Here is a 57,671-nt window from a genome sequence, read left to right as displayed (position 1 = left end):
AATTTGATGATATGACTGAAAATCATCTATTTTATCTGTAATAAGCTTCAATCCTTCACCTATTACTTCCTTTGATAAGGCTTTTTCTATTATAGATTTTGATATATTATTCATTATACTTTGTCTTGAGTGCTGCGGAACTGCGCTCAAAACTTCACCAACTGTTTTCTTACCAAAGTTTGATGCAGCTTCTCCAAGATAGGATACTATATAGACTATATTATCTTCTACCCCAAGATAACCATCTACAGCAGCAAGAAATTTGTCATATAAAGAATCTACATTTATAAACATTGACGCTAAGGGATTCATGCCTGATATGACATTATTCTTTATAGCTTCTTTAATTTTAATCTCTACTTCTTGCTCTCTAAGCATAGATAAAAGTGTATTTACTATACTATTCCTTTCGTTGAACATATAAACCTTTAAGGCTGCAAATACTTCTGAAGGAATTAGTTCTTCTACAGACTTATCTTCATTTATAAACTTATTTAAATCCTCGTCTAGCTTGCGATATATTAAACTTGAAAGCTTTTCCTTATCTTCTTCATTAGTAAATTTGTTTAGAAACATTACATAAAACTTATCACTCTCTAAAACAGCCTTTAACTTATCTGGTTTTTCTGATAATCCAATTATTATTTTATCTGTTACAAACTTTGAAACATCATCAATAAACCCTTCATCATTAAATCTATTTAATATATAGTCTGATATTTTATACTCAGTTCTCATTCTTAATTCGGCATAACACTTGCCAATCTTTAATTGTAATACTTCATTAATAGATTTATTTGTTTTAGAAAGCTCAGTTATTTGTTCTTTTATTATATTTTTAAGATGCATCTTTATATTATCATTGTTCAAGGCATTTACAATAACTTCATTAGTAAGTAAATGATTACCTACAGTTTCGCCTATGCTCTTAGATATCCTGCTTTTTTCCTTAGGTATAAGTCCCGGTGTAAAAGGTACCTTAAAGCCAAATACTCTTTTCTCATAATGTGGTCTAAATAGCATTTTAATAGCTACCCAATTGGTTATATACCCAATGATAGCTCCAATTAAAACGCCAAAGAAGTATTTCATAAAAATCAATCCCTTCTAAAATCATCTTATCTTTACTCTATGTCTAATAGTATTCTTTCAACTAAACAGTACCTGTATTTAAGTTTAGATTTAGCTAAGCTTAATAATATTGTTAAACTTAAGCGGTTATTAAGGAATTTCAAGGCAATGCGTTAACAGATCCTACTCCTTTAAAACTAGCTTCTTAAAATATAAACAAAATTCATACCACAAATTTGTCTGTAAAGTTGTTAATTTATATATCTTTAGATATAATATCTATTAATATAAAAGTAGCATTTTGTTTAGGCTATAGTGATTTTTATATAGTTTAAAATTATGCACTTTTAAAGTATCTTTATATGGTTGGTGATAATATGAATAATACTAGTTCAATAATTATAAATCTTCAAAAATGCAAGTTATTTTCCCATTTTACTGAAGAAAATCTTAAACCCATACTTTCAAATAGTAAATCATCCTTAAAACGCTATGGTACAAATGATATTATCTTTATAGAGGATGAGCAATGCAAGCATCTTAGTGTTATTCTAGCTGGCAAAATTGATATACAAAAATTTGATTCTGATGGCAATGTACTTGTGGTTTCCACCATAGAAACCGGAAATGTGTTTGGTGAAAACTTATTATTTGGAGATAGGAATCAGTATCCAATGTCGGTTATATGCAAAGAACCTTCTGAGGTACTTCATATAGCAAAGGAAGCAGTATATGAACTATGTGAAAAAGACCATGTGTTCATGCTTAAATTATTTAGAATACTGTCTAATAAAGCAGTTGCCTTAAGCTCCAAGTTAAAACAAGTAAGTATGAAGTCATTACGTCAGATGATATGTCATTATTTGATGATAATATACAATAAATCAGAAAACTCTTTAATAGAACTTAATATGACTAAAAAAGAATGGTCTGATAAACTAGGTGTTCAACGCCCTTCACTATCGAGAGAACTAATAAAAATGAAAGAGGAAGGTCTTATAGATTATGATAGAAAATCTATTAAGATATTAGATATTGAGGCTATAGAAGAACAAAGTTAAGTTTTATGTTCATAATTTTTTTATGATTTTGACATCAAACCGACATATTAGTAGTCTATAGTTATATATGTAAAGTAGCTAAGCACAAAATAATTTTACCCCTTAAAACCATTTATAAATAGGCTAAAACCCTTGAAAGTTGTTCCCCTTACACATACTTTCAAGGGTAATTTTTTACTATCTAGGCCTTTCCAGCTTTTAATCTCATAACCTCATATTCAATCGTCTTCTTATCAATTCTTTCAAATAACAAATCTATATTGTTTATTTTAATATCTTTTAGCTCTACGAAACTCCAACTAGCTTTCTCTATACCTAGAAATCCTCTTAACTTTTCACAGGAAAAAGGTATTATAGGATTTAGTAAGTTTGATAAATTAGCTATAATCTGAACACAGTTGTATAGTGTTTCTTTACATCTTTTTTCATCTTCCTTGATGGTTATCCACGGTGTTTGTTCGTCAAAAAGCTTGTTACCTCTCTTTACTAAAGCAAATATAGTGTTTATCGCATCTTTAAACTCACCATTCTCAATGCTTTTTCCTGCATTAATATAAGTCTTTTGTATGTCATCTCTTATTTTTAAATTTAATCCACAGTTGTATAGAATTCCATTATAGTTTTTGTTGATAAAAGTCAGCGTTCTGTTGATAAAGTTGCCAAAGCCCCCTAAAAGTTCACTATTGTGCGCATTTATAAACTCTCTCCATGAAAAATCTGAATCTCTCTTTTCAGGACCGTTTGACATTAAAAAGTACCTTATAGAGTCTGGATTATAATGTTTTATAATATAAGGCACCCACACTGCCCAGTTTCTACTAGTTGAGAATTTTTTCCCTTCAAGATTCAAATATTCACTTGATACTATTCTAAGGTTCACATCTTCGAATCCAAGTGCAAAAAGTATTGAAGGAAATATAACTGTATGGAAAGGAATATTATCTTTTCCATGAATCAAGTATACTCTACTATCCTTTTCACTCCAGAATTTCTTAAGCAGATTTCTATCGTCATTGCAACATCTAAGAGAAGCTGAAAGATAGCCCATAACCGCTTCAATCCAAACATATATCTTTTTATCCTCGAAGCCTTCAATAGGTACATCTATTCCCCACTCTAAATCTCTGGTTACAGCCCTATCTCTAAGTCCATCATTGATATATCTTTCAGTTAATCTTACTGCATTATCTCTCCAACCATGCTCTGAATCTAACACTTTTCTTAGCTTTTTATCAAAACTAGAGAGTTTAAAAAATAGATGTCTACTTTCTTTTACAACTGGCTCTGAACCACATATCTTGCATTTTCTATCTATCAAATCTTCAGGATCAAGAATTTCTGAACACTGTTCACATTGATCTCCTCTGGCAACTCCTCCACAATGAGGACATATACCTTCAATATACCTATCTGGAAGAAATTGATTACAGCTTTCACAGTAAGTTTGAGCTACAACTTTTTCATATATAAATCCATTATCGTATAATTCCTTTATATACTCTTTTACCACCTTATGATGATTGGAGCTGTCGGTTTTATCATACACATCATAGGATATTCCTAATGATTTAAAACAGTGCTCGAACTCTCTATGATAATAATCTGAGATCTCTCTTGGAGCCTTCTTTTCTTCCTTAGCTTTTATGGCTATAGGTGTTCCATGACAGTCACTGCCTGAAACAAATATAACCTCATCACCTTTCGCTCTATGGTACCTAGCAAGTACATCTCCTGGAATTACAGATGATAACCTACCTAAATGCAATGAACCATTGGCATAAGGCCAAGAATTACCTATAATTACTTTCATTTATTTAGCCCCCTATTTAATATTGATTAAGCAAAAACTCGCCTACGTTATAGACGAGTTTTTGATAGTTCTTATCTTACAACACTTCCAGTTTCAATATTGCCTGGATCAACTACAAACAAATTACCGTCATCATCAGTAGCTGCTGCAAGAATCATTCCTTGAGAAAGTTCTCCTCTAAGCTTTACAGGTTTTAGGTTAGCCACTAAAACTATATTCTTGCCAACAAGCTCTTCTGGCTTATAGTATTGTGATATTCCAGATATAACCTGTCTTTCTTCTCCACCTAAATCCACCTTAAGTTTTAATAACTTCTTAGCACCTTTTACAGGCTCACAAGCAATTACTTTCGCAACTCTTAAGTCTATTTTTTCAAAATCTTCAATAGTTATTTCCTCTTTAATTGGTTTCATCTCAGATTTCTTTGAAGCTTGAAGCTGAGCTTCTCTTAGGGCTTCTAATTCTGCTAACTTTGCATCTACATCTATTCTTGGGAATATAACTGTACCTTTATTAACCTTATTACCAGCACTAGTTCCATCAAAAGCTGAAAGACTGTTCCAAGTTGTAACCTCAGCATTTATCTGTTCATTAATCTTTGTACTTGTTGTTGGCAAGAACGCAGATATCATAACTGAAGCAAATCTTAAGCTTTCTATTAGGTTATATAAAACTGTTCCAAGCCTTTCCTTCTTAGCTTCGTCTTTCGCAAGTATCCAAGGAGTAGTTTCATCTATATATTTATTAGCTCTACCAATCAAGCTCCATATAGCTTCTAAGGCTTCAGGAATCTTTAATTCATCTATTGCAGCTTCTACTTTTCCAGGAGTAGCTAAAGCCAATCCTATTAATTCATCATCAATTGCTTCTTTTGCAGTTGGAGCTGGAACAACACTGTCAAAGTATTTTTCTATCATAGTTATTGTTCTTGATAAAAGATTTCCTAAATCGTTGGCAAGATCTGAATTTATTTTCTTTATAAATATCTCATTATTAAATAGTCCATCAGATCCAAATGGTATTTCTTTAAGAAGATAATATCTAACAGGATCTACTCCAAAACTATTTACAAGAGCCACAGGATCTACTACATTACCCTTTGACTTTGACATCTTCCCACCATCTACTAGTAACCAACCATGACCAAATACTTGCTTTGGCAACGGAAGGTCAAGAGCCATTAACATAATTGGCCAATATATTGTATGGAATCTTAATATATCTTTTCCTATTAAGTGAACATCTGCTGGCCAGAACTTTTGGTAAAGAGCTGTATCTTCATTACCATAACCTAAGGCTGTTATATAGTTTGAAAGCGCATCAATCCATACATATATTACGTGATCAGTATCAAAGGTTACTGGTATACCCCAATTAAAGCTTGTTCTTGATACACAAAGATCTTGAAGCCCTGGCCTCAAGAAGTTATTTAGCATTTCATTCTTTCTGGACTCTGGTTGTATGAACTCAGGATGCTCTTCGATATATTGTATCAATCTATCTGCATATTTACTCATCTTGAAGAAATAGGCTTCTTCCTTAGCCTTTTCCACTGGTCTACCACAATCAGGGCACTTTCCATCTACAAGTTGAGTTTCTGTCCAGAAGGATTCACAAGGAGTGCAGTACCAACCTTCATATGAGTCCTTATATATATCACCTTGATCATATAGCTTTTTAAATATATCCTGAACTGCTTTGATATGATAGTCATCTGTTGTTCTTATAAACTTATCATAACTTATATCCATAAGCTCCCATAAACTCTTTATACCTGCTACTATCTCATCTACATATTCTTTAGGTGTAACCCCTTTTTCTTCTGCTATTCTTTGTATCTTTTGTCCATGCTCATCTGTGCCTGTAAGAAACATAACATCATATCCTGTAAGTCTCTTAAATCTAGCAAGTGCATCTGCTGCAACTGTAGTATAGGTATTTCCTATATGTAGATTTGCGGATGGATAGTAAATTGGTGTTGTAATGTAATATGGTTTTTTACACATATCTATGTCCTCCTAATGTATATTATATTTATATTATTTCCTTCATTATTCTATAGATTAATAATTATACATAATTATGAAGCTCATAAAATTATATTAAGTATGACCATTCATAAGTTTTCTTTATGCTATTGCTAGTATAAAACAAACCAGCTTAGCATCTTCTAATAATTAATATTAACCTATAAAACAAAGATTCTGTTAAAGTAGTATGTTGAAATTAAACATAGCCAAAATAAAAAGCCTCTGCATAGACTATATATGTCCATGCAGAGGCGAATTCACGCTGTACCACTCTACTTTATATCTATCTCACAATAGATACCTCATTAAGTGACTCCACTAAAAGCTTTCATCACTTTGCAATGTAACGGTTGCTACCGTACTTCCCTAAAAATTCAGGAAATCTACTCCGAGTCCATATTCATGAAACTTTCTGTCACTGGCTTTCACCTACCCCAGCTCTCTTATAGGCAGTCCATATCATTACTCTTCTCTTCAATGTATTTCTATATATTATATTAGTTTACATTAAAAACAATGTCAATAGCTTTATTATATTATAGTTCATCAGCCAATTCTTCTAATTCAGCCTTATTTATTCCTTGAATACCAAGGTATAAATATACAAGACCTATAACAAAAGGTAATATTGTAGTGCCACGGAAGTTTAATCCCGCTACTGCAAATATTGCACTTAACACCACTGAAGGAGTTGTAGCATATAAACTTAATTTGTATCTTTGACCAAAGGTTGTTTCACCTTTAAATATTGTTCCCAACAATGCAACTAATAATGCTCTAATATAAAATCCTATCATAAATGTAATAGCTGAGAATCCAAATAGCAATGCTGCTAATGTAGCATGCATGTCTAAAAACTTTCCAATATCAGCTTTTCCAACCTTTAAGTTCATCATAGAGTATTTTTGATTTAAAGCAGTTGTACCATCTGTTCTTACAACTAAACTATCTCTTCCAAAGATCACAGCATTCTTATATTTATCAGCCAAGACATTAACATCAGAAGTGTTATCTAGTACAAAAGTGCTCTTATCCATTACTATTTCAGCACTTTTATTATCAGGTATTTTCAGTTCTCCACCTTCTATCTTGAAATCAGGAACCTTCTCAGTATACTCACTAGCTAAATCCTTCATAGTACTGTTTACTTTGTATGTAATCGGACCGAAGGCTACTATAGAAAAAACAATAGCTAAAAGTAAGCTATAAAGAAATGATTTTCCCCCTGATTGCTTTTTAAAAACAGCATAACTTTTGAAGTCATAAAAACTTTTAATGAATCCCTTAAAAATATTCATTATAATACCACCCTTTTCAATTATAATTATTTTCTTAACTTATATTATTATTTTAGGGCTAAAAACTTAAGTTAACCTTAAGAAAAGTTTATGACTATCTTAAAATTTACATAGATATCAGTATGTTCCATAAAAAACTAGAAATCAGTAAAAAATCTATCTGAATAAATCTTTAAGATCTTCTAGGGACATATCACTAAAAGTATTATAATCTTTTATGTCTTCACCTATTATCTTTTGTATAAACTCCTTTTTCTTTCTCTGCAGATCATATACACGTTCTTCTATTGTACCTCTAGTAATAAGTTTAATAACTTCTACAGCTTTCCTTTGGCCTATTCTATGAGCTCTATCAGTAGCTTGTTCTTCTATTGCTGGATTCCACCACGGATCATAGTGAACCACTATCTCTGCTCCTGTTATGTTAAGTCCAGTACCACCTGCTTTTAGTGATATAAGAAATACCAAATCTTCTCCAAGATTAAAGCGCTTTACCATCTCAGTTCTTTCTTTTATATCAGTATCACCATCTAAGTAAAGATATGCTATATTATTATCCTCAAGATGAACTGCTATATTTTTAAGCACAGTTGTAAAAGAAGAAAAAACTAAGATTTTTCTTCTATTTGCCTTTGACTTTTCTACTATATTCATTAAAGCCTCAAGCTTTCCGCTATGTCCCTTATATCCTTCAATGAGCACAGAGGGATCGCTACATATCTGCCTAAGTCTCGTTAATGCTCCAAGTACTTTAAGCTTAGGAACATCTAACCCCTGCTTCTCAAATTCTCTTAATGCGGCCTTAGAATAGGATGCATATATCTTCTTCTGCTTATCAAGCATATCAACGGAGATAGAATACTCTATCTTAGGAGGCAGCTGTTCCAGTACCATATTCTTAGTTCGTCTAAGTATAAATGGCTTTATCTTTCTATTTAATTCTTCTAGTGCTCCTGTATCTCTATCCTTCATGATAGGTGCCTCATATCTAGTAGAAAAGTTCATCTTGCTCAAAAGATATGCTGGCATTATAAAATCAAATATTGACCATAAGTCTCCAAGATTGTTTTCTATAGGAGTTCCAGTTAGAGCGAACCTACAACTTGCTTTTATCTTCTTTACACTTTTAGCATTCTGAGAATTATGATTTTTAATATTTTGTGCCTCATCAATTATGCATACAGAAAATTCTTTATTTGAATATAACTCTATATCTCTTCTTAAAAGAGCATATGAAGTGATGACAACATTATAATCTTCATATTGGCTTAACAAGCTTTCTCTAAGCTCTTTATCCCCTTGAACAATTGCCACCTTTGTATCAGGTGCAAATTTTTCAAATTCATCTCTCCAATTATATACAAGAGAACTAGGCACTACTATTAAAGCTGGCAATCCAATATTTATTGACTTTAAAAAAACTATAGTCTGAAGAGTTTTTCCAAGCCCCATCTCATCCGCCAATACACCACCAAATCTAAATTCATAGAGCATATTAAACCATCTAAATCCATCCTTCTGATAGTCTCTCATAATCTTACCAAAAGCTTTTGGTATATCAATATCTGAAACATCCATTTTCTTTGTTCTAAAATACAGATTATCAAATTCTCTTGTGCTCTTCATAAATTCTAGTTGATTTTTTTCTATAATATCTTCTATGTAATATCCTTTATAAGAAGGCACCTTAAAGTATCCATTATTAAGTTCATCTTTCCTTACCTCTGCATAAGCAAGTATTTCTTCTAAAACCTTTAATTCCTTCTCTTCAAGGGTTATAAAATCACCATTTTTGAGCTTATAGTATTTCTTTTTCTGCTTTATTGAGGCAAAAATGTTCCATAGCTCTCTACTATCTACCCCTTCAATAGAAAAATATATTTCTAAAAGTCCATTGTCACTCATTCTTATGGCACCTTTGTAACTACTAGGAGTATATACCTTTAGCTTTTTAAAACTCTCAGAATAATAAATCTCGCCTAAACCTGATAGGGACACCACTCCCCGTCTTAAAAATTCCACTACCTTTTCTTCATCTTCAAGAACAAACCTATCTTCTTGAATAAAACCATAGCTATTTATTGTATTTACAATGTCTTGCTCTTTAACCTTCTCTCTAATGATATATTTAGGTACGTCTACTTCTTTAAGAGCATCAATCTCATACTGTCCGTAACAATAAACTATATCTAAAAATATATTGTCATTGTCTCTATCCATGTAAAATCTAGCTTTAAGAGGTACTACCTCTAGCTCTTCCCTAGACACCTCATCTATGTTAACAAAACTACTATGTTGGCTTAAAGTAGGCAACACCAAAGAAGTAAGCTTATCTCTATCCTCATTTTCAAAAGATATTGAAGCTTCCTTTTTTAAAATATTAATTATGGGCTTAAGCACTTTGATACTATTTTCGTCGGGCAAGTATATATTATTATTAAGAAACAATACATCATTTTTAGAAGTTAATGCTATTGGAATATCTTCGCCGTAGGAAAGTTTTATTGTATTCTCATAAGCATTAATTATAAAATTCATTGGATTGTCTTCAATTATCTTTACACCGCTATATTCTCTTCCATTGATGCTACAATCTATATCTCCTTTAATCGTTCTAAGAAGTCTTTTTAATTGAGTTAAAGACAGATAAGCCTTTCTACCTTCTATCAATCTCATATTCGGAGTAGAATAATTGTATAAATTTCTTGTAAGCCTATCATTTTCATCTATCTCTCTTATAAGCTCTATAATCAGCTTACTGTCTTCACCAAAATAATGAATAGCTCCATTAAACTCAAAATTTTTAGATAAACTTATTATTTTCCCATCATCATAAGCTTGCAAAAATTCCTTTATGTCCTTTACTAGAAAAAGTTTTTCTTTCCCCACCTTTATTTCAATTGAGCTTTCAACAAAATTCATTCTATTAAACTCAAGTTTAACACTCAGATTAAGTTCTTCTCGATCTTGGTTCAATAAGACTGTACTCATCTCATCAAAAATCTTTCTAACTTGTAGATTATTTCTTTTGTAAGCTACAGTATTCTGTTTTTCTCTAAAAAACTTCACCATTACTGCAGCTATGTGCTTACATATTCCTTTTCTTCTATAGTCCTGATGAAAGAACTTACAATTACAATTGAAGCTTGTAAAGCCAACATTATCATTTAATGAAATACGTACATTATACCTATCATCGTTAATATCTGATTTCACATATGTATCTATAAAATAAGAGTGCCCCCCCTTACCTTCTAATGATTTTATATTTATTGAAAAATCCTCAACTAGACTATCTTCATAACATTGTATTCCCTTTAAGTATTGTTTTTTATCACAATAATGTAATATAGAATTTTCCTCCATAGATATAGCCTTTCTTCGTTTCTAACTTTATAAAAGAATTATACTTTGAATGATGAAAAAAATATACTTATAATTTGATGAATATTTATAGAGATTTTTCTAAAAATATACTATTGTTACCAAATAAGTATAGAAATATATCCAGTTTTATGTAAAAATAATACTTGTTATAATTTTATAATTATATAATTTTTTTCAAGTTTATGAAGGGTGGTATGTTATGAAAGAAAAAAAGGAAAAACGGAAAATTTTAAATAGATTTAACGCGCTTCTAATGATAATGCTATTTGTCTTTATATGTATAATATCAAGGTTGATATATCTACAAGTTTTTAAATATGATGATTATACAGAAAAAGCTAACACTAGATCAAGGAGAGTTATATCAGAAAAAGCTGCAAGAGGTAAGATATTTGATTCTTCAGGTAATATATTAGCTACTAACAAGACTATTTATAAGCTTACTTTTACTACAACGGATGAGTCTTCAGCGAAGTTTTATGATACCATGAGAAAGGTATTTAAGATATTAGACGATAGAGGCGACGAACAGCAAGACAGCTTTAAACTTAAAATAGATAAAGATGGAAAACCCTACTTTGATTTTACTGGTGATTCTGACGATACTCGAAAAAATCAAGAAATATCCTTTAAACGATCTAGAAATCTTAATGATGTTGTAAAAAAGACTATCCCCGCTTTAAAGGATAAAAGCGATCTTACCTTTGATGAAGAAAATCAAATCAATGAAAAACTTTTAAAAATTAGTGCAGAAGACACTTTTAATTATCTACTAAAATACTACAATATGTACGACATACTGAATCCCACAGATAAAGAAAAGAAGATTTATAGAAATAGTTATACACCTAAGGAAATAGCAACAACACTATTAAAAAAATATCCTATTCAAGAACTTAGAAGATATATGTTAGTAAAAGATGCTATAAAAATGCAAGGCTCTTCAAATTTTAAACCTATTACAATAGCATATAATCTAAAGCAAGATACTCCTTATATCTTTTATCAAAAGCTTAATGACTTACCAGGAATAGATGTATCTGTAGAACCAATGAGAACTTATCCCTATGGAAAAGATACTTTAGCTTCTGGTGTAATAGGCTATGTTTCCTCAATAGATAGTTCAAAGAAAGACAAATATGAAGAAAGAGGCTATGACGTATCCACTGACCTTATAGGTAAATCAGGCATAGAATCAGCTTTCGAGTCTGTATTGAAGGGTAATACAGGGCACACAATTGTGAATGTAAATTCTGAAGGAAGAAAAACTGAAGAACTATTTAAGCAAGCCTCTACTCCTGGCGAAAATATATACCTTACTCTAAATAAAGATATTCAATATGCAGTTGATAAAACTCTACAAGATAGACTTAATTTTGTAGCAACACAATATGTAGATCACGAGGATGGAAATAAAAGCAACTTTAATGCAACAAGAGGCGCCGCTATAGTTATGGAGGCCAAGACAGGTAGAGTGCTAGCACTATCCAGTTATCCAGGCTATGATGCTAATATTATTTCTGATCCTAGCCTACTTACTCCAGAAGTATCTAAGCACTACTTCTCCCCAGACTACGATAAGCTTGGGCAGGACTTCATAAACAAACATCATCTAAATAAGACTGTTGATGATTTGTTTCCAAAAGATAAAAGTGGTGTAAGACAAGATCCATATGATCTTATTCCTAAGCCTTTTTATAACTATGCTACCACTGGGCTTATTCACCCTGGTTCTACCTTTAAACCACTTACAGCTTTAGCAGGCCTTCAAGAAGGAGTTATAGATGGTAAAACTACTGTCAATGATGCCGCTCCTTTTACAGATAAATTACTAGGTAGCCAGCAATTTCATGATGATGGATATCATGGTTCAGCAGTAGACATAAAAAAAGCTATAGCTGTTTCCTGTAACTATTTCTTTTACCAAACTGGACTAAAGCTTTATGAGAAAAACGGAATGAACACTTCCGCCTTGGACAGTTTAGCTAAATATGCTTGGCAACTAGGCATGGGTAGCGACCCTAAAAGTAAAACAAAAGGAAGCACTGGAATAGAAATAGGTGAAAGTTTTGGTCAGACTTATAATTATCAATATGCTAAGGAGCAAACTATACTGTATGCCAAATTTGAACTTGTTAACGCTCTTGAGGCTGGAAAGTATGGTGATAGTATTACCTTTGTACCTCTAGACATAGCAAACAAAGATGACGACAGTGATGACTTAAAAGCCACAAAACAAAAAATTAAAGACTATGTTTTAAACTTTATAAAGAACACAAACAGCTCAAATATAGTAGGGTTAAATGATTTTGATAAAGGCCTAGATCCATTACTTAATCAGCTCCAAAAAGATTCTAAGGTTTTTGGAGATAGAGTAAAGAAATATACTGACTCTGGCAAAAAATACTCCAACTATAACGTAAAAAAGGCTATTGAACAATTTATCTATGATAAAACTGCTATCATAAACACACCTGCCCAATTAGTTCTTGCATCCATAGGACAGGGTATGAATGACTTCTCAATAGTTCAGTTAGCAAACTATATCGCTACTATAGTAAATGGTGGTACTAGATATAAGGTACATTTAGTGGATAAAGTAACGGACTCCTCAGGTAAAGTAGTCCAAGAATTTAAACCTGAGGTATTAAATAAAATAGATATTAGTCCTACAAACCTGAGTTTAATAAAACAAGGTATGCAACAAGCCAATACAGATGACTTAGGAACTGCTAGTTCAGTATTTAAGGACTTTCCAATACCTACAGGAGGTAAAACTGGTACAGCAACTTACAACGAACAAACTCAGGAATCAATAGGAAGAAGCGCATATGGAGTTTATGTATCTTGTGCTCCAATAAATGATCCTGAAGTAGTTGTTGCTGTAGTAATGTATGATGGTGCACATGGTTTCTTAGCTGCAGATGTAGCAAAAGCTGCTTACGAAGTGTACTTTAAAGATAGACTACAAAAGGATTATCCATACTATCAGCCTACTTTTCCTTATACATTTACTCCTGGGCTTCCTGATTATAAGGATGATACTAAATCTAGATAGAATACGTTCTTAAAAACAGGCCATACCATTCAACAAAAATTGGACGGTATGGCCTGTTCTACTTCAAATTACCAGATCTTATTATTGATATCAGAAGCCACAGTGCAAATATTCCTGAAGCAAAGTATCCTGTTATACCTATAACTGATATATCCCTTACCTTTGGGCCTACATTGGAACCAGTTATTATAGATGAACCAATGATCATACCTGCTACTATAAGTCCGAAAACTACTCTATTTATCATCTTATTAAGATGATCAACTGTCTTTTCAAGGTCTGGGATCTGAAGGTTAACCCTAGCTCTTCCTTGAATTACGCTATCAGATAGTTCTACTATTTTTGAGGGAATCTTTATACTATCTCTCAATATAGTATAGGTCTTTAAAGCCAGTTCATCACTTCTTAACTTGTTTAAGATAAAGTACTTGTTTTTTGACTTGACAAACGGTATTGCAACGTCCAATATGTTCATATCAGGAGCTATTTCAGCTATTACGCCTTCTAATATAACCATACCTCGAACAAGTATTATTAGTTCTGTTGGAAGCTGTATATTATTTCTTTCTGCAATATCAAAGACTTCTCTAAGTAAAGTTGATATTCTTATATTTTTTAAGGAAGTGGATAGATAGTTGGAAAGGAGATAATCTATATCATCATATAATACCGTCCTATCTACTCTACCTTTCTTTACTCCTACCTCCATTAAGAAATCCATTACTTTGTCTATATCCTTTAAAGCTATAGCCATCATAGCATCATTTAATGATTCTTTTATTGATTCTGAAAGTTCTCCCATAAGCCCAAAGTCAATAAAACATATCTTACCATCTCTTATTAGAAGATTACCTGGATGTGGATCTCCATGAAAGAATCCATCATCAAATATTTGCTTACAATAGGAAAGAGCAAGCTTTTTCGCAATATCTGTCCTATCATATCCTTCTTTTACTATATTATAGATATCATTGATCTTAAACCCCTGTATATTCTCCATAGTAAGCACTCTAGTTGAAGTAAACTCTTCAACCACATAAGGTACTGCTATGCATTTAACACTCTTATTTAGTATTTTAAATCTACTTATATTATCCCGTTCTCTTTCAAAATCCAGTTCCTTGCTAGTTGCATCCATAATCTCTTGCAGAGCCTCTACAGGATCCATAAGCATTCCATTAAACCTAGTCTTTGTTAGCTTTACTATCCTCTTCAGTATAGAAATATCCAGTTCCATCTTCTCACGTATATTAGGTCTTTGAATCTTTATTACAACTTCTCTTCCATCTTTCATAACCCCTTTATGTACCTGAGCAACTGAAGCAGAAGCCAGAGGAACACTCTCAAGATATAGAAAAACATCATCAATGTTCATATTAAACTCTTCTTGAAATACTTTTGCTATAACACTAAAAGCTTCCCAAGGCACATCATCTTGAAGCTTAGCCAATTCCTTAGTGTATTCTTCCGGTAATAAGTCAGTCCTAGTACTAAGAATTTGGCCAATTTTTATAAAAGTAGGCCCTAGTTCAACAAAGGCTTTTCTTAAATTTTCTGGTGATTTATTTGCAGAAGGTTTCATAGTGGTATTAATTAAATATCCAAAACCATAGTAAGCAAAAACCTTAACTATCTCTCTAAATCTTTTTAGTGTTTCTTTTCTCATAGTTCACCTCAATACATAAAGGTAAAGGGGTGCAAAAAGCCCCCTTATTGTTGTTCTTTATTTTCATCAATATTTTGTATCGCAACTTTTCCGATTATTTCTGAAAGCTTATTTTCTAGATATTCAACCCTATCCTTCAAAGCATCAAATTCTATTCTTGTAGGAATATCCTTATCCTGTAGCTCAGTATTTAGTTCTTGCTTTGTGAGTGGCATCATATCATCAATCTTATCCATAACCTTATTTGTTGTAGTTGACGCCTTTCCTTTAAAGTCTCTCAAAAGCTCTTCAGACAATTCTTTTCCTTCATCAACTGTTATCTTGCCCTTTTCCACCATATCATTTACTATTTCATTAGCTTTTTCATAAGTAGTTGCAACTGCTCCTACACCTGCAAGCATAACCTTTTTTAATTCATTAAACATATAAACATCTCCTCATAAATCAAGTTTTCATTTTAAACTCATTGGCACACTTTTTACAAGTAACAACTATCTTCCCTTTTCCTTTGGGAAGCCTTAACTTTTGACTGCAATTAGGACATTTTACTATTTTATAATTTTTTCTTTCGTTATACCACGAAGCTGCCTTATCTTTATAGTTGCCAAAATTAAAGCCTTTATTACCATACATATTTCCGTTGCCATAATTATTTCTATGAGACAAGACGTTTCCTAATTTATTTCTTATAAAACTTTCAAACTTGAAAGCTTCATTACTTCTTGCTGTTATATTCTTTGAAAAGGCCCTATAGGTGGCATATAGCACCAAAGCAAAACCTATAGTGAGAGTAATTATGTTTCTCCAAACCAAGAACATTAGTCCTAATAAAACTAATATCTTCGATAAGAGATCAAATCCATACCTTCCTTGAAATAACCTCATTTAATCTCCTCCTATAAATTAAGAAATTATCTATTGGCCATAAATTTTTCGATATCCTCAACTGATTTTATCATGTCCTTTGTAAGAACTTCATTACCACCTTCAGTTATTAAAACATCATCTTCTATTCTTACTCCAATGCCCTCTTCTTCAATGTATATTCCTGGCTCTACTGTATATACCATACCAGGCTTCAAATCTACATTTCTTTCTCCAACATCGTGAGTATCTAAACCAAGACCATGCCCTATGCTGTGCCAATAATAATTTCTAACATCTTTCTTATCTTTTATAAGACCTAACCTGATGCATTCTTCAGCAATTAAATCTGTAGCCTTATTATTTATATCTACATAGTTAACACCTGGTTTTAATGCTTCTATTATAGCCTCATTTACCCTAAGCACAGCTTCATATACTTCCTTTTGCCTAGCTGTAAATTTACCACTTATAGGGAAAGTTCTTGTTATATCTGCATTATAATAGTTATATTGAGCTCCTAGATCAAATAATATAAGATCGTCTTCTTTTATGATGCTGTCATTATCTACATAATGAAGAATTGTTGCATTTTTTCCCGCTGCTGCTATTGTTTTGAAAGCTACATCTTTAATACCACTTTTCTTCAAATGAAAGTCAAAAAATGCTTCAAGTTCGTACTCTTTGATACCAGACTTTGCATTTTTCATTAGAGAGTTTACACCATCAATAGTTATCTTAATAGCCTCTCTCATCTCGTCAATTTCTTCCGATGACTTTATTGTTCTAATCTCCGATATAAGACCATAAACATTTCTTATAGCCACATATGGATATAATCCTGCTGCTTCCTTAGCAAATTCTTCTGTTAAAGTAGTTCTTTCTTCATAGCTTCTTCTTTCTAAATCTAAATAAAGATCATTTACTTTACCAGAAGATAACTTTTGATTAATATATCCATTAAAATCCTCTAAATATAAAACTTCTTCTACTCCAGATACTTCTATAGCCTCATTATCTCTTATAGTTTTACCAACCCATCTTTCCTTAATTGGGTCTGGTTTTTGTATAAATAAAGCTTCTTCTACCACTCCGTTTACTTTGGAAAGAACTAACTTATGCTTTTCCTCATCTATACCTGTAAGGTAATAAAAATTCCTATTTGGAGTAAAAGGATATGCTTCATCTGCAGTCTTTTTTGGAGCTTCTCCTGCTAAAAGTACTACTACTGATCCATCCTCTAATTTTTCAAAAAATCTTTTTCTGTTATTAATAAAAACTTCTTTCTTCAATTACGCCACTCCTTTGTTATAAATATATAATCTAAAATGGTTTGATATATTCAAATCATAATCTTTTCTTTAAATATAATTAATCAAAATTTCCTATAATAGTATCATATCATTTACACTATAAAGCAAATTTTCTGAATATTAAAAGTTGATTGATAATCTTATATTAATTGTAATTATAACACAAATTATTCCATTGCAAATAGTTTTACTTTAATAACTCCTTTAAGTGTATCAATCTGCTTAATCAAAGCCTTAACATCAATTTCTAGCGCAGCAATATCCAAGGTTATGGTTGCATTAGCAATCATATTCATAGGTATATCTTGATTTATTGTAAGGACGTTTCCTTTTATTTCTGCAATTTTGTCTAAAACCTTTGAAAGTACTCCCGCCTCATGGCTCATGCTTACTGCAAGAGTTATCTTCTTAGAGTTTATACTTTCACTCATAGGAAACACATGATCTTTATACTTATAGTAAGCACTCCTGCTTATACCAACTTGCCTTATTCCCTCAGTAATATCCTTAACCTCACCTGTATATAGAAGTTCATTAACCTTTAATACCTTTAATAATATCTCAGGAATCACTCTCTCGCTCACAACATAATATCTATCATCTGCCACCTAAGCCACCTTCTTACCCTTACTGTTATAATAGTTTAACCTTGTTTTATTATTTATAGATGTACCACTTCATACTAAAATGTATATATTCAAATTTTCTCTTAATACTCAGAGGAGTATTAAAAATAGATTTCGGATTGAAGTGTTACATCCTTAATTATAGCATACATAATAATTGGTAAATCATTTATAATTTACACATACCAATTTAGCGAAAACTAGATTTTATTTATTTCCTTGATAGAAATTACGAATTTTTTCATATTTGTTTAATGAAGAGCTCTTCAGGAGGTAGCCTATGAAGATTTCAAACAGATTTTTATATGATATTTAAAGGTGTCTCAAAAGATAAGAAATATAGAATTGCATCTAGTAGATTAGATAAATTTTATAATATAGATGAAGCTTCAAAGTTCACTATAGATTTGAAGTAATAAATATAATAGCTAAGGAATTATCCTTAGCTATTTATATATGTATCCGCCCATAATAGCTTTTAAGGAGGAAACTTTATAGGGCAGATTACTATCGTTTAATTTATAAAATAATAAAATAATAATAAACTGCAACAATGAATACAGCTAAAACATTAAGTGAAATATTAATTAATACTCTGATGCTTGACATAACTCCCTCCATTATATAAAACATAATTATGAAAATTATTAAATTTACTTATCCAGAAATCCAATCAAAGCGACTTTATATTATGTACTTTTAAGCAAATCTCCAGAGCTACTTTTATTACTATAACAAATATTTCACCACTCCCCAAAAATGATATATAAAAATTTATACAATTTATCCAGTGTATAAATACTATCAGATTTTTATTTAAATCACTATACATATATACCAAAATATACTATTTAGCTTCCCAAATATACTATTTTGACTTTGAACCATACTTTTTTATTTATCTTCATTCTGTTATACATATTAATAACCTTGTGCATGGTTATATATTAAGTCTTTTAATATAATCTTCCCCATTTTAACTTACTACGTTATAATTAACAAATAGGAAAAAGCACCCGAGTGATCAGGCGCCTATTAGAACTACTATTATTCTTTCTAATATGGTTGGTATTTTAGATTTTATCAAGTTCAAAGTATACTCCACCACCATATAGAATCAATGTACTCTTGTCTTTTATATAAAAGTTACAGCGGTTTCCTTTTGAGTCTTTAACATTTATTTCAGTAAGAGAGTTAGCTTTTATGCCAAGTTTCTCAAAGGTTACTTTATTTTTATTGTCTTCATCAAACTTACTTTTAGATATAGATGTTTTATTGTATACAGGATTGTTTATAGTCTTATTTACATCACTTACCTTCTCTCCAAAACAACTTGATTTACTCTTTGAAAAGCTTAACTTTTTCCCTACTATCTTTTTTATATCAGCCTTACTTAAGGTCTGTACCGGACCAGTACCTACTTCTTTTTTTACTACCCAAGTACCGATGTAGGTTTCTTTAGCATTTGAATTTTCAGTGGTTTTAGAATCGGATTTATCTTCTTTTGCTTTGCTTGCAGAATCATCCTTATCACTAGCTGCTGCCTGATCTGTAGAATCAGTTTTATCTTGATCTGTAGAGTTTGTTGTGGAATCCTTATCTTTAGAGGTATCAGAAGCTTCCTGAGTTTTTGTACTATCAGAAGCTACATTCTTCTTATCTTGAGCCTTACTGCACCCTTGGAAAAGGGCCATTGTTATAACCAGTAGGCTAGCTACTAACTTTCTATTCATTAGGTTAATTCCTTTCTTACTTGTATTTAATCACAAGATCCTTGCACAATAATATGCACCATTTATAGATAATTTAATTTCAGCTGAATAATTACCATATTTTTCCTAGGACATTGTAAATTATAACACAATGACTTTTTTAAAATCAATAAAAAAAAGATTACTATTTGGTAACAGCTTATAAAGTTAGTAAAGAGTTCCTATCTCTAAACTTGATTTAGGAACTCTTTAAAGTTAGGCTCTGTTAATGTAACATGTTCAAATTAAAGCTTAAGTTTATCCAACAAAACTTTAGTATAACTCTTTGATAAGCAACAGGTCTGTCCATTTCTCATATATATTAATTTCTCTTTTTTATTTATTGACTGAATATTATCTATATTTACTATAAAAGACTTATGGCACTTTATAAATCTTTCATCCAGAGATTGTTCTATATCCTTGAGCTTACTATAAAACTCTTTGCTCCTATTAAAACAGTTGACTTTTATTTTACTTTTTGTGCTTGTGGTTTCAAAAAATAGTATATCTCTAAAGTCAATCTTTGTTATGGATCTACCATCTTCTATGGTAAAAAAACTGTCACTAAGGATACTATTGCCTAACCTCATGTTAATCTTTAACAAAGCATCACTAATCCCTCTGTATAATTCTTCTCTAGAGTTCTTAATTATGTAATCAAAGGCTTCAACCTTATATTTGAATGTTAAATGAGTCATTTCTGAATGACTTGTAATAAATATTATAAAAGAATAGGGATCCTTATCCCTAATTTTATCAGCTAATTCTATGCCATTAATATTACATTTAAGATCTACATCTAAAATATATACACTTAGCTCTGGAGTATCTTTTATTGACTTTATAACATCATAGGGATTTTCTGTAGAAAGATAAACCTTCATATTTAAGTAGTTTTCTCTTATTATGTTATCTATATGTTTTACGATATCTATTCTTTGTTTTTCAGAATCCTCACAAACTATTATATTCATTTATACTCCTCACCTACCTTACTTGCATTTAATATGAAATTTAGTCTCTGTTAAAGTGTTGTTTTGAAATTAAACAGTGGATTATCAGATGCTTTAATACGCTTGTACAAAGCTTTAAAATAACGTTTACCCAAAATTGAACATTGATTATATAAGCTCCTTGTTACATACTATGCAATAAGGAAAGGCACTGTTTGCTTACCATAATAAGTAATATAATTATATTTTAATTTATATACTTTGTAAATATATGTTACCTATTGCACCTAATTACACTAGCTATCAGACTTATGATATAATAGTTAAGGTTTTCTATAATGTTCAAGAAAGGAGCACTTAATGAAAATTCATAAATCTACGATTTTAGACGTTTTAACTATAGCCCTGCCAGCTGTAGGCGAAATGATCTTATATATGATGATTGGTGTTTTTGATACTATGATGGTAGGAAAATATGGTGGCAACTTAGCTGTAAGTAGTGTTGGATTAGGCACAGAGATAATATACACCTTCTCTAACATACTAGTTGCTAATGGAATATCAATCGGTATATCTTCTTTAGTAGCCAGAAACATAGGAGCAAGAGAAACCGAACTTGCAGAAGAATATGCTACTTTAGGTTTCTTAGCTTCTTCAATAATATCTATATTTGTGTTCATTGCACTTTTTATGGGTTCGTCCATAATATTCAAACTAGTAGGAGCTGAAAAAGCTATAATCAATTTAGGCTCTCCATATATGAAAATAGCTTCTATAGGTATTACTTTTAATATGTTCATGAATAGTCTTAATGCTTCACTAAGAGGCTCAGGCAATACTAAAGTACCTTTGATAGCCTCTATAATAATAAATATAATAAACATAACTTTAGACTATATATTAATATTTGGTAAGTTTGGATTTGCTCCTCTTGGAGTTATGGGTGCTGCAATTGCAACAACCACTGCTCAAATAGTTGGATTTACTTTTATACTTTTTTATATGTACAAATATTCAAAAATAAAAGTAAGATTAAAATATATAACTTCTTTAAATTTAAATATGTTTAAAAGTCTTATGAATTTATCTGTACCTTCAGCCTTACAGGAAGGTGCCTTCAGTATAAGCAGACTCTTAAGTAATTTCTTCATTGTTTCATTAGGAAGCTTAGCTTTTGCAGCAAATCAAATAACAACCTCTGTTGAATCAATATCCTTCATGCCAGGGTGGGGATTTGCTGTAGCTGCTACTGCACTAGTAGGTCAAAAGATAGGGGAAAAAAACTACAAAATGGCTAAAGAATATGCTTATTGTTCCATATTTTTAGCAACTATAGTTATGCTTATATGTTCAATATTATTTCTAGTGATACCTGGAGTGTTAGTATCGCTCTTCATTGGACCATCTGAGACAAAGGTAATAAACGACGGGGTACTTTGCCTTATGATAGCTGCTATAGAGCAGCCCTTTATGGCTTTATCCATGGTTGCTGGAGGTATACTTAAAGGCTCCGGTGATACAAAAACCCCCTTCAAAGTATCTATGCTATCAAGTTGGGTGATAAGACTACCTTTAATGTTCTTAGCGATTTATATCCTGAAACTTCCTGTTATGTATGTATGGATAATAACAAGTATCCAATGGGCAGTTGATGGGTCTATTATATTTATGTTATTTAGAAGAAGGTTTAAGGAATTACAGTGTGTTCAATAAGTCAAAAAATCCGCTGAAGCGACCTTCTCCAATTCGCTTTTCTTGTGTGTCTGACTTTCTGAATGAATATGATAAAAGTACAGTAAAAAAGGGTTTGAAATGATTGCTTCATCTCAAACCCTTTTCTTATTTATTAAATTACTTTTCTTTATTGCTAGTAATCTTTTTATATATAGAATATACAGCGGAAACAATTATGCCAAATACTCCACCTAAAGAAAATCCTAGAGGAATATTATTTATAAAGAAGCCTAGAATCAATCCAGCTGTGGTACCTATTCCTATACCGTATGCCAAATACTTTATATCATCATCTGTAACTGATAAAAGTTCTTTCAACTTCCTTTCCATAAACACTCTCCCCTGGATTTATTTAAGTTAAAGATTCAAATAATCCAACTCCCCTTGGATTATTTAATATTTTATGCTAGGATAACATATAGTCGAGAAACATATTGCTACCTTTAAAGCATTTCCAATCTATTAAAAGTACATTTGTTTATTTAATTCATCATATATATAGACGTAATAAGTGTGCAAAAAGTTTCATAACTTTTATATATTTAACACTTATTTAACATTTCATAATATATCTAGTCTGCGATTTTATTAAAAAGCTTATACCCTACTGTGCTTAAAACCTTATACAGTAATACATCTGCAATCAAAGTAAATAAAGCTAATGCAAAATAAGATATAATATAATTAGCACCAATAAATATAGTTGCTGCAGTACCTGCTCCTCCTACAACCAGACCTATAAGCAAGGACTTCATTGAGTTAAAGTTCTGCTTAACAGCTTTTTGTTCATCATCCCAAACGAGTTTTGGTGAGTGAAGATCTATTAATAGACCTATCATAGCAAACATAACTATTTCTAACATAGCTAGTATAAATATTAATAATATTAAAGTAATTGGTACCTTTATAATTAGTGCTCCTATAGCAAATACCACTATAAGTATACTATTTATAGCTACTGAGCTTAATACCTTTGCCATCATCTGAGTCATAAAGCTTACAGGCAAAAACTTTGATACATAAACATTATCGCCTTCTCTTGATATTGAGGTTGAAGCCACTGGATTAGATGCAGTAAAGAATATTATAACCGCAAAGGCAACAGCAATAACTATATTATAACTCTTAGGATCAGCTAAAATTTCTCCTACATGTTTAGAAATATTATTGATACTACCACCTTGAGAAAGCATAGGAATTAGCATAACAACTGGAATAATAACTATTGTTGATATACAGTTCAGCAAATAAGCTGGAGTCCTAAACAAAAGTACCATCTCTTTATTAAACCAAGTCATAAGCTGGGACTTTTCCTTGGTGCTCTTATCTAATACTTCTTTCTTTAATTCTTTTCTAGAACTAAAGCTTTCAGAATTACCTACTGCACCCTTAAGATATAATGCATCGGCTATAAATATAAATACTACTATTGCTAATATATTTATAAGAACAAACAGCAATAAGTTAACTGCCATTTTTGAAGGAGTTTCTGCCACAGTAGCATAAGTTCCAATTTTTGAGGTTATAAATACATTTGAAAGACTATCTAAAGCTGAGTTCTTATTTGTCATCCAATGTTCAAGGAGTTGTCTTTGAGCATCTGGATTAGCATTGGCCTTTGAACCAAAGGAATTTGATACAAGGTTTATGCCTATTGGTATACATATAGCTATAAGACCTGTTATTACTCTAAAGCCATCCTTGTGCTTAGCCAGATTAGTGAATCTCATAAGAAGCATAGCTACAATAGAACAATAGGTTACTGGAAGTATAGGCATAAATATAAAACATACAAGACCTGCTAGATAAAATTGCAACCCTGCTCCAGTTCTAAAACCATATATACCTATAGCTGGCAATAGTATAAAGGCTTCTAGCATATATTGATATACCACAACTGTGATATATTTAGCCAAAGTGATCTCATGCGGTTTGAAAGGTAACGGTAATACAAAATCAATATCTTTAGAAAAGTAAAATATACTTATTACCGACATCATACCAAATACAAATATAATTAAAGAAACCAAACTATAAGAAAGACCTATTAAAAGTGCATCTTGGTTAAGCATATGAAGCCCCTCATAAATACCGAACATCATAGCACCCACACCAAACATAATCAAAGGAAGTGTAATAAGAAGTAATATTATATTACCGATCTTCGAGTTAGTTCTTTTTTTCCCTCTTCTTGTATTGCCAAAGCCAGTTTTAAAAAATATCTTAGTCAATAACCAAACTCTATTCATTTTCTGTCATCTCCAAGAACATCTGCTCTAAGGACTCATTGGTTTTAAAGTGTTCCTTCATTTCCGCTAAAGTTCCACAGAACAGGATTTTACCCTTATTTATTATAGCTACTCTATCACAGACCTTTTCTGCTACATCTAATACATGGGTTGAGAAAAATACAGACTTACCAGAGTTGGTATGTTCTCTCATCATCTCCTTCAATATAAAAGCAGATTTAGGATCTAGACCTGTAAGTGGTTCATCTAATATCCATACCTCTGGATCATGTATCAAAGCTCCCATTACAACGATCTTCTGTCTCATACCGTGTGAGTAAGATTGTAGTTGATCTGAAAGTGCTGACTGCATATCAAATCTTTTTGCAAGCTCCTCTATCTTATTCTGTCTTTGATTCTTAGGCACATTATAAACATCCGCCATAAAGTTTAAGTACTCTATACCTTTTAACCTTAAAAACATATCAGGACTATCAGGCACATAAGCAAACTGCTTCTTAGCTTCCAAAGGATTTTCAGTAATACTTACTCCATTTATTTTTATTTCACCTTGTGTTGGAGAAATAATACCTGTTATCATCTTTATGGTTGTAGTCTTACCAGCTCCATTAGGTCCCAAAAAACCAAAAATCTCTCCATCGTTTATTGTGATGTCTACATTGTCTACAGCATTGCTAGTCTTATTGTAGCTCTTAGACACATTTTTTATTTCAATCATCTCTCTCTCCTCCTTTTATAGAAAAATTTTACCATAGTTTTCTTAATTTAGTCTTAAGATTAGTAAAAAATTTGCTAAAACTACTTTCTTTAGTCATTCTTAATAAATCTCCATTTTTAAACGTATACTAAATATATTATCCATTTTATTTGAAAAACATTATTTTAACTACAGTTACAGCCACTATTATAGCTGTAAGGTCTGCCATAATTGCTCCCCATAAGGTATGCCTTATCTTTTTTATCCCTACCGCTCCATAGTATACAGTGATAGTATAAAAAATAGTTTCAGTAGTCCCCATTATTACTGATCCTACCATTCCTATATAGCTATCTGCTCCATATTGTTTTAGTATATCGGTAAATACCCCTAGTGCTCCACTTCCTGAAAGAGGCTTTACTAATATAAGTGGAATTAATTCCTTTGGAAGCCCTATAATAGAAGCTGCTGGCGCTAAAAGGTTATTAAGCATGTCCAAAAGCCTTGCTTCCCTAAATATCTTTACAGCTATTATCATTGATAGAAGGTAAGGAAAAATTCTATAACACACATGAAGTCCTTCTTTAGCTCCCTCTACAAACCATTCATAAACCTTTCTCCCCTTTATCATTCCATAAATCAATATTGCTAAAAATATTATAGGTATTATGCTTTTTAATAGATAGTTAAACATAAGATCCTCCTAAAAGTATTTCTCCAGTATTTTTGTACAAGTAACTCCAACTACGGCAGCACATCCTGTTGCTATTAAGGACGGTATTATTATGGATCCAGGGTTAGAGGATCCAGCTGCTGCTCTGACAGATATAACTGTAGATGGTACAAATTGAACACAAGCAGCATTTATAACTAAAAACAAAGCCATGTCATTTGACGCAATACCTTTCTTAGGATTTAGCTTGTCCATTCCTTCCATAGCCTTAATTCCAAAGGGGGTGGCAGCATTAGATAAACCTAGCATATTTGCAGTAAGATTCATAACAATAGATCCTAAAGTCTTTTCATCTCTTGCAGCATCTTTAAACAGTACCTTTAATATTGGTTTAAGTAAGCTTGCTAGTATGTTTGTAAGGCCACTTTTTTCTGCAACCTTCATAGTTCCACACCAGAAACACATAATCCCTAAAAGACCTAAAAGTAAATCTGTAGTTGATGCGGTTGAATCAACTATTGCTTTTGATATAAGCTCACCATTTCCTGTAAAGATACCTACGGCTATTCCTAAAAGTAGCATGAAAAACCATATGTAATTAATCATATTTCTCCTCCAATTAATATTATTAAATGATACATCTTTGGGTATCTATACAATATATGCCTTGCACTGCTGGTTTAGTAATGATAACATTAAACTATACTTTATAATATTTTTTATAACTAAAGTAAAGGAGATTACTTATGGACGAAAATAACCTTAAGCTTGCTCAACAGGATATTGAGGAAGCACTAGCTGCTGTAGAAGACATTGAAAAGAGCATTGATGAAAATGAATCAAAGGATGGATTAAAAAAGAAATTCATCGTATTAACTGAAAAAGTTCAACAGCTTGAAGATATATTAAAAACAGAAGGAATTCTATAGAACAATCCTAAATCATTAAAGCCATTATTTTTAGGATTGTTACCTTCCTAAGAAATAAAACAAGGGACAGATAAATTCTACTTAAGAATTATCCGTCCCTTTTACAATATCTAAATATATATTATTACTTTAAAGCTTTTACATCTTTATAAAATACTATAGCAGTTATAAGTGCTGAAAGTCCATCAGATATAGGTCCAGCAAGCCATACTCCATTAAGTTTAAAGAATATAGGCAATATAATAAGTAATGGTATTAAAAGTATCACTTGTCTTAGAAGGCTTAAGAACATAGCCATCTTAGCTTTACCTATACTTTGGAAGTAGTTTGCACTAATCGCTTGGAAACCTACTACAGGTAGCATAAATAAGAAAATTCTAAGTCCATTGCTACCAACTCTTACAAGTTCTGCATCACTATTAAATATAGTTATAACAAAATGTGGAACAATTTCTACAACTAAGAACCCAACCACTACTATTGCTGTAGCTCCTATAGAAGCTTTTTTAACAGCTTCCTTAACTCTTTCATACTTTTTAGCCCCATAGTTATATCCTATTATAGGCAATGATCCCTGATTTATTCCGAAAATAGGCATCATGAAAATCATTGCTACTGAGCTTATAATGGACATCGCTGCTATAGATACATCTCCACCGTAATTTCTTAAGGCATTATTAGATATAATCTGAACCACACTGGATGCTAGCTGCATAGCAAAAGGTGAAATACCTATTGCAAATATACTTATAATAAATTCCTTTTTCAATTTAAAATTCTTTACTTTAAGCTTAAGAATACTATTTCCTCTAGTAAAATAATTTAATATCCATAACATAGAGATAAACTGAGAAATAACTGTTGCAGCAGCTCCTCCTCTTACGCCTAAATGGAGCACAAATATAAATATAGGTTCTAAAATAGTGTTTAGTATAGCACCTATAAGCATAGTAAACATAGCTATTTTAGGATTGCCATCTGCTCTTATTGAGTGATTAAGTCCAAAGCCCATTACATTAAATATTGAACCAATAAATATTACTTGAATAAATTGTTTTGCGTATTTTAAAGTTGCTTCACTAGCGCCAAAAGCATTTAGAACAGGGTCCATTGTCAAAAGACCTACAATAGTTATAACTACTCCTGTTATTATCAAAAGTACAAAAGCATTACCTAAGATGTTTTCAGCTTCTTCCTTCTTTCCTTGTCCAAGCCTAATTGATATTGCGGTTGCGGTACCAATACCTACAAGCATACCAAAAGCCATTATTATAGTCATTATAGGAAGTGTTATTCCCACCCCAGTTAAAGCATCTTTTCCTATACCAGGAATATTCCCTATAAATATTCTATCTACTACGTTATAAAGAGCATTAACCATCATACCTATTATTGCTGGCACTGAAAACTTTAATAATAAAGAACCTATTGGTTCTTCACCTAATCTCTTTTGTCTATCCATTATCCTTTTCCCTCCCTGCGCATATTCTTTGATTCCTACATATCTTTGCCATTACCTCAAGGGTAAGTTTTTTTTCTTCATCACTTAAATCTGAAGTTAGTTTTTCGTTCCAATTCTTTATGACTTTCTTAATGTCTGATTCTATTCCCTTAGCCTTGTCAGTTAGAGATACTTTATACATTCTCTTATCTGCTCCATCTCTAACTCTTAATACATATCCTTCTTCTTCGAGCTTCTTAATTGCTCTTGCAGTAGTTCCCTTATCTATGTATAGCATCTCTGCTAGTTTCTCCTGACACAGACTACCATTCTCGTATAATTCCATCAAAAATCTAAATTGCCCATATCCAATATTAAATTGAGCAAGCTCCTTAGAGATAAAAGCACTTCCAATTCTATATAATTGGGATATATATGCTCCAAGCATTTCATTATTATTATTCATAAAAAACTCCTATTACTATAAAGATAATTTTTACGACAAAAATTAGTATAATAAAAAATGGTTGCAACTGCAACCACATTTTTTACCAATTCCTATTAGTAAACGTTATTATTTTAAAATTATTTTAAGGATCTTACTACCAATTACAATACTTGCTACTACTAGTATTAAGGAAATTTCTTCTCTCTTTATAGTCTGGGATTACTTTCTCAACTAGCGCCCAAAATTTATTAGAATGATTTCTCTCTAAGGTATGACACAGTTCATGAATTATTACATAATCAATCACTCCCTCAGGCATTGAGATCAGCTTTATATTATAATTTATATTATTCTTGGAAGAGCAGCTTCCCCATATAGTCTTAACATTCTTTATGTATACTTTATTTACAGACACCCCCAACTTATCCGCTATCTCAAAGGTTCTCTTATTCAAATATTCCTTTGCTTCTTTCCTAAACCAATTCATAAGCATATCTTTAGCCATTTCCTCCAAAAGAGTATTGTCACCCTTTTTGCTGGCCTCTAAAGTAAAAATAAATTTATCTTGCTTAAATTGCAAAGAGTTTTTTAAATCATAGTTAAATTCTAGTTCATATGGCCTTCCTAAATAATATACTATTTGTCCATCAACATACTTTAACCGTTTTTCACCTCTCTCCATAATCTTTTTATGAGTTTGTTCTATCCATAACTTGTTCTTATTAATAACACTATCTATGTAAGCTTTTGAACATCTATATGGACATTTTACGATTATTTTATCTTCCTTAACCTCAATTGCTACTGTCTTTCTTTTAGATCTTACTATTTCATATTCCATTTTAATCTCCTAATATTACGAAAAAAATTTCTCTGCCTGTTCCTTTTCAGATTTTAAAGCATAAATCTTATATAAAGTTATTAATAACATTTAATTCAGGGTATATTTGATAATATTATTTAAATTAAGTGGTTATAAAGGAGATACTATACGAGCCAGCAACTATAATTAAATGATCTTTTTCGCAAGCTCATCAAAACCTCCTATGACTGACAACTTAATTTCAATGAGGTACTTCAAAAGAGCCGTAATTTAAAATACATTATTATGAATAGACATTAATATTATATAATAAATTTTTATATATTAGAGGATTTAAATATAATGGATAGAATAAGTATTAATAACTTTAATGGGAGGTATTGTATGAAAAAACGTTTTTTTATTATATCTGGACTTATCGTGATCTTAGTAGGCTGTAGTTTAGCATTTAGTATATATAGCAAATCTCAAAAGAAGACTTCAATTTCCTCAGAGGCTAATAATAATAATAAAACTAAAGCAGAAAAACCTAAAGAATTATCTTCGCTTAGTACAACAAAACCCTTAACTACAACTGAAACTCTGTCTACTGATCTTAAGACGAACTCTAATGGTTCACATAATACAGTAGATGGTATAAATACATTAAGCAATCACCTTAATGGTGGATATGTAAGATATTCAAAACCTTATTTATTTCTCTCCCCCTATATACTTGCATCAGACAGTCCTAAGTTAGTATATTCAATGGAAGACGGTACAACAATGTTTAAAAAACTGGATTTCGAGGGTATCTACGATATGAATTTAGTAGATGATTCTCTACTTTATAGACCGTTTGCACAACCAGACCTATATAAGGAAAAACTACAAGCTCCTCATGAAGAAAAAAAACTTTTAAATCAATGTGGTGGCTATTTTATCTATAACGATTGGATTTATTTAATAAGCACTGCAGATTCATCTATAAAGAAGATGAATCTTAATGGTGATTACTTAACAGATGTAAAAGCTAATTTACCACTTCCTCCAAACTCATCATTAAGTTTTTCTTCTTTCATTTTTGTATATAATGATAAGCTTTATTTCTCGTCAACTTCAACCTCAGGAAGTGGCAATGATGAAAAGTGGAAAAATACACTTTATTCAATGAATCTTGACGGATCAGGCTTCCAAGCTGTTCTAGAAGATACCTTTATTCAGCTTAGTATATATAACAACAGCATATACTATTTCAAAATGCCAATCATTGCAAAGGACGGAGAAATGCCAAAACAAGATTTAATCAGATTCGATTTAAATACCAAAAAGACCTCTACTATATTACAGACTGATTATAGCTCTCAAGGCTCCATAAATATATATAAAGATGAGCTATACTTTATCTCAAGCTCCTCTGATTTTAATGTTGGTGGCTCACAATATACTTTTAGACTACAGAAATATAATTTAAATACTCAAAAAATATCCACTGTATCAGGTCCGCTTCAATTGCCAGGCAAAATATTCATACTAAATGATAGAGTCTTTGTGCTCCCTATAGTAAGTACAGATAAAAACCAATATATTTATTACTCTATAAAAACCGATGGAAGTGAAGAAAAATACGTAAAATAAAAGCATGCCGTTTGGCATGCTTTTATTTGCAGCTATCTCTTACGATAAGCTGATGATCAAGTACATAGTGACCTTCTTCTATTGTCTTTTGATTGATAAGCTTAATAAGCATTCTCATTGCAATAGATCCCATATCATATACAGGCTGAGAAATAGTAGTAAGCTTTGGATAAAATACTGAGGCAGCATAAATATTATTAAATCCAATAACACTTATATCTTCTGGAACACTAATGTTATTTTCTCTTAAAGCATTTACCGCTCCCATAGCTATTTCATCAGAAGCACATACTATTGCATCTGGTCTATCCTTACTTTCAAGAATATGAAGTACACCTTCATGTCCTGTCTTAGTTTTTAAAGTATCAAAGTATAGGTGTGCTTCGTTTATTTCTATATTGGCATCTTTAAGTGCATTCTCATAACCTATATATCTATTGCTCCATGCATTATTAGTATCTTTCTTAATACCAATAAAGGCTATCTTTTTAGCACCTTTGTCCAACAAGTATTTTGTAGCATCATATGTAGCCTTAGCATTGTCTATAGTGACGCTAGGCAATAAACCTTCTTTGTCCTTACTCTCTACTAATACAGTTTTCAAATCAAGCTCGTTTACCAAATCAACAATCTCATCATCTAAGGAACTACTCATGTAAAGAACACCATCAACCATCTTTTCTTTAAGAACCTTTAGGTATTCCTTCTCTTTATCAACATCCAAGTCAGAGTTACATAGTATTACATTGTAATCATATATGTTGGCAACATCCTCTGCTCCTCTAACTATTTCTGGGTATATTTGGCTAGATATATCTGGTATAAGAATCCCTATAGTTTTTGTCCTTTGTGTTTTTAGACTTCTAGCAACAATATTAGGTCTATATCCAAGCTTTTTTATTGCATCCAAAACTTTTTTCTTTGTTTCTTCATTAACAACATCGATGTCGTTTAATACTCTAGATACAGTTGCAATTGAAACTCCAGCTTCCTTTGCAACGTCTTTAATTGAAACTGACATTATCCCATCAACTCCTATTATGAAATTGTTTCAATAAAAAATATTATAATGGCAAAATTATGGCATTACAAGGAAATATACTCCATTACGTAAGTTTATTTTTTATTTTATGTAAAAAATAATAATTTACTCTTTCTTTAAACGTTTTCTATATTCTATTATATGAAATAACAGGAATAAATTCAATTAATAACATTTATTTTGTAATTTTATCCATTTTTATCTATGAGTTATTTATTTATATACTAAAATTATGGATTATTACCATTAGATTTAATATTATACTTTTTTAGTGTACTATATATTTTCTAACAAAACAATTAATCTATACATAATATAAAATCAAAAATTAAACAATATCCTATGCTCCTAGCAATTACGTATTACCAATAATTATATATTCGTCTTATTATTCCAATTCTTAATGAAATAAAAAAATAAAAACATAAATAACTTTAATATATCTTTTTTATAGCACCGCTTTAGCATTAATTCTTTGCAAAAGCTCATCTAAGCATCGTATGGCTGACTACTTAATTTCAACACTGTACTTTAACAAAGGCTACTAAAAAAATATTTAATATTTTTAATTGTTAAATCTAGTTACTTAAATTAAAATGTACTATAGATTAGTAACCTAAAAGGAGGACTTTTAATGAATCAAATAAACATAAATGATGCAAAAAAACTTCTAACTAACAACGATGATATATTGATATTAGACGTTAGAACTGATGAAGAGTTTGAAGAAGGCCATATAGATGGTGCCATTCTTATCCCTGCTAACAAGCTACCCTTCAGATACGAAGAAATCTTAGACTATGAAGATAAACCGATTTTAGTTTATTGCCAAACTGGAGGAAGAAGTCCAATGGCTACAAACTTTCTTGAAGAAAACGGATTTTCAGATATTTATCATTTATATGAGGGTTTTGCTCGTTGGAAATAAGCTTATACATAAAAGGTAAAAGGACTGCTACTATTGTGGCAGTCCTTTATAGATACTAAACTCTCTTTACAGCTACATCAAGTTTTTCTCCATTAATATTACATTCAGTATATTCAACTTCACTATTGAATAATATATCTACAGTTAAAGTTTCTCTCTTTATTGTATCCGCGAACTTATTAACTACACCAGTCAGCAATTCATTGTTTGCTACATAAAGATTTATCTTATCTGATACTTCGAAACCACTTTCTTTTCTCATGTTTTGTATCTTTGATATGATTTCTCTTACATGACCTTCTTCTCTTAACTCATCAGTGATTGTTGTATCAAGAACAACACCAACTTCACCTTCACCAGCAAAAGCAAATCCTTCTAAGCCTTGCATAGTTACAAGAAGATTTTCATTATTTAATTCTATTTCAGTACCATCAACATTTATAGTCTCAGTACCTCCATTTTGTATCTTTTGAGCTAATTCCATTTGGTTTTTAGCAGCTATCTCTTTTCTTATTCCAGGTATCATCTTACCATATGCCTTTCCTAACACTGGAAGGTTTGGCTTGATTTCAAAGTTAACATGCTCAGATAAATCTGCGCCAAATAATATTTGCTTTATATTCAATTCGTCTTTAACTATATCGCCATAGTATTCTGGTAATGACTTAACTGAAACTAGCATCTCTGATAGAGGCTGTCTGTTCTTAATATTTGCACCATTTCTAGCACTTCTTCCAAGCTTAACTATAGCATATGCAAGTTCCATTTCTTCCTCTAGCTTTTTATCAACAGCATTAAGATCAGCTACTGGCCACTTGCATAGATGAACACTTTCTTCAGCTTTCTCATCTAAGCTTAAAACAAGACTTTGATATATGTTTTCACTCATAAATGGTACGAATGGTGCTGATATCTTACTTAAGTCAACTAACACTTTATATAAAGTAGTATATGCACCTATCTTGTCATCATTTAATTCTGTAGTCCAGAACCTAGATCTATTTCTTCTTACATACCAGTTTGAAAGTTCATCTACAAAGTCTTCAAGAGCTAAAGCCGCTTGAGTTACTCTGTAACCTTCTAAATTTTCTTCTACTGTCTTTATAAGTGTATTAAGCTTTGATAATATCCACTTATCCATAACATTCTCAGACTTAAATTCACTATACTTAGTAGCATCGAAATTATCTAAATCAGCATACAAAACGTAGAAGGAATATACATTCCAAAATGTGCTTAAGAACTTTCTTTGAGTTTCTTCAACATCATCCTTTGAGAATCTAGTTGGAAGCCATGGTGCACTTGATGTATAGAAATGCCATCTTGTTGCATCAGCTCCTACTGTATCTAAAACATCATCAGGTGCAACTACGTTACCCTTTGATTTAGACATCTTAAGTCCCTTTTTATCAAGAACGTGACCTAAAACTATACAATTTTCAAAAGGATTATTATCAAATATAGCAGTTGATATTGCAAGTAAAGTATAGAACCATCCTCTTGTTTGATCTACAGCTTCTGATATAAATTGAGCTGGGAAGTTGGCTTCAAATAATTCCTTATTTTCAAATGGATAGTGATGTTGAGCAAATGGCATTGAACCTGAATCAAACCAGCAGTCTATAACCTCTGCAGTTCTCTTCATCTCTTTTCCACAACAACTACATTTAAGCTTTACACCATCTATATATGGTTTGTGAAGTTCTATATCTTCTGGTACATTTATACCTTTTTCTTTAAGTTCAGCTATACTTCCTATAAGCTCTCTATGTCCGCATTCACATTCCCATATTGGAAGTGGTGTACCCCAATATCTGTCTCTAGATATACCCCAGTCGATTACATTTTCAAGGAACTTACCGAATCTTCCTGTTCTTATGTTATCTGGGTACCAATTTATCTTATTATTGTTTTCTAATAGCTTATCTCTTAAAGATGTCATTCTTACAAACCAGCTAGCCTTTGGATAGTAAAGAAGTGGTGTATCACATCTCCAACAGTGTGGGTAAGAGTGAGTATGCTTCTCTGCTTTATAAAGGGAGTTTTGATCTTTAAGATAATTTAATATCTTTTCATCTGCCTTCTTAACGAATATCCCTGCAAAAGGAGTAACTTCATCAACGAACTTACCTTCAGCATCTACTAAGTTTATCAATGGCAATCCATTTTTCTTAGCTACTATATTATCATCTTCACCATAGGCAGGTGCTATATGAACTATTCCTGTACCATCTGAAAGTGTTACAAAGTCTCCATGTATAACAAAGAAAGCTTTTTCTTCTGGTTTATGGAAAGGCATTAATTGTTCATATTCTAAGCCTAGAAGTTCTTGGCCCTTAAATTCTCTTACTATTTCATAGTCCTCTGAAAGAACTTTGCCTACCAACTCTTTGGCAAGTATATAAACTTCACCATTTTGCTTAACTTCAACGTAATCATAAGCTTTATTGATTGCAAGACCTACGTTGGAAGGTAATGTCCAAGGAGTAGTAGTCCAAGCCATTATATATTTGTTCTCCTCACCTTTTACCTTGAACTTTACAAAAGCTGTATTATCCTTAACATCCTTATATCCTTGAGCAACCTCATGTGATGAAAGCGATGTTCCACATCTTGGACAGTAAGGCATTACCTTATGACCCTTGTATAGTAGATCCTTATCCCACATTTGCTTTAATGCCCACCATACTGATTCTATGTAAGAATTATGATAAGTAACATAAGGCTTCTCCATATCAACCCAGTAACCAATTTTGTTGGACATGTCTTCCCACATGCTTACATATGTGAATACAGAATCCTTACAAAGCTTTACGAACTCTTCTACACCATGCTCTTCTATTTGTTGCTTTCCTGATATACCAAGCTTCTTCTCTATTTCAAGCTCAACAGGAAGCCCGTGAGTATCCCATCCTGCTTTTCTTATAACTTTATATCCCTTCATTACCTTATATCTAGGGATTATATCTTTTATTACTCTTGTTATAATATGTCCAACGTGTGGTTTACCATTAGCAGTTGGAGGGCCATCATAGAACGTGAAATATTCACCTTCTTGATTTGATTCAAAGCTCTTTTTGATGATTTCTTTATCTCTCCAGAGTTTAGTTACATCTCTTTCAAGTTCAACAAAACTTTTTGAAGAATCTAGCTTTTTGTACATGATTTATTCCCCTTTCATTTATGTTCAAGTAAAAAAATTAAACAATTTAAAAATAAAAAAACTCCATCCCATAGGACGAAGTTATATTCGTTATACCACCTTAAGGCACCGTAATTAGGATTTATATCTAAGTATAAATCTACAGTTCGATTTCGAGTACATACATACTCTATCCTTTAACGCAGGATGACGAGATAAGCTTATTAATGTAAAACACTTTCAGCCTCCAGCTCCTAGGTGATTTTCATCAAGTAAACACACGACTTTGCACCAACCAATCGCTCTCTATAGTATTACACTTAATTACTTGCCCTAATCATAACTTTTCAATGTAAAAATTATATATCAGCTTGAAGTTATTGTCAACATTTCTTAATTTCTATGTATTTATGAGATATTTAATAAATGAAAACATTTACTAAACACTATTTAATATTGTTATAAATGTTATCAAATAACTCTTTACAAATTAAATAATACGTTTTAATATAATAAATGTAATCATTAAATATTTTAGAGGTGCTTATCATGTTGATGTATCTATTTAGATTATTTATATTAAGTCTTGTAATCTTTTCTATGATCTTTATAAATCCTAATTTATTTTTCAGTTTTTTCTTTTAGTACTTTCAGTTACTGGTAATAAATATACCTTATATGAAAAACTCTATGCAAGAATTACTCGTACTATAATTTGATAAATTATAGATTCTACTTATACACTTAACTATTGTATATCTCTGCTAACTCTATTATTAATTTCTATATAGGAAATATTTAGATATTACATAAACAAGATATCTAAAACTCATCAATTATGGATATAATTATAGTGAGAACAATATGAGGACAGAAAATTTTATCTAATAATTATTACTAACTACTATTGACTTTCAAATAGCAAAGTGGTTTAATATAGTTAATAAGATTTTCCATCCCCTTTAATAGTCATCCTTAAAGTATGGAGGATTAAATATGGAAAATAACTTAAATCAAGAAATTTTAGATAAGCTAACGAAAGTCTGTTTATGTAAGGCCATCCCCAGGTCTAAGATAAAAGACGCTATAAGGAAAGGTGCTCGTACACCTGACGAAGTTACTAAAGTTACCGGCGCACGCACAGGCGGTTGCGGTGGTAGAAGATGTACCCCTAAAATTCAAGAATTGATAGACGGATACCTAAACAACCAATGGCTTTAATTCCCCTTTATTGTTCATTAGTTAATTATTTTTATCTCCCTATCGTAATATTGAAAAAGCACTAATGTATTTTCATTAGTGCTTTTTTACGAGCTTTAACTCGCAGTGATATTTAACATAATTATCAGCCTTAATTAGTTGTTGGAAAGTCAGAATAACTATAAATACTAGCATAAGATTATTTTTCAGTTAAAATCACTTTATCATTTAGCTGTCTTTTCTCAACCAGCCTAAAACCCCTCTACCGGCTCCTATTATAGGCTTATCATCCTTATAAGTTATATAAAGATTGTCCCTTGATTTACCATGCACATTTTGTTGTACTATTTCTATATAATCGTCTCCAACTTTGCTTACTATACCTAAGTGCCCATACTGACCTATATTGAACACGATTATATCATTCACTTTTGGTTTATCGCCTTCACCATTTTTAAACTGAAGAAGCATCCTCGTGTTATTTAACTCGCCATTATTAATCTTTGAATCGAAGTAATCTTTAGCGTTTCCTCCACCGGATATATTTATTCCAAGTTTGTCATGATAAAACCTATTTACAAACTCTACACATTGCCATTTATAGCCGTAAACGTAACCATCCTTGCTTTTACTTATTCCATGTTCGATGGAGCCATCTTGTCCATTATTGTATATAGATATCCCTTGGTAAGTATCAGTCACCTTGCCAACTTCACTGCCAAACTTATATGCTAAACTTGTAACTATAGATATTACCACACCTAGTATCAATACCATTATTACTGCTACAAACATTGTTTTTATAAAATTAAATTTTCTTCTTTTATAGTACATAAATTCCTCTCAATAACTATACTCTACCACTGAAATTCCATTAAAGGATCTTGCAAGTTCCAATTAAAGCAGTGTCTAGGGTATCCCTTTTTAGTAAGATCTCCAACTATATACATCCTTCTTTGCTCCACACTAAGCGAATTAAGCTCTCTTATAGTCTTTAAGATATATTCTACTCTCAAATTGTATATAGTCTCTATTTCCTTTATTACCTCACCCCATCCAAGTATTATATAGTCAGCTTCTTCTATGCAATGCCTTATTATATCATCATTACGTATAGCTACCTCATTTAACTTGAATAAATCATCATTGCCAGTGGCAAAGCATTCTCCCCTGGCATTAAGCGCGTATTCTATACTACTTCTTTCATATTCAATAACAGTAAATAAATTTACAACGCTAACTTTATAGATATCTCCAAATTCCTCTCGTCTACTGTCGACGTATTTTAAAACCCTTTGTATTAACTTGTCGCACTTAGAATCATTGCAAAGCTTAGGAGCTCTTCCTATAACCAATATATTCTTATTTCCCTTCTTGCTTATGGGAAATGTAAGCTTATAGCATCTATCATTATCATAATCCTCCAATATTTCCATGGAGCTTTTACAAACAAATCTAGGATATTTACTTTTCTGCATCCTCCAAATCCCCTTTTCTTATTTTGTAAAGCTTTATTAATACATATTTATATTTGTATTAATATATTCCACTAATATATTCAGATGTGCATCTATGATAAAAATTTATGTTTGCCAATTTAACTAAACAAAAGCCATGCATAAAAGAAGATTTCTCTACTTTTTATACATGACTTTTATTTTCATAAGTAGCTTTTATGGATTTTGTAAAAACTCTTTATTACATCTTTCCAAGCATATCTTTTATTATGTTTACTTGCTTTACGGAAAGGTTTAAAGATTCTCCAATTGTTCTTGGGTCCATACCTGCATGAATGAACTCTTTTACTTTCATAAGAAGCTCTGGATCTGTGACTATCTCTTCCACTGCATTTGAATCTCTTTGTGTTACATCTTTTAAGTGCTCCTCAATCTTATCATCAAGATTTAATTCTCTCATCTTATCCCATACCATATAAAAAAACCTCCCAAGAATGACTTTATTTTTAGTATATCTCAGAAGTTTTTTTTTACTCTTTTTAATTTTATAATTTATTTAGCAGAATTCAAACATCCCTTACTTACAAATTAATTTTCTATATAAATGTATCAAGTTTAAATATCTTTAGCTTAATTATAGGCTTTATATATTCTCATCAATCTGCTCTTCAGACATACGCCTAATAAGTGTATAAGCTATTAGTACAGGTATACCTATTGATATAACAGCCCATACTAAATTCATAATTGTAAAGCCACTTGAAGCAAAGGTAACTACATTTTTTATTATAGCCAAAACCACATAAGCATACATAGCTATCTTATTCCACGCAAAAACTCCTATTATAACAATTAATGTAAGTACTCCTAGTATAGTTGAAATTATAATTGCTGTACTACTTAAAGGAAACTGCTTTGCAATTTCTGGGGCTAAGTTTTGACTTAATTTAGTTGTTGGGTAGGATAGTGCACTAAGTATTCCGCCTATAAAATTCAATATTAAATATCCTGTTATGAGGCAGCCTCTTTCTCTTGAATCTTCCATAATATATTGTACTCCTTACTATAACCATTTTTATAAACTAAACATCTTCTTTATATCTTCGTACTTTTCATGAGTTAGTAAAGCATCTTTATCTGTGTTTTTAAGTTTAACTATATAAGTCCATCTCCCATAGGGATAAATTCGAGTAATTAACGATAGATTTATTATATAAGACTTGTGACTTCTAAAAAATTGATTCTTATCTAACTTTTCTTCTATCTCCGTTAAAGTAGCTGAGGTAATAAAGCTGTCTGAATTAGTATATATTACAGTGCTATTTTCCTCTCTTTGTACAAGTACAATTTCTTTCGAATCAATAAAACTTATACCTTCCTTATTTTTTATCATAAGTTTTTCTAACCCTTTTTCATGCTTTATTATCTTATCTATTCCATAATGCTCTGAAGGCTCACTTAACTTTTTTATTCTATCGAGAGTTTGATTAAGCCTCTCCATTTTGAAGGGCTTCACCAAATAATCAAAGGCATAAACCTGAAAGGCATCTGACATATACTGAGAGTGAGCAGTAGCAAATATTATTATTGTTTTAGGATCAATATCTGATATCTTTTTAGCTAGTTCAATGCCACTACAATCTGGCATTTCCACATCTAAAAACACTACTTCTGGTCTCTTGTCTTTAAATAAACTTATAGCGAGGTCGCCACCTCCAGCTTCTCCCACTACTTCAAAGCCTTGAACCTTTTCAACTACTTTTCTTATTACTAACCTCATACCCTTCTCATCGTCTACTATTAATACCTTCATTGTATACCTCTCATTAAAAAATAGTCATATTTTAAAAACTGCTGTTAATAAACTTAACTTAGTGAAAATTTATATAGATGCTAAAGCATTATTATAATACCGTAGCATCTATATTTTAAACTTGCAATTATAAAAATGTACCACCTCATAATAAAATTATATTTTCGGATTGAAGTAGTACATCTTTATTAAACCCTTCTAAATCCATTCCTCTTTCTCTTGCACACTGGTTTATTTATCAGTTCAGAAAGAACAATAGCCTGTTGCAGCTTTAATGGCGTTATTTCCTGAGCAATACCTTCTAAAAGTGCCCCATTTCTATCAATAGACTGTTCTTCTATAATAACTTCAGATACCCCTTTTAAGACTTGTGCTTCAGGCTCTGCTGAAGCTTCAACACCCTCAGGTTTAACTATAGGTGGCACATAAGGTCTGTACCCTTCTGATCCATATTGCGCCATTTGCTTATATTTTTTAAAGCTATCGGTTATACCTTTAATGTCGCTGTTATCTGAAATATTATCCATAATATCAGATATAATATCCTTTAAGTCCACACTTATCACTCCCTTATGGAATAAATAAAGGCTTTAGTATAATTACTTTTCTTCGTTATTTGACTTTATTTCCTTTTTCTTTTGTCCTGCTTCTGATATAGATGATCTCATTCTTGTATCAGCTATAAGATTCTGCATGTCATAATAATCCATTATACCAAGCTTTCCTTCTCTAAGTGCTTGAGCCATTGCTCTTGGAACTTCTGATTCAGCTTCAACAACTGCAGCTCTCATTTCTTGTTCTCTAGCTACAGCCATAGCTCTTCTTTCTTCTGCTTTAGCTTGAGCTATATTCTTATCTGCTTCTGCTTGAAGAGTTTGAAGGTGTGCGCCTATATTTCTTCCTACATCTACGTCCGCAATATCTATGGATAATATCTCAAATGCAGTTCCTGCATCAAGTCCCTTATTTAAAACGGTTTGTGAAATAGCATCCGGGTTTTCAAGTACTAGCTTATGACTTTCTGAAGAACCTACATTAGTTACTATACCTTCACCTACTCTGGCAAGTATTGTAGCTTCACCAGCTCCACCAACAAGTCTTTCTAGATTAGTTCTAACAGTTACTCTAGCTTTAACTAATAATTCTATACCATCCTTAGCAACAGCTGAAACATTTGGTGTTTCAATAACCTTTGGATTAACGCTCATCTTAACAGCTTCCAAAACATCTCTACCAGCAAGATCTATTGCAGCAGCTTTTTCAAAATGAAGATCTATATCAGCTCTATGAGCAGCTATAAGTGCATCAACTACTTTATCTACATTTCCTCCTGCAAGGTAATGTGCTTCTAATTGGTTTACGTTTATCGTAAGACCAGCCTTAGTAGCCTTTATAAGAGGTAATACTATTCTGCTTGGTACAACTCTTCTTAGTCTCATACCTACTAAATTAAATACGCTAACTCTTACATTAGCAGCTAATGACGATACCCACAATCCAAGTGGTACAAATGTGAAAAAGGTTCCAACTACAAAAACAATAATTACGATACTAATAATGATTCTAATAGCAACAGCGTCTCCCATGACAATCCTCCTAAATATAATTTATTTTAACTTTCTAACAACTAGTTTAGATCCTTGAACTCTAAATATTTCAACCTTAGTATTTCTAGAAATATATTCTCCGTCTGCAACTACATCAAACTTAACTCCATCAAAGTCTGCTGCTCCAGCCGGCCTTAGATCAGTAATTGTTATACCTGTCTTATGAAGTAAATAATCTAAATCAACAGAGCTTATATACCCTTTATCCTTATGCTGTTCTTCAGTTAATATCAAGGGTTTAAATAGTTTTCCTTTTGTAAAGGCATTTAAAACTATAGCAAGCAGTATTCCTAGTATGGCAAGTATTCCTACAATCATTATAAGTGCCTCTTCAAAGGATCTTACAGTTATAAATACCGCAGCTAAAAGGCATATTGAGCCTGCTATACCAGGCACACCAAAACCAGGCACTACCATTTCAATTGCAACTAAGATAAAACCTATGATTAAAAGAATAATAGTCAATGCAGAAAATGCCGAGAATAAATCCATTTGTTCTCCTCCCTTCATCATCCTTTTAATCATATAATACAACCTTTTTTAGTTTTAGTAATATTAATTCATTATAAGATACATTTTTACTCCCCAAATGTCCTTTTGAGTTGCTGATTTATCTACTATAGTATTTCTGGAGCCTTTGGTATAGTAAAATAGAATGTAGTTCTATCATCATTTGATTCCACATTTATCTCCCCACCGCAGTTTTTCAGTATTTCTTTTACTATAAATAAACCCATTCCATTACCTTCATTACCCTTAGTGGTAAAGCCTTCACTAAATATTGACGAAATCACTTCTTTAGATATCTTAGGACCGTTATTCATCACAGTAAACTTGTAGTTACTTACTGTCTCAGTAAGCTCAATAAATAAGAATCTGTTATCGCTCTTAAGTTGTAATGCATATATAGAGTTATCAACAAGATTTCCTAGAATTCTGCAAAGCTCCCAAGCCTTTATAGGAAGTCTTTTTAATTCTGTCTTAACTTCTATTTCTACCGTTATATCCTTTTGTTCCGCCATTTGAAGCTTTGCCTGAAGTAGAGCGTTTATTGCTGGCTCAGAAGTTTTAAGGGCTTTACTAAGCTTTATTATATCTTTATAAACTGGTTCCATATAGTTTTTAGCTTCTTCATGCTCGCCTATTTCCATAAGCCCATATATTATCTGAATATGGTTAAGATAATCATGTCTCTGCTCCCTTAAGGTTCTGTTTAGCTGCTCTAGATTCCTCATTGATTCAACTAAACCTCTTTCCCCTTTTCTAAAAAGAATAGAGTAAAAACTAAATACAGATATCAAACTGTTCATAGCTATCATTAAAGCTATTATGTATATCTTAACAGTATTATCTCCTATGATATTATCCGCCTTGTCAAAAGCTATCAAAGAAATCATTAATACTACCTGAATTACATTCATTAAGGTTGAAAACAATAAGACTTTTCCTAGACTAAACTTAAACTTATTTAATTTCATTATATTTACGCCCAGCCCTTCTTTGTGAAATAACCCCATCTTCTATAATACCATAATTTTCATCGTAAACCAATTTGTTCTTAAAGGTTTACTATAAAGAAATTATATAAACTAAATTATGAATGAATAAAATGTTGTCTATGTGTTATAATCTTATAGGATTATATAAGATATTAATTATTATATTAATATCTCAGTAAATATTTGTAACTTAATAGTTACATAAGGAGTGGAAAAATGGCTAGTAAATTTTATTTACATAAGATCGCAAACAAGAAATTATCAGCAGGTCGCCCTTGGATATATATTGATGAAATAAATGAGTATGATGGCGACTATGAAAATGGTGACATAGTAGAAGTATATACTGAAAAGAATGAATTTATAGGAAAAGGTTATATAAACGACAGAAGTAAAATAACCATAAGACTTATGACTAACGATATAAACGAAGCTATAGATGAAAACTTCTTTAAGAAGAGATTAAAAAATGCTTGGAGTTATAGAGAAAAGGTTATCGATACCTCAAGCTGCAGATTTGTATTTGGAGAAGCTGACTTTCTACCTGGACTTACCATAGACAAGTTTGAAGATTACTTTGTTATTCAAATATCTACTTTAGGCATGGATAAGTATCGTGACTTAATTGTTAATATTCTTAAAGAAGATTTTGGAGCTAAGGGAGTTTATGAAAGAAGTGATATAGCTACAAGGGAGATAGAAGGTCTTGAGCAAAAGAAAGGCTTCTTGACTGAACCTTTTGATACCATGGTTCAAATAACAGAAAACGGAGTAAAGTATTATGTTGATTTAGAAAATGGCCAAAAGACAGGCTTCTTCTTAGATCAAAAGGAAAACAGAAAAGCAATACACAGAATCTGTAAGGATGCAGAAGTACTTGACTGCTTTACACATACAGGCTCCTTTGCTTTAAACGCAGGGATCGCTGGCGCTAAATCAGTATTGGGTATAGATGTATCTCAACATGCCGTAGACTTTGCTACAAGAAACTCAGCCCTTAACAATCTTTCTGATGTAGTTAAATTCGAATGTCACAACGCTTTTGATATCCTTCCTCAATGGGCTAAGGAAAACAGAAAGTTTGATGTAGTTATACTTGATCCTCCTGCATTTACAAAGTCAAAGAATACTGTATCAGGGGCAAAAAGAGGCTATAAGGAAATAAATCTTAGAGGTTTAAAGATGGTAAGAGAAGGCGGTTTCCTCGTGACTTGCTCTTGTTCTCACTATATGAGCGAAGAGCTTCTAAAGAAGACCATAGAAGAAGCTGCTAGAGATGCAAAAAGACAACTAAGACAAGTAGAATTCAGAACTCAATCTGCAGATCACCCAATACTTTGGAGCTCTGACGAAAGCTATTACTTGAAGTTCTTTATATTCCAAGTTATATAATAAATTAAACTGGACCATTATACGTAATGGTCCAGTTTTTAATGTATATGTTATAAATAAAAAAGAGCCTCCTGACCTCTAAGTTTTCACTTATAAGCCCTAAGCTCTATGCATTCCCAACTTATTATATTGTTATTTCGCCATCTTTGTATTCTGGAACTATGGAAAACAAATCTTTTTTAACGCAATACTGTATATCAGCCTCTAGATTCAAAGACTTTAACACCTCATAATGTCTTGCATTTTTTATGTAATCAAGAACATTATTATTGTTGTCATAAACATACTTAGCAGTAAAGGCTAAATCACTAATTATAGAATTGCTGTTTTCTGATATACACTTTATCATGTAACCTGCACATATAAAATCATCTATTGAAAACTTGCCTAGGGTTCCTGCATTGACAAAAACCACATCTTTATCTAGCTCAATTAGCTTATCTGCAACAGCTTTAGCATTTAACATACACCCTATGTATATCTTATCAGCCTCTAGACAGTTATTAATCGCTTTAGTTCCATTGGTAGTGGATAGTATTACAGTCTTGCCTTCAACTTCTTGTTTTGTATATTCTAGTGGTGAGTTAGACATATGGAATCCATCTATCTTTACTGCTCTTCTTTCTCCACCTAATATAACTTCGTTGTTTAGGCTTTCTGCTATTTTGAATGATTCTTCAACAGTTAGTACTGGAATTACTTTTTCTGCTCCATTTGCCAATGCAGTAGTAATAACAGACGTAGCTCTTAGCATATCTATTACAACCACAACCTTATTTTTAATAAGCTCTGGTCTTATATCATCTGCTGAAATAATCACATCTATATTCATTAAGCTCTTCTCTCCTTCCAGATAAAAAACGCTATTATAAATATTGATGCTTGTTTGAAATTCCTTATATCATAGCCAGTATCTTTGTAGATTTTATCTAGTCTATATATAAGTGTATTTCTATGTATATATAACTTTTTAGCAGCTTCACTTATATTAAGTCCACAATTTGCAAACTCTTCTATGGTACTTAATATTTCGGAGTCAAACTTAGAAAACTTATCTTTAAACTTTATAAATAATTCATCTTTCATACCATCATTTATATTGTATATTAGTTTTTCTAATATTATCTCTCCTGAATTATAGACCATTTCTTTAAGGTCGTACTTTTTGCTTAAGGTTATATATAAAGAAGCATCATTGAAAGCATTTTTAATATCGTCTGCTCCTCCGTTAAATGTACTGTAACTTATGTAGCACTTAGTATATATATCAGAAAGAATAGAGTCTTTTATACTATTTGCATGTTCAAGTTCATCTTCGAAGTTTCCTAATATAACTATAAAATCTTTATAAATCATGCTTACTATATTTTCGTCATCATAAGACTCTTTTATTACATTAAGAGCATCATATCTGTTTTTGCTTAATGATACAAGGAATAAGGTGGATCTGTTAGATAGGAAGGGTAAAGCGTTATATAACGCCTCAGTAGATACACCCTTACCTTCCAACATGTTGATAACAAGTTGTTCCCTCATAGAGAAGATTTCTCTATACTTAGTTTCTATAGAATATTTAAGTAGCGGTATGCACATTTCAAAGTCTTTGCTGATTGTAAGCTTTGCTTTCTGCGCTCCGAGCCAAAGCTCCTTTTCTAGTAGTGAGATTTCAGACGACTTTATAGAATCAAATAAAGCTATACTATCATCTAATGAAAGTCTAAACTCTACACCACTATTTTCACTCAATCTAGCAAGATAATCCTTGAAATTATACATAATAACTCCTCCTATAGAACTGTGATTTCTGTTTCCTTATCAAATACGTGTATTTTATCAACTTCTAGTGCGAACTTAGCTCTATCTCCTGCTTGAAGTTTAGTGCTTCCATTTACTCTTACTGTCATGCTATCTGAACCCTTAGTTACATAAATGTAGCTTTCAGCTCCCATTAATTCTGTAACTTCTACCTTAGCTTCTATTACAGAATGTTGGTTCTTAGCTATAAACTCAGCATCATCTTCAACATGTTCTGGTCTTATACCCATTATAACATCTTTTCCTACATAATTGTTCTTTTTTAATGTAGCAGCTTGGTCATCATTTAAAAGAATCTTTTCTCCACCAAGTACAAGATATACCTTACCTTGTTCTTCAGAAACCTTTGCATTTAAGAAGTTCATTTGAGGAGATCCTATAAATCCTGCAACGAATATGTTAGCTGGGTGATCGTATACTTCTTGAGGACTTGCTACTTGTTGAACTAATCCATCTCTCATAACAACGATTCTAGTACCCATAGTCATAGCTTCTGTTTGGTCATGTGTTACATATATGAATGTAGTTTGAAGTCTCTTGTGTAACTTAGAGATTTCAGTTCTCATTTGAACTCTTAGTTTAGCATCTAGGTTTGAAAGAGGTTCATCCATTAAGAATACCTTAGGTTCTCTTACTATAGCTCTACCTAATGCAACTCTTTGTCTTTGTCCACCTGAAAGTGCTTTTGGTTTTCTATCTAATAAATGTTCTATGTCAAGGCTCTTAGCCGCTTCTCTTACTTTCTTATCTATTTCATCTTTAGGCATTTTTCTTAATTTTAGTCCGAAGGCCATGTTGTCAAATACTGTCATATGTGGATATAAAGCATAACTTTGGAAAACCATTGCTATATCTCTATCCTTAGGCGCAACGTCGTTTACTACTTTATCTCCGATCCAAAGTTCTCCGTCAGATATTTCTTCAAGTCCTGCTATCATTCTTAGTGTAGTTGATTTACCACAACCAGATGGTCCTACGAATACTATAAATTCTTTATCCTCTATCTCTAGGTTAAAGTCCTTTACTGCAGTTACATCTCCTTGGTACACTTTATATATATGTTTTAATGATAAATTTGCCATTTGTACTCCTCCTTCTACTTTATACTACTATTGTAACCGTTTAATAGCAGTTATTCCATACGAGGAAATCACAAAATTATTTTTAGCTATTTGTAGCAAAGTACAAACCCTGGTAAAAATTACACTTTTGCATATTATTGTCTATTTCATTTAATACTTCCCACTTCTTTAAACTCCACATAGGACCTATCAAGGAATCCCTTGGTGCATCCCCTGTAAGCCTATGAACTACCATATCTTCTGGCAGCATGGTTAGGGCTTTGCATATAAGGTTTATGTATTGTTCCTGAGTTAAAAAACTAAGCTTGCCTTGTTCGTATAATTTTACAAGAGGAGTATCCTTTAGTAGATGCAACAGATGGAACTTAACACCTTTTACTCCACTATGAGCAATGTAATCTACTGTATTTATCATGTCCTGTTCTGTCTCTCCAGGCAATCCAAAGATACAGTGAGTCACTACATCTATGGATCTTTCTTTTAGTTTCCTTAAAGCTTCCTCAAAGACATCTAACTTATATCCTCTATTTATTATTTTAGCAGTTTCGTCATTTACCGTCTGAAGTCCAAGTTCTATCCAAAGATATACCTTTTTATTAATCTCTTCTAACAAATCTAGTACATCTTCATCTAAACAGTCTGGTCTTGTTGCTATAGCTATAGCAACTACATCTTCCTGAGCTAAAGCCTCTTCATACTTTTCTCTAAGAACTTCCACTGGTGCATAAGTGTTTGTATAAGCTTGAAAATAGGCAATATACTTGCCATTCTTCCATTTCTTAAGCATCATATTTTTTATATCCCCAAACTGAGAGGATATTGAAAAGCATCTATCTCCAGCAAAGTCTCCAGAGCCTCTTTCACTACAAAATAGGCAGCCTCCTTTGCTTATAGTTCCATCTCTATTAGGGCAGGTGAAACCAGCATCTAGTGATATCTTAAATACCTTTTCGCCAAACTTTTCTCTTAAAAAGTAGTTTAAAGTATGATATGGCTTACTTCCCCACATTTTCTTTTGTTCCATATAATCAACCTTTCATAAAGAATAGTCTCTGTTAAAGTATTGTGTTGAAATTAAGTGCTCAGTCATCCGATGCTTTAATGATCTTGCGCAAAGAATTAATATGATTTTGTCATATTCCATAGCTAAAACTGTAAACTCACTACGTTCGAACAGTACAGTTTTACTCTTTATTTAACCATTCACTTTTTATAAGTTTTATGTATCTTAATCTCAAGAACATTAAGAATGCTATTCAAATAAAGAGTAAAGAGAGAGAATATGTCGCCTGCCAGAATTTCTTCACATGCGTTCAGAAAAGGCAGATGCGCAAAAAATCACTAATGAAGAACGTATTAGTGATTTTTAAAGCCATTCCATCTGAAAAAATCATTTAATTCTAATTGCTCGCTCATATAGCATCTCCTTCATGACCACTTAATTTTAACAATATTCTTAAACCTAGCCAAAGAATAAAATATTATATCATCATTTTACTCTTTAGTCGTTACTAAAAGCAATATTATATATTACAGCTGTTTTGCTTCACTACTTCTACAAGCATATGAATGCACCACCTGGTAATAAAATTTATATTTTTTACGCATCTTGCTTTTGTGAATACATGTAAACAAATTGTGGTAAGTCACATAATTTCACTTTTTACTACTCAACCCAAATAGCAACTAATACCTTGAAATTATTAGATCTAACTGGCAAAAACTTTTATACTTTTCTTAACCCTAAAATATTAGTCATGCATAAATTATGAAATATATTCCTTTTATGCATGACCTTTATTTTGTAAGAATTACTAACTATCTTTTTTTTAGAAGACAATTACCTTTACAGACTTCTAAACTTTATCAACCTTAAGTTCTTTAAAATCAAGCTTATACATTCCTATAACATCCTGCCTAACATCATTTCTTCCGCTTACACCCTTTACCTCAAAGAACATCTCAGTTTTTGTAAACTTAGAAAAAGTTAACTCATATTTATCAGATGGAAATATCTTATCAAAATTAGCTTCAAGCATACTTCCACTTGCAACATTATAAGCCTTCACCCTATTTATTGAACCACTTTCTAAATATTGCACTGCCATATAGTTCTCATCTTGAGAAAACATAATCATTTGGACTATCCCATTGTCATATATATCAATTGCTTTTACCTTTTTAGCTAAAGGCTTTTTATCAGGATCCTCTTGTTTGCTTTGGTCTTGGCCTTCACCGCCACCACCACCTCCGCCGCCTTGTGATCCAGCAGTAGGCACTGCATCTTCTACTTCTAATATAGCAACGAAGGAGGCATTGCCATCCTTAGTAGATATGCCCATACGCTGCCCTGATGCAGTGAAATTAATAGCAGTGAACTCTTTAGCTGGTATTTCCTTTTTTAATATATTTGCCTCATTAGTTTTTGGGTACATATCTTTAGGCAAATCTTTTACTGATATAACTAGTTTAGCCTTTGGTTCATCTTTTGCTTTTAGCTTTATCTTATCTTGGTCCACAAAAGCTTCCACTAAGGTTTCAGCCTTTACTTCATCAATCTCATATACTTCTCCCTCTTTTTTAGAGATTTTTATAGAGAAGTCATCTATGTCTGCTCTTGGCACTCCCTTTTTCAATCTATTTACCTTTGCTCTTATAATTGCGCTTTTCCCAGACTGGTTTATCTCACTTACAGAAAAGTCAACTATAGATAAATCCGTATCATGAAGATCTTGAGTCTTATTGGCCAGCTTAGAACTACACAGCTTTCTGGCATTTTCAAAATCATTCCTAGAAAGGTATGTCATATAATTCTCCGCAACTCTTATAGCTTGTTTTTCATTCACTAAGCTTTCTGTACCGCTTCCACTACTCTCTCCACTTTTTTTGCACCCAACAAGTATAGTAACCATAATTAATAACCATGCTATAATTACTCTTCTTTTTTTCATACCCTTTCACTCCTTACATTCAGATGCTCATAAAAATAGCTTTTCCATTTAAATAAAAACTATTATAAGTTTTAAAAGTTACTTATAAGCAAAATATTATTTAAAGTTTTTAGAATAAATGTTGGACAATCCCTATATACTTATTATGAACAATACATATGGAGGGATAACGTGAAAAAAGAAGCCCTAAAGGTGTTTCAAATAGCTGCTGTGTTTATAGGCACAATCGTAGGAGCAGGATTAGCTTCTGGAAAAGAAATAACTCAATTCTTTACTTCTTATGGATATAAGAGCTTTATCGGTATAATTTTTTGTGGACTATTCTACATAGCTATGTGTTCCATAATGGCTAAGATTAGTATTTCATTTAATTTAAGTTCCTATGGGGAAGTAATAAACGTAGTAAGTCCTAATTTTTTAGGAAAGATAACAGGAGCTATAACTACACTTTATCTTATATCTTCTGCTTCAATAATACTGGCAGGAAGCGGCGCTCTTTTAAACCAGTTCTTTGGTATTCCCAAAATACTAGGCACCTTAATTATGGCTACAGCGGCGTTGCTAGCACTAACTCGTGAAACTTCTGGTTTGATAGAAGTTAACTCATTTATAGTTCCATCACTGGTATTAGTTATTTCAACAATATTAATCTTGTATTTAGTTTTCTATAAAGATGTGATTACCATAACTCATCTTAGAAGTCTAGGAGCTCAAAAGAACAATTGGTGGCTATCAACAATTCTTTACTCTGGATACAACATCCTGTGCTGTTCAGGTGTAATGGTTCCTTTGAGTACAGAAATGAAAAAGACTAAGACTATGATAATAGGAATATCTATCGGTGCAATAGGACTAACACTGTTATGTATGGCTATAAATCTAATGCTTATGTTAAATCAACCATATATATATGAATATGAAATCCCACTCTTATACATCACAAACAGATTCGGAAGAGTTATTCAAGTGGTGCTTCTTGCTATAATATGGTTAGAAATGTTTTCAACTGAAGTATCTGACGTATACTCAATTTCTAAAACCTTAGATAAATCTTTTAATATAAAGTATGATACTGCAATTTTCCTAGTAATTGGACTAGCTATATTAGTATCCCAAATTGGCTTCACTAACTTAATATCTACTCTTTACCCTATGTTTGGAGTTTTAAGCCTTATATTTATAAGCCAATGCCTATATTTCTACTTTAAGAAACTAAAGTAGCTAATATTTAAAAGATGTTTGTTGAAAAAATATAAAAGCTTATCAATAAAAGCCATGTATAAAAAGGTATTTCTTTACCATCTTATGCCTGGCTTCTTTTTCTTTAATCTTTATAAAATTTTAAATATGCTCTTTTATTATTCACATAGACTCATATAAAGCTTAATACCGCTTAGCAAAATTACAATAATTAGATTAACTAAATTTCTGAGTACCTCTATGATACCTATATTCACCTTGCTTTAATAAAGTTTTTATCATATTAACCCATTCTTTTGGCTCTTTAAATAATAATTCTTCATGGTTCAGGCCAACTAAACCAATTATCTCAGCCTCAGGAAAATGCTTTTTATATCTACCTACCAGCTTATCAACATCTTCCTTCATTCCAAATATACAATGAACTTTGGTTTTCTTTATTCTTATATTATCATCAATTGTCATTATTAAGTCAGTATAGTATTCCTTATATAAAGTTTCATAGGTTGTATTTTTATAAATCACTTTATGCAAGTCTTCTAGATATTTTTTACTTTCCTCTGATCTAACAAATAACTTAAGAATGCCTTTTATTTCTCCATCCCTAGCATATTTATAAAATACCCTTGCTAATATTATTGAGCAAATTATTGCTTTTACCCCTGACATATAGTCAAAGTCTGTACTTCCAGTAATAGCATGATCCATTAATACATTTCCTCTTTCCAGCAGCTTGGCCACAATGGAACCGCCTAAAGAAGAGCCATAAATGGCAAATATCTTATTATCATAATTAGTTTTAATATATGCCTCTAATTTATCCACTTCTTCTGATATAGAAATCAGCTCAGTACTATCATTGTCATCATACCCAGTTATAGCCACACAAACTACATAATACTGATCTATTAGTCCTTCTATAGCCTGTCCAAAGCTCAATTGCCAGTGACTTGCTGTACCATGTATTAAAAACAGTGATGGATTATTCTTATCACCAAACTCATAAAACTTCATTCTTATTTCCTCCAATTTATTTCTAATAAAAGTTAAAAGTTTTGCTGCACTAAGTTGATTGTTGAACAATTTACTATATGTTAATTCATCACTTCAAAAATTTAAAAAATCATACATTACCTTGATTATAAACCTTCAGGAAATTTATGTATACAACGTGATTAATGCCTACAATTTAAAGTATTGATAACTTGATTTTTAAAGATTATTTTTAGAAGTACATTTGATATTAGAAGGCTCAAAACTATATTTATTAAAACAAATATTTATATGATTTTATAATTAAAAACTCATATAAATATATAGTTATAATGAGGACTACCAAGGTTTTTCATATAATTTTATAGAGATTAAATACAATATTTATGATATTATTTATTTAGATTTTTATTAAGAAGTTCCTATATCGAAAATTAGTTTATTATTGTTGGAAAATATAAGTTCCCTTGGTTTTTCTGACACTTATAAATTAATAGTTGAGTTAAAAACTATATATTGAGGTGTTAATATTGAGTTATTTGGATATGTTAAAGAGCTGTGAGCTTTGTAATAGAAGCTGTAAAGTAAACAGATTAGATGGCAGCGTAGGCTTTTGTAAGGCCAGCGAGAAAATAAAGGTAGCTAGAGCAGAGCTTCACTTTTGGGAGGAGCCCTGTGTATCTGGAAGTGAAGGATCTGGAACAGTGTTCTTTTCTCACTGTAATCTAGGATGTGTTTTCTGTCAGAATCATGAGATAAGTCAACAGTACAACGGTAAAGAAATAACTATTGAAAGATTGAGCGAAATATTTCTAGAACTTCAAGAAAAAAAAGCTAATAATATAAACCTAGTTACTCCTACACATTATGTTCCTCAGATTATTGAAGCTTTGAACCTTGCTAAAAGCAAAGGTCTAAGTATACCTATACTTTACAACACTAATGGATATGATTCCTTAGATACCATTAAGGCTTTAGATGGACTTATAGATGTATATCTTCCAGATTACAAATACTTTAGTGACAAATACGCTGTTAACTACTCAAAAGCTAAGGATTATACTAAAAATATAAACGCAGTAATCAGTGAGATGCTAAGACAAGTTGGAACACCCCAATTTGATGAAAGAGGTATCATAAAAAAAGGAGTAATAGTAAGACATCTTATGCTTCCAGGTCTTCTTTTTGATAGCAAAAAGGTCATTGATGATATCTTTAATTCCTTTGGCAATGATGTATACATAAGCATAATGAATCAGTATACTCCTATGCATAGGGCCAATGAATATCCAGAAATAAATAGAGTTCTAAACCCTAACCACTATGATTCTCTTATAGACTATGCTTTGTCTATAGGAGTTACCAATGGCTTTATACAAGACTCTGGCACTAACAGCGAAACTTTCGTACCATCTTTTAAAAATGAAGGCGTATAAAATAAGAAGTTTTTATTAATCTATACTAAAAAATTCTAGTCACTAAACTTAGATTAATCAAAAGTTTGGCTATGTTCAACAATATTGTTGAAATTAAGTGGTTATGAAGTAGCTGCTATATGAGCGAGTAATTAGCGCAAGCTCATTTAATCATAGGATCACTGACCACTTAATTTCAGCAAAGTACTTCAAACAGAAAAAAAATTATATAAAGTGAAAACATGCATAAGGACACAGTTAAATGCCTTTCTGCATGTTTTTTCTTAGAATATCTATTTTACTTCAGTAAATTCCATTATTACCTTAAAAAGATCTCCGTCTATTTCTATATTGAAAACTCCCTTTTGAAGCTCTACCAAGCTTTTAGCTATAGCAAGTCCAAGTCCAGAACCTTCTGTATTTCTTGATTTATCTCCCCTTTTGAATCTTTCAACTAACTCTTCCGAGTCTATTTCCAATTCATAAGCTGAGATATTCTTCATCGATATCTTTATCTTTCCGTCTTCATTGACCATTAAAATATAAACCCTAGTTCTATTCAAGGAATACTTAAGTATATTGGTTATTAGGTTCTCAAACACTCTCCAAAGCTTTTTACCATCAGCCATTATATATAACTTTTCTTCTGGATAACTAACTCTAAAGTCCAACTCTGCTTCTTTTATCTTTTCTTCAAATTCCGCTAAGGTTTGCTTGAGAAGCGAGCTTACCTCTACCTTTTCTATATTTAACTCTAAAGCTCCACTGGCAGCCTTAGAAGCTTCGAAAAGATCTTCTATTAGAACTTTTAATCTTTGAGACTTTCTATCTAAGACTTTAATATAATCCCTCATCTCTTCAGGAGAAATATCATCTTTTTTTAGCAAATCTACATAGTTAATAATAGAAGTTAATGGAGTCTTTAGATCATGAGATACATTAGTTATAAGCTCCGTCTTTAATCTATCGCTTTTAACCTCATTCTCTATAGAATTCTTAAGTCCAGCCTTCATGTTATTTATATTATTAGCCAATCTAGCTAGGTTTCCTTTTCCTTTGGCTTCTATGCTATAGTTTAAGTCTCCACTACATATTCTTTCAGCTCCTATAATTATTTTATTTATCATAGCAACATTCCTAAAACTGTAGGCAATCGTAAATAAACTAAATAATATTACAAAAGCTAATAGTATTAACCCTAATATCATTTCATCAGGACTAAACAATAAAATAATAAAAATCGTAGCCGACAATATAATTACTAAAGTAATAATCACAAAGCACATTAGCTTAAAAAATACACTTTTTATATATAACATTTCTTTTATTGTTCTAGCAATCCTCTTAAAAAACAAATGTATCTTGTGCAGAATTGAACTGTTAAAAATTACGCTTCTTATACTGTTATCCCTCATCCTATCAATATCTTTTATTAAGATGAATAAAGATGTAGATGTCAGAATAATGGCTAAAGCTATATATGAATAATCTCTTGAAGAAAACACATAAAATAATCTAGAATCCGTCATTATGAAAAACGTTATACAGAAGCTAGTAATTATAAATGCTAACTTAATTTCAATAGGTATTCTATCTAAAAGATTTAAATTTTTAATCTCATCAGTTCTTCTTTCTCTTATTAACATAAATAAACTCACTGCTAGAAGTACTGCTGCTATTAAAGCTACAAGTGTCTCTCCATACATAGTTGCCTTCAAGTCAAGGTATTTTATATATTGTAAATACAAAGCGTCTCCCTCAGTTATATACTTGTTAACACTTAGATATACAGTATTACCAGCTAAGAATCCTGCTAAATCATCTAGCATATCCTTACTATTACTAGAATCAGAAAACTTTATATTACAATCATAGGTAGTCGGCAGTACATCATAATCTTGAGAATAATTTCTAATATAAAAGCCCATATTCTTACTTATTGCTTTCTTAAAATCATCTATGCTATAACTAGTACTATTACTTATATTTGATTTTACGGTTTTATCTTTGTTGTTTATAATATAATATTTTAGATTTTTATAAGAATTAAGTTTATTATCTAACATTTTTAGGGATTCTAACTTAACATCTATTATCTCATTTTTTATTGTAACTACATCATTTATCTGCTTTTCATATTTCTCAGTTACTTGTTTAATTTGTTCATTCTTTTCCTTGTTTAACTTACTTTCTTCATCTTTGTCTTGTCTATTCTGTGCATCGCTAATTTTATAAGAAAAATTATTATTTATATTATTAACTTCCTTTTCCAACTGATCTTTCAGATCATTTTGTTTGACCTTCACCTCATCATCAGGGACAGTTTTTACATAGTCTTCATTTTTATATTTTTGTACATAATCAACTAAATCCTCACTTATATTTCTTAATCTAACCATAAAGTCAGAGGTTTTATAAAAACCATCTTCCTCAATATACTCGCTATGCTCAAAAACATCATACCCAACAAACAATATAGTCACCAGAGAGAATACAGCTACCCATGATGCAATTACCTTTAGAAACTTACTTTTGCTTTTCGACTTTATATCCAATTCCCCACACCACCTTCAAGTATTTCGGCTCCTTAGGATTTATTTCAATCTTTTCTCTTATTCTCCTTATATGAACCG

At 31.5% G+C, this 57,671-nt stretch carries 49 protein-coding genes and 2 other annotated features (2 of these 51 cut by a window edge); of the genes, 10 read left to right on the top strand and 39 right to left on the bottom strand.

All coding sequences use genetic code 11. The features are described 5' to 3' along the window. Positions 1-1,092: the 5' portion of a DUF445 family protein gene (locus GXK57_RS01430; protein ID WP_160670343.1), read on the bottom strand. Its footprint begins 429 nt before the window's first position; only the first 1,092 of its 1,521 coding nucleotides appear in the window; the start codon lies at positions 1,090-1,092; its stop codon lies off the left edge, out of view. Between the two features lie 356 nt (positions 1,093-1,448). Between GXK57_RS01430 and GXK57_RS01425 the strand changes: the two genes are divergently transcribed. Continuing rightward, positions 1,449-2,132: a Crp/Fnr family transcriptional regulator gene (locus GXK57_RS01425; RefSeq protein WP_160670340.1), complete on the top strand. Its 684-nt coding sequence runs from the start codon at positions 1,449-1,451 to the stop codon at positions 2,130-2,132. A 181-nt stretch (positions 2,133-2,313) separates the two neighbouring features. Here the strand turns inward: GXK57_RS01425 and metG (GXK57_RS01420) are convergent, their stop codons facing one another. From metG (GXK57_RS01420) to GXK57_RS01405, 4 genes are all read right to left on the bottom strand, one after another. Next, on the bottom strand, positions 2,314-3,942 hold the full coding sequence (gene metG / locus GXK57_RS01420; protein WP_160670337.1) for a methionine--tRNA ligase: 1,629 nt from the start codon (positions 3,940-3,942) through the stop codon (positions 2,314-2,316). Between the two features lie 71 nt (positions 3,943-4,013). Next, positions 4,014-5,948 carry a methionine--tRNA ligase gene (gene metG / locus GXK57_RS01415; protein WP_160670334.1) on the bottom strand — a complete coding sequence of 645 codons (1,935 nt, stop codon included), beginning with the start codon at positions 5,946-5,948 and terminating at the stop codon, positions 4,014-4,016. Positions 5,949-6,216: 268 nt separating this feature from the next. After that, positions 6,217-6,459: a binding site (T-box leader), on the bottom strand. Between the two features lie 49 nt (positions 6,460-6,508). Then, positions 6,509-7,270, bottom strand: a complete 762-nt coding sequence (locus tag GXK57_RS01410; RefSeq protein WP_160670331.1) for a DUF1189 domain-containing protein — start codon at positions 7,268-7,270, stop codon at positions 6,509-6,511. 156 nt (positions 7,271-7,426) lie between these two features. After that, on the bottom strand, positions 7,427-10,636 hold the full coding sequence (locus GXK57_RS01405; RefSeq protein WP_160670328.1) for an SNF2 helicase associated domain-containing protein: 3,210 nt from the start codon (positions 10,634-10,636) through the stop codon (positions 7,427-7,429). A 220-nt stretch (positions 10,637-10,856) separates the two neighbouring features. On the opposite strand from GXK57_RS01405, the gene GXK57_RS01400 reads away from it, so the two are divergent. Beyond that, on the top strand, positions 10,857-13,715 hold the full coding sequence (locus GXK57_RS01400; RefSeq protein WP_160670325.1) for a penicillin-binding transpeptidase domain-containing protein: 2,859 nt from the start codon (positions 10,857-10,859) through the stop codon (positions 13,713-13,715). 58 nt (positions 13,716-13,773) lie between these two features. Here the strand turns inward: GXK57_RS01400 and GXK57_RS01395 are convergent, their stop codons facing one another. From GXK57_RS01395 to GXK57_RS01365, 7 genes are all read right to left on the bottom strand, one after another. After that, complete coding sequence (locus tag GXK57_RS01395; protein ID WP_160670322.1) at positions 13,774-15,381, bottom strand: AarF/ABC1/UbiB kinase family protein; 1,608 nt, start codon at positions 15,379-15,381, stop codon at positions 13,774-13,776. Positions 15,382-15,425: 44 nt separating this feature from the next. Then, positions 15,426-15,806 carry a phasin family protein gene (locus tag GXK57_RS01390; RefSeq protein ID WP_160670319.1) on the bottom strand — a complete coding sequence of 127 codons (381 nt, stop codon included), beginning with the start codon at positions 15,804-15,806 and terminating at the stop codon, positions 15,426-15,428. Between the two features lie 19 nt (positions 15,807-15,825). Next, positions 15,826-16,266, bottom strand: coding sequence for a hypothetical protein (locus GXK57_RS01385; RefSeq protein WP_160670316.1), 441 nt, complete (start codon positions 16,264-16,266; stop codon positions 15,826-15,828). 26 nt (positions 16,267-16,292) lie between these two features. Further along, positions 16,293-17,537 carry an aminopeptidase P family protein gene (locus tag GXK57_RS01380; RefSeq protein WP_160670313.1) on the bottom strand — a complete coding sequence of 415 codons (1,245 nt, stop codon included), beginning with the start codon at positions 17,535-17,537 and terminating at the stop codon, positions 16,293-16,295. A 188-nt stretch (positions 17,538-17,725) separates the two neighbouring features. After that, the gene (locus tag GXK57_RS01375) at positions 17,726-18,166 is read right to left on the bottom strand and encodes an ACT domain-containing protein (protein WP_160670310.1); all 441 of its coding nucleotides are present in this window, start codon (positions 18,164-18,166) and stop codon (positions 17,726-17,728) included. Positions 18,167-19,257: 1,091 nt separating this feature from the next. Beyond that, positions 19,258-19,917 carry a hypothetical protein gene (locus GXK57_RS01370; protein ID WP_160670307.1) on the bottom strand — a complete coding sequence of 220 codons (660 nt, stop codon included), beginning with the start codon at positions 19,915-19,917 and terminating at the stop codon, positions 19,258-19,260. Between the two features lie 263 nt (positions 19,918-20,180). Then, positions 20,181-20,912 (bottom strand): LytTR family DNA-binding domain-containing protein, encoded by a 732-nt coding sequence (locus GXK57_RS01365; protein ID WP_160670304.1) that lies wholly within the window; start codon positions 20,910-20,912, stop codon positions 20,181-20,183. 339 nt (positions 20,913-21,251) lie between these two features. On the opposite strand from GXK57_RS01365, the gene GXK57_RS01360 reads away from it, so the two are divergent. After that, a complete protein-coding gene (locus tag GXK57_RS01360; RefSeq protein ID WP_160670301.1) occupies positions 21,252-22,604 on the top strand; it encodes an MATE family efflux transporter in 1,353 nt (450 codons plus the stop codon). A gap of 138 nt (positions 22,605-22,742) precedes the next feature. Here GXK57_RS01360 and GXK57_RS01355 read toward each other — a convergent pair whose 3' ends face one another. The 5 genes from GXK57_RS01355 to GXK57_RS01335 form a co-directional block, all read right to left on the bottom strand. Further along, positions 22,743-22,955 (bottom strand): hypothetical protein, encoded by a 213-nt coding sequence (locus GXK57_RS01355; RefSeq protein WP_238475914.1) that lies wholly within the window; start codon positions 22,953-22,955, stop codon positions 22,743-22,745. 242 nt (positions 22,956-23,197) lie between these two features. After that, the gene (locus tag GXK57_RS01350) at positions 23,198-24,874 is read right to left on the bottom strand and encodes an ABC transporter permease (protein ID WP_160670298.1); all 1,677 of its coding nucleotides are present in this window, start codon (positions 24,872-24,874) and stop codon (positions 23,198-23,200) included. Further along, positions 24,867-25,592 carry an ABC transporter ATP-binding protein gene (locus tag GXK57_RS01345; protein WP_160670295.1) on the bottom strand — a complete coding sequence of 242 codons (726 nt, stop codon included), beginning with the start codon at positions 25,590-25,592 and terminating at the stop codon, positions 24,867-24,869. The genes GXK57_RS01350 and GXK57_RS01345 overlap by 8 nt, the downstream gene beginning before the upstream one ends. A gap of 145 nt (positions 25,593-25,737) precedes the next feature. Continuing rightward, entirely contained in the window at positions 25,738-26,265 is a 528-nt protein-coding gene (locus GXK57_RS01340; RefSeq protein ID WP_160670292.1) for a nucleoside recognition domain-containing protein, read from the bottom strand. 9 nt (positions 26,266-26,274) lie between these two features. Next, entirely contained in the window at positions 26,275-26,850 is a 576-nt protein-coding gene (locus GXK57_RS01335) for a nucleoside recognition domain-containing protein (RefSeq protein ID WP_160670289.1), read from the bottom strand. Positions 26,851-26,990: 140 nt separating this feature from the next. On the opposite strand from GXK57_RS01335, the gene GXK57_RS01330 reads away from it, so the two are divergent. After that, positions 26,991-27,173, top strand: coding sequence for a hypothetical protein (locus GXK57_RS01330; protein WP_160670286.1), 183 nt, complete (start codon positions 26,991-26,993; stop codon positions 27,171-27,173). A 124-nt stretch (positions 27,174-27,297) separates the two neighbouring features. On the opposite strand, the gene GXK57_RS01325 is transcribed toward GXK57_RS01330, so the two are convergent. The 3 genes from GXK57_RS01325 to GXK57_RS01315 all read right to left on the bottom strand — a co-directional run bounded on the left by GXK57_RS01325 (position 27,298) and on the right by GXK57_RS01315 (position 29,903). Further along, complete coding sequence (locus GXK57_RS01325) at positions 27,298-28,635, bottom strand: MATE family efflux transporter (RefSeq protein ID WP_160670283.1); 1,338 nt, start codon at positions 28,633-28,635, stop codon at positions 27,298-27,300. Then, positions 28,628-29,080: a MarR family transcriptional regulator gene (locus tag GXK57_RS01320; RefSeq protein ID WP_160670280.1), complete on the bottom strand. Its 453-nt coding sequence runs from the start codon at positions 29,078-29,080 to the stop codon at positions 28,628-28,630. The genes GXK57_RS01325 and GXK57_RS01320 overlap by 8 nt, the downstream gene beginning before the upstream one ends. Positions 29,081-29,216: 136 nt before the next feature. Continuing rightward, a complete protein-coding gene (locus tag GXK57_RS01315) occupies positions 29,217-29,903 on the bottom strand; it encodes a SprT family zinc-dependent metalloprotease (RefSeq protein WP_160670277.1) in 687 nt (228 codons plus the stop codon). A 366-nt stretch (positions 29,904-30,269) separates the two neighbouring features. On the opposite strand from GXK57_RS01315, the gene GXK57_RS01310 reads away from it, so the two are divergent. Continuing rightward, on the top strand, positions 30,270-31,502 hold the full coding sequence (locus GXK57_RS01310) for a DUF5050 domain-containing protein (RefSeq protein ID WP_160670274.1): 1,233 nt from the start codon (positions 30,270-30,272) through the stop codon (positions 31,500-31,502). Between the two features lie 22 nt (positions 31,503-31,524). Here GXK57_RS01310 and GXK57_RS01305 read toward each other — a convergent pair whose 3' ends face one another. Continuing rightward, positions 31,525-32,523, bottom strand: a complete 999-nt coding sequence (locus tag GXK57_RS01305; protein ID WP_160670271.1) for a LacI family DNA-binding transcriptional regulator — start codon at positions 32,521-32,523, stop codon at positions 31,525-31,527. A gap of 655 nt (positions 32,524-33,178) precedes the next feature. On the opposite strand from GXK57_RS01305, the gene GXK57_RS01300 reads away from it, so the two are divergent. Further along, positions 33,179-33,472, top strand: a complete 294-nt coding sequence (locus tag GXK57_RS01300) for a rhodanese-like domain-containing protein (protein WP_160670269.1) — start codon at positions 33,179-33,181, stop codon at positions 33,470-33,472. A 55-nt stretch (positions 33,473-33,527) separates the two neighbouring features. Here the strand turns inward: GXK57_RS01300 and ileS are convergent, their stop codons facing one another. Continuing rightward, entirely contained in the window at positions 33,528-36,635 is a 3,108-nt protein-coding gene (gene ileS / locus GXK57_RS01295; RefSeq protein ID WP_160670267.1) for an isoleucine--tRNA ligase, read from the bottom strand. Positions 36,636-36,703: 68 nt separating this feature from the next. Beyond that, positions 36,704-36,964, bottom strand: a binding site (T-box leader). 646 nt (positions 36,965-37,610) lie between these two features. On the opposite strand from ileS, the gene GXK57_RS01290 reads away from it, so the two are divergent. Next, complete coding sequence (locus tag GXK57_RS01290) at positions 37,611-37,835, top strand: (2Fe-2S)-binding protein (RefSeq protein WP_128211106.1); 225 nt, start codon at positions 37,611-37,613, stop codon at positions 37,833-37,835. A 207-nt stretch (positions 37,836-38,042) separates the two neighbouring features. Here the strand turns inward: GXK57_RS01290 and GXK57_RS01285 are convergent, their stop codons facing one another. From GXK57_RS01285 to GXK57_RS01245, 9 genes are all read right to left on the bottom strand, one after another. Further along, complete coding sequence (locus GXK57_RS01285) at positions 38,043-38,648, bottom strand: CHAP domain-containing protein (protein ID WP_160670265.1); 606 nt, start codon at positions 38,646-38,648, stop codon at positions 38,043-38,045. Between the two features lie 23 nt (positions 38,649-38,671). Beyond that, positions 38,672-39,292, bottom strand: a complete 621-nt coding sequence (locus tag GXK57_RS01280; protein WP_160670263.1) for a DUF1643 domain-containing protein — start codon at positions 39,290-39,292, stop codon at positions 38,672-38,674. 220 nt (positions 39,293-39,512) lie between these two features. Continuing rightward, positions 39,513-39,746 carry a hypothetical protein gene (locus GXK57_RS01275; RefSeq protein WP_128211103.1) on the bottom strand — a complete coding sequence of 78 codons (234 nt, stop codon included), beginning with the start codon at positions 39,744-39,746 and terminating at the stop codon, positions 39,513-39,515. A gap of 168 nt (positions 39,747-39,914) precedes the next feature. Then, entirely contained in the window at positions 39,915-40,316 is a 402-nt protein-coding gene (locus tag GXK57_RS01270) for a hypothetical protein (RefSeq protein WP_160670261.1), read from the bottom strand. Between the two features lie 30 nt (positions 40,317-40,346). Beyond that, positions 40,347-41,084, bottom strand: a complete 738-nt coding sequence (locus GXK57_RS01265; protein ID WP_160670258.1) for a LytTR family DNA-binding domain-containing protein — start codon at positions 41,082-41,084, stop codon at positions 40,347-40,349. A gap of 188 nt (positions 41,085-41,272) precedes the next feature. Beyond that, positions 41,273-41,641 carry a hypothetical protein gene (locus GXK57_RS01260; RefSeq protein ID WP_160670255.1) on the bottom strand — a complete coding sequence of 123 codons (369 nt, stop codon included), beginning with the start codon at positions 41,639-41,641 and terminating at the stop codon, positions 41,273-41,275. A 42-nt stretch (positions 41,642-41,683) separates the two neighbouring features. Further along, positions 41,684-42,670, bottom strand: coding sequence for a flotillin-like protein FloA (floA, locus tag GXK57_RS01255; protein ID WP_128211099.1), 987 nt, complete (start codon positions 42,668-42,670; stop codon positions 41,684-41,686). Positions 42,671-42,691: 21 nt separating this feature from the next. Next, positions 42,692-43,183 (bottom strand): NfeD family protein, encoded by a 492-nt coding sequence (locus tag GXK57_RS01250; protein WP_160670252.1) that lies wholly within the window; start codon positions 43,181-43,183, stop codon positions 42,692-42,694. 125 nt (positions 43,184-43,308) lie between these two features. Beyond that, positions 43,309-44,169, bottom strand: a complete 861-nt coding sequence (locus GXK57_RS01245) for a Spo0B domain-containing protein (RefSeq protein ID WP_160670249.1) — start codon at positions 44,167-44,169, stop codon at positions 43,309-43,311. Positions 44,170-44,406: 237 nt separating this feature from the next. Between GXK57_RS01245 and GXK57_RS01240 the strand changes: the two genes are divergently transcribed. Then, entirely contained in the window at positions 44,407-45,582 is a 1,176-nt protein-coding gene (locus tag GXK57_RS01240; protein ID WP_160670246.1) for a class I SAM-dependent rRNA methyltransferase, read from the top strand. A gap of 124 nt (positions 45,583-45,706) precedes the next feature. Here GXK57_RS01240 and GXK57_RS01235 read toward each other — a convergent pair whose 3' ends face one another. From GXK57_RS01235 to GXK57_RS01215, 5 genes are all read right to left on the bottom strand, one after another. Then, complete coding sequence (locus GXK57_RS01235; RefSeq protein WP_160670243.1) at positions 45,707-46,414, bottom strand: 2-phosphosulfolactate phosphatase family protein; 708 nt, start codon at positions 46,412-46,414, stop codon at positions 45,707-45,709. Beyond that, on the bottom strand, positions 46,414-47,358 hold the full coding sequence (locus tag GXK57_RS01230; RefSeq protein WP_160670240.1) for a helix-turn-helix domain-containing protein: 945 nt from the start codon (positions 47,356-47,358) through the stop codon (positions 46,414-46,416). Before GXK57_RS01230 ends, GXK57_RS01235 begins: the two co-directional genes overlap by 1 nt. Before the next feature lie 11 nt (positions 47,359-47,369). After that, positions 47,370-48,479, bottom strand: a complete 1,110-nt coding sequence (ugpC, locus tag GXK57_RS01225) for a sn-glycerol-3-phosphate ABC transporter ATP-binding protein UgpC (protein ID WP_160670237.1) — start codon at positions 48,477-48,479, stop codon at positions 47,370-47,372. Between the two features lie 82 nt (positions 48,480-48,561). Next, on the bottom strand, positions 48,562-49,503 hold the full coding sequence (locus GXK57_RS01220; RefSeq protein WP_160670234.1) for a TIGR01212 family radical SAM protein: 942 nt from the start codon (positions 49,501-49,503) through the stop codon (positions 48,562-48,564). Between the two features lie 832 nt (positions 49,504-50,335). Further along, positions 50,336-51,430: a hypothetical protein gene (locus GXK57_RS01215; RefSeq protein ID WP_160670231.1), complete on the bottom strand. Its 1,095-nt coding sequence runs from the start codon at positions 51,428-51,430 to the stop codon at positions 50,336-50,338. Positions 51,431-51,601: 171 nt separating this feature from the next. On the opposite strand from GXK57_RS01215, the gene GXK57_RS01210 reads away from it, so the two are divergent. Further along, the gene (locus tag GXK57_RS01210; protein WP_160670228.1) at positions 51,602-52,651 is read left to right on the top strand and encodes a transporter; all 1,050 of its coding nucleotides are present in this window, start codon (positions 51,602-51,604) and stop codon (positions 52,649-52,651) included. A gap of 195 nt (positions 52,652-52,846) precedes the next feature. Here the strand turns inward: GXK57_RS01210 and GXK57_RS01205 are convergent, their stop codons facing one another. Continuing rightward, positions 52,847-53,644, bottom strand: coding sequence for an alpha/beta hydrolase (locus tag GXK57_RS01205; protein WP_160670225.1), 798 nt, complete (start codon positions 53,642-53,644; stop codon positions 52,847-52,849). Between the two features lie 509 nt (positions 53,645-54,153). Here GXK57_RS01205 and GXK57_RS01200 point away from each other — a divergent pair. Further along, entirely contained in the window at positions 54,154-55,059 is a 906-nt protein-coding gene (locus GXK57_RS01200) for a radical SAM protein (RefSeq protein WP_160670222.1), read from the top strand. A 272-nt stretch (positions 55,060-55,331) separates the two neighbouring features. On the opposite strand, the gene GXK57_RS01195 is transcribed toward GXK57_RS01200, so the two are convergent. Continuing rightward, a complete protein-coding gene (locus GXK57_RS01195) occupies positions 55,332-57,593 on the bottom strand; it encodes a HAMP domain-containing sensor histidine kinase (protein WP_160670219.1) in 2,262 nt (753 codons plus the stop codon). Next, positions 57,565-57,671, bottom strand: the final stretch of a protein-coding gene (locus GXK57_RS01190; RefSeq protein ID WP_160670216.1) for a response regulator transcription factor. 595 nt of this gene lie beyond the right edge of the window; 107 of the gene's 702 nt are visible here — the last part of the coding sequence; its start codon lies off the right edge, out of view; it ends in the stop codon at positions 57,565-57,567. Before GXK57_RS01190 ends, GXK57_RS01195 begins: the two co-directional genes overlap by 29 nt.

Origin of the sequence: Clostridium sp. C8-1-8 (assembly GCF_009928445.1) — a bacterium.
GTDB lineage: Bacteria > Bacillota > Clostridia > Clostridiales > Clostridiaceae > Clostridium_AR.
The sequence above is the reverse complement of the archived record's forward strand: the minus strand, read 5'-3'. Positions and strand labels throughout refer to the sequence as shown.

Excerpts from the sequence above, each read along its gene's own strand:
- GXK57_RS01285 (WP_160670265.1), bottom strand. The coding sequence starts at position 38,648 with ATGTACTATAAAAGAAGAAAATTTAATTTTATAAAAACAATGTTTGTA.
- GXK57_RS01235 (WP_160670243.1), bottom strand. The coding sequence starts at position 46,414 with ATGAATATAGATGTGATTATTTCAGCAGATGATATAAGACCAGAGCTT.
- GXK57_RS01405 (WP_160670328.1), bottom strand. The coding sequence starts at position 10,636 with ATGGAGGAAAATTCTATATTACATTATTGTGATAAAAAACAATACTTA.
- GXK57_RS01335 (WP_160670289.1), bottom strand. The coding sequence starts at position 26,850 with ATGATTAATTACATATGGTTTTTCATGCTACTTTTAGGAATAGCCGTA.
- GXK57_RS01270 (WP_160670261.1), bottom strand. The coding sequence starts at position 40,316 with ATGGAAGATTCAAGAGAAAGAGGCTGCCTCATAACAGGATATTTAATA.
- GXK57_RS01245 (WP_160670249.1), bottom strand. The coding sequence starts at position 44,169 with ATGAAATTAAATAAGTTTAAGTTTAGTCTAGGAAAAGTCTTATTGTTT.
- GXK57_RS01320 (WP_160670280.1), bottom strand. The coding sequence starts at position 29,080 with ATGAATAATAATAATGAAATGCTTGGAGCATATATATCCCAATTATAT.
- GXK57_RS01345 (WP_160670295.1), bottom strand. The coding sequence starts at position 25,592 with ATGATTGAAATAAAAAATGTGTCTAAGAGCTACAATAAGACTAGCAAT.
- metG (WP_160670337.1), bottom strand. The coding sequence starts at position 3,942 with ATGAAAGTAATTATAGGTAATTCTTGGCCTTATGCCAATGGTTCATTG.
- metG (WP_160670334.1), bottom strand. The coding sequence starts at position 5,948 with ATGTGTAAAAAACCATATTACATTACAACACCAATTTACTATCCATCC.
- GXK57_RS01410 (WP_160670331.1), bottom strand. The coding sequence starts at position 7,270 with ATGAATATTTTTAAGGGATTCATTAAAAGTTTTTATGACTTCAAAAGT.
- GXK57_RS01350 (WP_160670298.1), bottom strand. The coding sequence starts at position 24,874 with ATGAATAGAGTTTGGTTATTGACTAAGATATTTTTTAAAACTGGCTTT.
- GXK57_RS01330 (WP_160670286.1), top strand. The coding sequence starts at position 26,991 with ATGGACGAAAATAACCTTAAGCTTGCTCAACAGGATATTGAGGAAGCA.
- ugpC (WP_160670237.1), bottom strand. The coding sequence starts at position 48,479 with ATGGCAAATTTATCATTAAAACATATATATAAAGTGTACCAAGGAGAT.
- GXK57_RS01220 (WP_160670234.1), bottom strand. The coding sequence starts at position 49,503 with ATGGAACAAAAGAAAATGTGGGGAAGTAAGCCATATCATACTTTAAAC.
- GXK57_RS01400 (WP_160670325.1), top strand. The coding sequence starts at position 10,857 with ATGAAAGAAAAAAAGGAAAAACGGAAAATTTTAAATAGATTTAACGCG.
- GXK57_RS01300 (WP_160670269.1), top strand. The coding sequence starts at position 33,179 with ATGAATCAAATAAACATAAATGATGCAAAAAAACTTCTAACTAACAAC.
- GXK57_RS01360 (WP_160670301.1), top strand. The coding sequence starts at position 21,252 with ATGAAAATTCATAAATCTACGATTTTAGACGTTTTAACTATAGCCCTG.
- GXK57_RS01425 (WP_160670340.1), top strand. The coding sequence starts at position 1,449 with ATGAATAATACTAGTTCAATAATTATAAATCTTCAAAAATGCAAGTTA.
- ileS (WP_160670267.1), bottom strand. The coding sequence starts at position 36,635 with ATGTACAAAAAGCTAGATTCTTCAAAAAGTTTTGTTGAACTTGAAAGA.
- GXK57_RS01230 (WP_160670240.1), bottom strand. The coding sequence starts at position 47,358 with ATGTATAATTTCAAGGATTATCTTGCTAGATTGAGTGAAAATAGTGGT.
- GXK57_RS01315 (WP_160670277.1), bottom strand. The coding sequence starts at position 29,903 with ATGGAATATGAAATAGTAAGATCTAAAAGAAAGACAGTAGCAATTGAG.
- GXK57_RS01365 (WP_160670304.1), bottom strand. The coding sequence starts at position 20,912 with ATGAATATAATAGTTTGTGAGGATTCTGAAAAACAAAGAATAGATATC.
- GXK57_RS01275 (WP_128211103.1), bottom strand. The coding sequence starts at position 39,746 with ATGGTATGGGATAAGATGAGAGAATTAAATCTTGATGATAAGATTGAG.
- GXK57_RS01250 (WP_160670252.1), bottom strand. The coding sequence starts at position 43,183 with ATGGATTTATTCTCGGCATTTTCTGCATTGACTATTATTCTTTTAATC.
- GXK57_RS01240 (WP_160670246.1), top strand. The coding sequence starts at position 44,407 with ATGGCTAGTAAATTTTATTTACATAAGATCGCAAACAAGAAATTATCA.
- GXK57_RS01215 (WP_160670231.1), bottom strand. The coding sequence starts at position 51,430 with ATGAAAAAAAGAAGAGTAATTATAGCATGGTTATTAATTATGGTTACT.
- GXK57_RS01340 (WP_160670292.1), bottom strand. The coding sequence starts at position 26,265 with ATGTTTAACTATCTATTAAAAAGCATAATACCTATAATATTTTTAGCA.
- GXK57_RS01290 (WP_128211106.1), top strand. The coding sequence starts at position 37,611 with ATGGAAAATAACTTAAATCAAGAAATTTTAGATAAGCTAACGAAAGTC.
- GXK57_RS01370 (WP_160670307.1), bottom strand. The coding sequence starts at position 19,917 with ATGAATAGAAAGTTAGTAGCTAGCCTACTGGTTATAACAATGGCCCTT.
- GXK57_RS01390 (WP_160670319.1), bottom strand. The coding sequence starts at position 15,806 with ATGTTTAATGAATTAAAAAAGGTTATGCTTGCAGGTGTAGGAGCAGTT.
- GXK57_RS01310 (WP_160670274.1), top strand. The coding sequence starts at position 30,270 with ATGAAAAAACGTTTTTTTATTATATCTGGACTTATCGTGATCTTAGTA.
- GXK57_RS01205 (WP_160670225.1), bottom strand. The coding sequence starts at position 53,644 with ATGAAGTTTTATGAGTTTGGTGATAAGAATAATCCATCACTGTTTTTA.
- GXK57_RS01325 (WP_160670283.1), bottom strand. The coding sequence starts at position 28,635 with ATGGATAGACAAAAGAGATTAGGTGAAGAACCAATAGGTTCTTTATTA.
- GXK57_RS01355 (WP_238475914.1), bottom strand. The coding sequence starts at position 22,955 with ATGGAAAGGAAGTTGAAAGAACTTTTATCAGTTACAGATGATGATATA.
- GXK57_RS01265 (WP_160670258.1), bottom strand. The coding sequence starts at position 41,084 with ATGAAGGTATTAATAGTAGACGATGAGAAGGGTATGAGGTTAGTAATA.
- GXK57_RS01280 (WP_160670263.1), bottom strand. The coding sequence starts at position 39,292 with ATGCAGAAAAGTAAATATCCTAGATTTGTTTGTAAAAGCTCCATGGAA.
- floA (WP_128211099.1), bottom strand. The coding sequence starts at position 42,670 with ATGGGAGACGCTGTTGCTATTAGAATCATTATTAGTATCGTAATTATT.
- GXK57_RS01395 (WP_160670322.1), bottom strand. The coding sequence starts at position 15,381 with ATGAGAAAAGAAACACTAAAAAGATTTAGAGAGATAGTTAAGGTTTTT.
- GXK57_RS01385 (WP_160670316.1), bottom strand. The coding sequence starts at position 16,266 with ATGAGGTTATTTCAAGGAAGGTATGGATTTGATCTCTTATCGAAGATA.
- GXK57_RS01305 (WP_160670271.1), bottom strand. The coding sequence starts at position 32,523 with ATGTCAGTTTCAATTAAAGACGTTGCAAAGGAAGCTGGAGTTTCAATT.